Annotated in this window: 60 protein-coding genes and 1 pseudogene (1 of these 61 only partly in view); 18 read left to right on the plus strand and 43 right to left on the minus strand. The window is 69.3% G+C overall.

Features of this window, described 5'->3' with window-relative positions:
- Positions 1–313: 313 nt before the first annotated feature.
- The gene (locus AB0H50_RS29110) at positions 314–760 is read right to left on the minus strand and encodes a hypothetical protein (RefSeq protein ID WP_357458730.1); all 447 of its coding nucleotides are present in this window, start codon (positions 758–760) and stop codon (positions 314–316) included.
- Between the two features lie 86 nt (positions 761–846).
- Entirely contained in the window at positions 847–1,491 is a 645-nt protein-coding gene (locus AB0H50_RS29115) for a PaaI family thioesterase (RefSeq protein ID WP_357458881.1), read from the minus strand.
- 186 nt (positions 1,492–1,677) lie between these two features.
- Between AB0H50_RS29115 and AB0H50_RS29120 the strand changes: the two genes are divergently transcribed.
- The 5 genes from AB0H50_RS29120 to AB0H50_RS29140 all read left to right on the plus strand — a co-directional run bounded on the left by AB0H50_RS29120 (position 1,678) and on the right by AB0H50_RS29140 (position 6,430).
- Complete coding sequence (locus tag AB0H50_RS29120) at positions 1,678–2,571, plus strand: 1,4-dihydroxy-2-naphthoyl-CoA synthase (protein ID WP_357458733.1); 894 nt, start codon at positions 1,678–1,680, stop codon at positions 2,569–2,571.
- A 16-nt stretch (positions 2,572–2,587) separates the two neighbouring features.
- A complete protein-coding gene (locus AB0H50_RS29125) occupies positions 2,588–2,980 on the plus strand; it encodes a VOC family protein (RefSeq protein ID WP_357458735.1) in 393 nt (130 codons plus the stop codon).
- Positions 2,981–3,333: 353 nt separating this feature from the next.
- Positions 3,334–4,467 (plus strand): o-succinylbenzoate--CoA ligase, encoded by a 1,134-nt coding sequence (menE, locus tag AB0H50_RS29130; protein ID WP_357458884.1) that lies wholly within the window; start codon positions 3,334–3,336, stop codon positions 4,465–4,467.
- A 152-nt stretch (positions 4,468–4,619) separates the two neighbouring features.
- Positions 4,620–5,600 carry an ATP-binding cassette domain-containing protein gene (locus AB0H50_RS29135; RefSeq protein ID WP_357458737.1) on the plus strand — a complete coding sequence of 327 codons (981 nt, stop codon included), beginning with the start codon at positions 4,620–4,622 and terminating at the stop codon, positions 5,598–5,600.
- Entirely contained in the window at positions 5,597–6,430 is an 834-nt protein-coding gene (locus AB0H50_RS29140; protein WP_357458740.1) for an ABC transporter permease, read from the plus strand. The genes AB0H50_RS29135 and AB0H50_RS29140 overlap by 4 nt, the downstream gene beginning before the upstream one ends.
- 91 nt (positions 6,431–6,521) lie before the next feature.
- On the opposite strand, the gene AB0H50_RS29145 is transcribed toward AB0H50_RS29140, so the two are convergent.
- On the minus strand, positions 6,522–10,118 hold the full coding sequence (locus AB0H50_RS29145; protein WP_357458743.1) for a BTAD domain-containing putative transcriptional regulator: 3,597 nt from the start codon (positions 10,116–10,118) through the stop codon (positions 6,522–6,524).
- A 114-nt stretch (positions 10,119–10,232) separates the two neighbouring features.
- On the opposite strand from AB0H50_RS29145, the gene AB0H50_RS29150 reads away from it, so the two are divergent.
- Complete coding sequence (locus AB0H50_RS29150; protein ID WP_357458745.1) at positions 10,233–10,691, plus strand: SRPBCC family protein; 459 nt, start codon at positions 10,233–10,235, stop codon at positions 10,689–10,691.
- Positions 10,692–10,745: 54 nt separating this feature from the next.
- Positions 10,746–11,615 carry a 1,4-dihydroxy-2-naphthoate polyprenyltransferase gene (locus tag AB0H50_RS29155; protein ID WP_357458747.1) on the plus strand — a complete coding sequence of 290 codons (870 nt, stop codon included), beginning with the start codon at positions 10,746–10,748 and terminating at the stop codon, positions 11,613–11,615.
- Between the two features lie 8 nt (positions 11,616–11,623).
- Here AB0H50_RS29155 and AB0H50_RS29160 read toward each other — a convergent pair whose 3' ends face one another.
- From AB0H50_RS29160 to AB0H50_RS29180, 5 genes are all read right to left on the minus strand, one after another.
- Entirely contained in the window at positions 11,624–12,016 is a 393-nt protein-coding gene (locus AB0H50_RS29160; protein ID WP_357458750.1) for a phage holin family protein, read from the minus strand.
- A gap of 59 nt (positions 12,017–12,075) precedes the next feature.
- Positions 12,076–12,654 carry a Clp protease N-terminal domain-containing protein gene (locus tag AB0H50_RS29165; protein WP_357458753.1) on the minus strand — a complete coding sequence of 193 codons (579 nt, stop codon included), beginning with the start codon at positions 12,652–12,654 and terminating at the stop codon, positions 12,076–12,078.
- Positions 12,654–12,872, minus strand: a complete 219-nt coding sequence (locus tag AB0H50_RS29170; protein ID WP_068052662.1) for a hypothetical protein — start codon at positions 12,870–12,872, stop codon at positions 12,654–12,656. Before AB0H50_RS29170 ends, AB0H50_RS29165 begins: the two co-directional genes overlap by 1 nt.
- Before the next feature lie 270 nt (positions 12,873–13,142).
- Entirely contained in the window at positions 13,143–14,228 is a 1,086-nt protein-coding gene (locus AB0H50_RS29175) for a PLP-dependent cysteine synthase family protein (RefSeq protein WP_357458755.1), read from the minus strand.
- The gene (locus AB0H50_RS29180; RefSeq protein ID WP_357458756.1) at positions 14,225–14,572 is read right to left on the minus strand and encodes a DUF4229 domain-containing protein; all 348 of its coding nucleotides are present in this window, start codon (positions 14,570–14,572) and stop codon (positions 14,225–14,227) included. Before AB0H50_RS29180 ends, AB0H50_RS29175 begins: the two co-directional genes overlap by 4 nt.
- A 183-nt stretch (positions 14,573–14,755) precedes the next feature.
- Between AB0H50_RS29180 and AB0H50_RS29185 the strand changes: the two genes are divergently transcribed.
- Positions 14,756–14,968: a BldC family transcriptional regulator gene (locus tag AB0H50_RS29185; protein WP_357458758.1), complete on the plus strand. Its 213-nt coding sequence runs from the start codon at positions 14,756–14,758 to the stop codon at positions 14,966–14,968.
- Between the two features lie 119 nt (positions 14,969–15,087).
- On the plus strand, positions 15,088–15,288 hold the full coding sequence (locus AB0H50_RS29190; protein ID WP_357458761.1) for a hypothetical protein: 201 nt from the start codon (positions 15,088–15,090) through the stop codon (positions 15,286–15,288).
- Positions 15,289–15,339: 51 nt separating this feature from the next.
- Here the strand turns inward: AB0H50_RS29190 and purN are convergent, their stop codons facing one another.
- The 7 genes from purN to hemL all read right to left on the minus strand — a co-directional run bounded on the left by purN (position 15,340) and on the right by hemL (position 22,970).
- Entirely contained in the window at positions 15,340–15,948 is a 609-nt protein-coding gene (gene purN, locus AB0H50_RS29195; RefSeq protein ID WP_357458763.1) for a phosphoribosylglycinamide formyltransferase, read from the minus strand.
- Positions 15,949–16,133: 185 nt separating this feature from the next.
- Positions 16,134–17,099 carry a c-type cytochrome biogenesis protein CcsB gene (ccsB, locus tag AB0H50_RS29200; protein ID WP_357458887.1) on the minus strand — a complete coding sequence of 322 codons (966 nt, stop codon included), beginning with the start codon at positions 17,097–17,099 and terminating at the stop codon, positions 16,134–16,136.
- A gap of 2 nt (positions 17,100–17,101) precedes the next feature.
- Positions 17,102–18,772, minus strand: a complete 1,671-nt coding sequence (locus tag AB0H50_RS29205) for a cytochrome c biogenesis protein ResB (RefSeq protein ID WP_357458766.1) — start codon at positions 18,770–18,772, stop codon at positions 17,102–17,104.
- Positions 18,769–19,590, minus strand: coding sequence for a cytochrome c biogenesis CcdA family protein (locus AB0H50_RS29210; RefSeq protein ID WP_357458890.1), 822 nt, complete (start codon positions 19,588–19,590; stop codon positions 18,769–18,771). Before AB0H50_RS29210 ends, AB0H50_RS29205 begins: the two co-directional genes overlap by 4 nt.
- A gap of 31 nt (positions 19,591–19,621) precedes the next feature.
- Positions 19,622–20,281 carry a TlpA disulfide reductase family protein gene (locus tag AB0H50_RS29215; RefSeq protein WP_357458767.1) on the minus strand — a complete coding sequence of 220 codons (660 nt, stop codon included), beginning with the start codon at positions 20,279–20,281 and terminating at the stop codon, positions 19,622–19,624.
- On the minus strand, positions 20,278–20,958 hold the full coding sequence (locus tag AB0H50_RS29220; protein WP_357458892.1) for a histidine phosphatase family protein: 681 nt from the start codon (positions 20,956–20,958) through the stop codon (positions 20,278–20,280). The genes AB0H50_RS29215 and AB0H50_RS29220 overlap by 4 nt, the downstream gene beginning before the upstream one ends.
- A gap of 674 nt (positions 20,959–21,632) precedes the next feature.
- Entirely contained in the window at positions 21,633–22,970 is a 1,338-nt protein-coding gene (hemL, locus tag AB0H50_RS29225) for a glutamate-1-semialdehyde 2,1-aminomutase (protein ID WP_357458770.1), read from the minus strand.
- A 168-nt stretch (positions 22,971–23,138) separates the two neighbouring features.
- Here hemL and AB0H50_RS29230 point away from each other — a divergent pair, with 168 nt between their 5' ends.
- Complete coding sequence (locus tag AB0H50_RS29230; RefSeq protein ID WP_357458773.1) at positions 23,139–23,531, plus strand: hypothetical protein; 393 nt, start codon at positions 23,139–23,141, stop codon at positions 23,529–23,531.
- A 70-nt stretch (positions 23,532–23,601) separates the two neighbouring features.
- On the opposite strand, the gene AB0H50_RS29235 is transcribed toward AB0H50_RS29230, so the two are convergent.
- From AB0H50_RS29235 to hemB, 6 genes and pseudogenes are all read right to left on the minus strand, one after another.
- The gene (locus AB0H50_RS29235; RefSeq protein WP_357458776.1) at positions 23,602–23,820 is read right to left on the minus strand and encodes a hypothetical protein; all 219 of its coding nucleotides are present in this window, start codon (positions 23,818–23,820) and stop codon (positions 23,602–23,604) included.
- A gap of 98 nt (positions 23,821–23,918) precedes the next feature.
- On the minus strand, positions 23,919–24,170 hold the full coding sequence (locus AB0H50_RS29240; RefSeq protein ID WP_357458778.1) for a hypothetical protein: 252 nt from the start codon (positions 24,168–24,170) through the stop codon (positions 23,919–23,921).
- A gap of 63 nt (positions 24,171–24,233) precedes the next feature.
- Positions 24,234–24,482 carry a hypothetical protein gene (locus AB0H50_RS29245; RefSeq protein WP_357458780.1) on the minus strand — a complete coding sequence of 83 codons (249 nt, stop codon included), beginning with the start codon at positions 24,480–24,482 and terminating at the stop codon, positions 24,234–24,236.
- A 308-nt stretch (positions 24,483–24,790) separates the two neighbouring features.
- Positions 24,791–25,210 (minus strand): annotated as a pseudogene (locus tag AB0H50_RS29250) (hypothetical protein); the annotation flags it as partial.
- 335 nt (positions 25,211–25,545) lie between these two features.
- On the minus strand, positions 25,546–26,076 hold the full coding sequence (locus AB0H50_RS29255; protein WP_357458782.1) for a hypothetical protein: 531 nt from the start codon (positions 26,074–26,076) through the stop codon (positions 25,546–25,548).
- A complete protein-coding gene (gene hemB, locus AB0H50_RS29260) occupies positions 26,073–27,050 on the minus strand; it encodes a porphobilinogen synthase (protein ID WP_357458784.1) in 978 nt (325 codons plus the stop codon). The genes AB0H50_RS29255 and hemB overlap by 4 nt, the downstream gene beginning before the upstream one ends.
- Before the next feature lie 238 nt (positions 27,051–27,288).
- On the opposite strand from hemB, the gene AB0H50_RS29265 reads away from it, so the two are divergent.
- On the plus strand, positions 27,289–28,083 hold the full coding sequence (locus AB0H50_RS29265; RefSeq protein ID WP_357458786.1) for a tetratricopeptide repeat protein: 795 nt from the start codon (positions 27,289–27,291) through the stop codon (positions 28,081–28,083).
- Between the two features lie 290 nt (positions 28,084–28,373).
- Entirely contained in the window at positions 28,374–28,655 is a 282-nt protein-coding gene (locus tag AB0H50_RS29270) for a hypothetical protein (protein WP_357458788.1), read from the plus strand.
- A 74-nt stretch (positions 28,656–28,729) separates the two neighbouring features.
- On the opposite strand, the gene AB0H50_RS29275 is transcribed toward AB0H50_RS29270, so the two are convergent.
- From AB0H50_RS29275 to AB0H50_RS29295, 5 genes are all read right to left on the minus strand, one after another.
- A complete protein-coding gene (locus AB0H50_RS29275; RefSeq protein WP_357458791.1) occupies positions 28,730–30,292 on the minus strand; it encodes a bifunctional uroporphyrinogen-III C-methyltransferase/uroporphyrinogen-III synthase in 1,563 nt (520 codons plus the stop codon).
- Positions 30,289–31,386 (minus strand): hydroxymethylbilane synthase, encoded by a 1,098-nt coding sequence (gene hemC, locus AB0H50_RS29280; protein WP_357458793.1) that lies wholly within the window; start codon positions 31,384–31,386, stop codon positions 30,289–30,291. The genes AB0H50_RS29275 and hemC overlap by 4 nt, the downstream gene beginning before the upstream one ends.
- Complete coding sequence (locus AB0H50_RS29285; protein WP_357458795.1) at positions 31,383–32,795, minus strand: glutamyl-tRNA reductase; 1,413 nt, start codon at positions 32,793–32,795, stop codon at positions 31,383–31,385. Before AB0H50_RS29285 ends, hemC begins: the two co-directional genes overlap by 4 nt.
- 64 nt (positions 32,796–32,859) lie before the next feature.
- Entirely contained in the window at positions 32,860–33,690 is an 831-nt protein-coding gene (locus tag AB0H50_RS29290; protein ID WP_357458797.1) for a redox-sensing transcriptional repressor Rex, read from the minus strand.
- Between the two features lie 236 nt (positions 33,691–33,926).
- A complete protein-coding gene (locus AB0H50_RS29295) occupies positions 33,927–34,211 on the minus strand; it encodes a glutaredoxin family protein (RefSeq protein ID WP_357458799.1) in 285 nt (94 codons plus the stop codon).
- A 187-nt stretch (positions 34,212–34,398) separates the two neighbouring features.
- On the opposite strand from AB0H50_RS29295, the gene AB0H50_RS29300 reads away from it, so the two are divergent.
- On the plus strand, positions 34,399–35,346 hold the full coding sequence (locus AB0H50_RS29300) for an HAD-IB family hydrolase (protein ID WP_357458895.1): 948 nt from the start codon (positions 34,399–34,401) through the stop codon (positions 35,344–35,346).
- Here AB0H50_RS29300 and AB0H50_RS29305 read toward each other — a convergent pair.
- The 10 genes from AB0H50_RS29305 to AB0H50_RS29350 form a co-directional block, all read right to left on the minus strand.
- Entirely contained in the window at positions 35,324–35,479 is a 156-nt protein-coding gene (locus AB0H50_RS29305; protein WP_357458801.1) for a hypothetical protein, read from the minus strand. The two genes, AB0H50_RS29300 and AB0H50_RS29305, sit on opposite strands and share 23 nt — an antisense overlap.
- 256 nt (positions 35,480–35,735) lie before the next feature.
- Complete coding sequence (locus tag AB0H50_RS29310) at positions 35,736–36,764, minus strand: lysophospholipid acyltransferase family protein (protein ID WP_357458804.1); 1,029 nt, start codon at positions 36,762–36,764, stop codon at positions 35,736–35,738.
- A complete protein-coding gene (locus AB0H50_RS29315; protein WP_357458898.1) occupies positions 36,761–37,792 on the minus strand; it encodes an NAD-dependent epimerase/dehydratase family protein in 1,032 nt (343 codons plus the stop codon). The genes AB0H50_RS29310 and AB0H50_RS29315 overlap by 4 nt, the downstream gene beginning before the upstream one ends.
- A gap of 283 nt (positions 37,793–38,075) precedes the next feature.
- Entirely contained in the window at positions 38,076–38,177 is a 102-nt protein-coding gene (locus AB0H50_RS29320; protein ID WP_003402602.1) for an AURKAIP1/COX24 domain-containing protein, read from the minus strand.
- A gap of 245 nt (positions 38,178–38,422) precedes the next feature.
- On the minus strand, positions 38,423–38,611 hold the full coding sequence (locus AB0H50_RS29325) for a helix-turn-helix domain-containing protein (protein WP_040696222.1): 189 nt from the start codon (positions 38,609–38,611) through the stop codon (positions 38,423–38,425).
- Positions 38,612–38,903: 292 nt separating this feature from the next.
- A complete protein-coding gene (gene proC / locus AB0H50_RS29330; protein ID WP_357458806.1) occupies positions 38,904–39,725 on the minus strand; it encodes a pyrroline-5-carboxylate reductase in 822 nt (273 codons plus the stop codon).
- 23 nt (positions 39,726–39,748) lie between these two features.
- Positions 39,749–40,636, minus strand: a complete 888-nt coding sequence (locus tag AB0H50_RS29335; protein WP_357458808.1) for a thioesterase family protein — start codon at positions 40,634–40,636, stop codon at positions 39,749–39,751.
- A gap of 107 nt (positions 40,637–40,743) precedes the next feature.
- Positions 40,744–41,619 carry a sugar phosphate isomerase/epimerase gene (locus AB0H50_RS29340; RefSeq protein ID WP_357458900.1) on the minus strand — a complete coding sequence of 292 codons (876 nt, stop codon included), beginning with the start codon at positions 41,617–41,619 and terminating at the stop codon, positions 40,744–40,746.
- Between the two features lie 141 nt (positions 41,620–41,760).
- Positions 41,761–43,404, minus strand: a complete 1,644-nt coding sequence (locus AB0H50_RS29345) for a hypothetical protein (RefSeq protein ID WP_357458809.1) — start codon at positions 43,402–43,404, stop codon at positions 41,761–41,763.
- Between the two features lie 120 nt (positions 43,405–43,524).
- A complete protein-coding gene (locus tag AB0H50_RS29350) occupies positions 43,525–44,556 on the minus strand; it encodes a Ppx/GppA phosphatase family protein (RefSeq protein ID WP_357458811.1) in 1,032 nt (343 codons plus the stop codon).
- A 65-nt stretch (positions 44,557–44,621) separates the two neighbouring features.
- On the opposite strand from AB0H50_RS29350, the gene AB0H50_RS29355 reads away from it, so the two are divergent.
- From AB0H50_RS29355 to AB0H50_RS29370, 4 genes are all read left to right on the plus strand, one after another.
- Positions 44,622–45,497: a hypothetical protein gene (locus tag AB0H50_RS29355; RefSeq protein ID WP_357458814.1), complete on the plus strand. Its 876-nt coding sequence runs from the start codon at positions 44,622–44,624 to the stop codon at positions 45,495–45,497.
- Positions 45,498–45,634: 137 nt separating this feature from the next.
- Positions 45,635–46,105, plus strand: a complete 471-nt coding sequence (locus AB0H50_RS29360) for a hypothetical protein (RefSeq protein WP_357458817.1) — start codon at positions 45,635–45,637, stop codon at positions 46,103–46,105.
- A gap of 116 nt (positions 46,106–46,221) precedes the next feature.
- The gene (locus AB0H50_RS29365) at positions 46,222–46,671 is read left to right on the plus strand and encodes a hypothetical protein (protein WP_357458820.1); all 450 of its coding nucleotides are present in this window, start codon (positions 46,222–46,224) and stop codon (positions 46,669–46,671) included.
- Positions 46,672–46,801: 130 nt separating this feature from the next.
- A complete protein-coding gene (locus AB0H50_RS29370; protein ID WP_357458822.1) occupies positions 46,802–47,134 on the plus strand; it encodes a hypothetical protein in 333 nt (110 codons plus the stop codon).
- A 136-nt stretch (positions 47,135–47,270) separates the two neighbouring features.
- On the opposite strand, the gene AB0H50_RS29375 is transcribed toward AB0H50_RS29370, so the two are convergent.
- The 3 genes from AB0H50_RS29375 to AB0H50_RS29385 form a co-directional block, all read right to left on the minus strand.
- The gene (locus tag AB0H50_RS29375; RefSeq protein WP_067840863.1) at positions 47,271–47,960 is read right to left on the minus strand and encodes a response regulator transcription factor; all 690 of its coding nucleotides are present in this window, start codon (positions 47,958–47,960) and stop codon (positions 47,271–47,273) included.
- Positions 47,957–49,192, minus strand: a complete 1,236-nt coding sequence (locus tag AB0H50_RS29380; protein WP_357458825.1) for an ATP-binding protein — start codon at positions 49,190–49,192, stop codon at positions 47,957–47,959. The genes AB0H50_RS29375 and AB0H50_RS29380 overlap by 4 nt, the downstream gene beginning before the upstream one ends.
- 166 nt (positions 49,193–49,358) lie before the next feature.
- A complete protein-coding gene (locus AB0H50_RS29385; RefSeq protein ID WP_357458828.1) occupies positions 49,359–49,799 on the minus strand; it encodes a helix-turn-helix domain-containing protein in 441 nt (146 codons plus the stop codon).
- An 89-nt stretch (positions 49,800–49,888) separates the two neighbouring features.
- Between AB0H50_RS29385 and AB0H50_RS29390 the strand changes: the two genes are divergently transcribed.
- The gene (locus tag AB0H50_RS29390) at positions 49,889–50,548 is read left to right on the plus strand and encodes an NAD(P)-binding domain-containing protein (RefSeq protein WP_357458830.1); all 660 of its coding nucleotides are present in this window, start codon (positions 49,889–49,891) and stop codon (positions 50,546–50,548) included.
- A gap of 178 nt (positions 50,549–50,726) precedes the next feature.
- Here the strand turns inward: AB0H50_RS29390 and AB0H50_RS29395 are convergent, their stop codons facing one another.
- The 4 genes from AB0H50_RS29395 to AB0H50_RS29410 form a co-directional block, all read right to left on the minus strand.
- Positions 50,727–52,778, minus strand: coding sequence for a CocE/NonD family hydrolase (locus AB0H50_RS29395; protein ID WP_357458833.1), 2,052 nt, complete (start codon positions 52,776–52,778; stop codon positions 50,727–50,729).
- Between the two features lie 418 nt (positions 52,779–53,196).
- Positions 53,197–53,934 (minus strand): phosphoglyceromutase, encoded by a 738-nt coding sequence (locus tag AB0H50_RS29400; protein WP_357458836.1) that lies wholly within the window; start codon positions 53,932–53,934, stop codon positions 53,197–53,199.
- A 43-nt stretch (positions 53,935–53,977) separates the two neighbouring features.
- Complete coding sequence (locus AB0H50_RS29405; protein WP_357458838.1) at positions 53,978–54,871, minus strand: ROK family protein; 894 nt, start codon at positions 54,869–54,871, stop codon at positions 53,978–53,980.
- Between the two features lie 238 nt (positions 54,872–55,109).
- On the minus strand, positions 55,110–55,307 hold the final stretch of the coding sequence (locus tag AB0H50_RS29410) for a YbjN domain-containing protein (protein ID WP_357458841.1). It continues 306 nt past the right edge of the window; 198 of the gene's 504 nt are visible here — the last part of the coding sequence; the start codon falls outside the window, past its right edge — the gene reads right to left on this strand; the stop codon is at positions 55,110–55,112.

The following is a 55,307-nucleotide window of genomic DNA, read 5'->3' on the forward strand; positions in this document are numbered from 1 at the left end:
CGGGCGCGCGGGGGTTCGCGGCCCCGGGTTACGCGAGTCTGCCCAGCCGAGTCTCGCCACTTCTTCGCTTGCTACTCGCCCCCACAGAAGCGCGACGGCCGCGAACGGGCTCGTAAGACTCGCCCCGGGGGTGGCTGGGAGAGTGGGATCGAGCGTTCGGGTTGCAGTGCGCGCTTGGCCCGGCCGAGACGGCTGGGCACGGCTGTTCAGCGAGTTGCGTTGCCGTGCGGTGGATGCGCGGTGACCGCGGGAAAAGCACAGTCGCACGCCGAGCTCGGTCGGCCGGGGCTCGGCGTGCGTCCGCTGTGCGCGATCAGTTCGCGTGGCGCTGCACCAGGTCACCGAGGCGCGGGAGGGCCTCGATGACGTTCTTCTTGGCCGAGGAGCGCATCGAGGAGTACACCTTCTGCAGCGCGGGACGGCTGGAGGCCGCGGCGCGGGCGTCGGTCACCTGGAGGAGCGCCTCGGCGACCTCGTCGGACTTGGACACGAGCAGGTCGGCGAACTGGCCCGAACCCGCGGCCTTGTACTCCTGCCAGAACGGCTCCAGCTGCTCGACCAGCTTGGGCGCCAAGGACTCCAGCGCGTCCGGCACGATGGACGGGCTGATCTTCTTCACCGCAGCGTAGCCGCCCTTGACCGCAAGGCCGGACGCCCCGCCCTTATCCGACACCTCGGCGTCGAGAACCTCCTTGGCATCGGCAAGGAAGGCCGAGCGCTTCGCGTCGTCGAGCAGGGATTCAGACAGTGCTGCAACCACTTTCAGGTTCCTCCGGAATAGATGTCGATGAACGAGCGCACGCCACTATACGCACTGGTGCGCGCCGTCACACGAGCTAGTTCCGCTCACGGCTGCCACGGCAGCAACTGCACCATCAGCCCTTCACAATCTGCCAGCAAATCGCCCTGCTCATCGCGCAATTCGGCGGTGATGAAGGTCTTGCGACCCTCGACGCGGTCGACCCGCCCGCACACCGTCAGCGTTCGCTCCAGCGGAGTGATCTTGCGATAGTTCACGTGTAGGTAGGCCGTCCGGCTGATCGGCCTGCCCGCGTAGTGCACGATCATGCCGAGCAGGTCGTCGAACAGCAGCGGGAGCACGCCGCCGTGCGCCGCGCCGTTGCCACCGAGATGGAAACGACGGAACTCGCCCGTCATGGTGATGCCGTCCGGTCCGGCCGAGAGCACCCGCCACGGCAGCAGCAACAGGCTGCCGCGCCCGGGCAGTTCCACCGCGCGCCCCGCCGGACCTTGCAATTCCGGTGCGCGATAGGGCTCGAGCAGCTCGATGAGCCCGCGTGCCTGCGCCAACGCCTCGCCGAACACTTCGTCGGACGCGTCGACCGAGACCGCCAGATCCTGCAGCGTGCGCATCGCTTCCACGAACGGCCCGAAATTCGAACCGATCTGGGCGCGGGAGACCTTGGGGAATCCGCCGTGCGTCTCGTATCGGCTCTCGTCCACCGCGCTGCGATCGATGCGCGGGCGAATCGCCGTCCCCTGGGAACGCGGCGCACCCGATTCTGCGGGCGCCTCCGCGGCGGAATCTGGAACAGGTTTCACACGCTCGCTCATACCTGCACGGTAACGCGTAGTTTTACACCGTCAAGTCCACGGAGCCGGAATGCGCGGAAGTCGCTGGCACCGGATCTTTCGCCGCGGGCAATAATCACAAGCGTGACGTTCAATCCCAAGCTGTGGCGACCGGTCCCCGGATTCGAGAATCTGACCGACATCACCTACCACCGGCATATCGAGCAGGGCACGGTGCGGGTGGCGTTCGATCGGCCCGAGGTGCGCAACGCGTTTCGTCCGCACACCGTCGACGAGCTCTACCGGGCGCTCGACCACGCGCGGATGACTCCCGACGTCGGCGCGGTCCTGATCACCGGCAACGGACCGAGCCCCAAGGACGGCGGCTGGGCCTTCTGCTCCGGCGGTGACCAGCGCATTCGCGGCCGCAGCGGCTACCAGTACGCCAGCGGCGAGACCTCGGACACCGTCGACCAGGCGCGCGCTGGCAGGCTGCACATCCTCGAGGTGCAGCGCCTCATCCGCTTCATGCCCAAGGTCGTCATCGCGCTGGTCAACGGCTGGGCCGCGGGCGGAGGACACAGCCTGCACGTGGTCTGCGACCTGACGCTGGCCAGCCGCGAGCACGCCAGGTTCAAGCAGACCGACGCCGACGTCGGCAGTTTCGACGGCGGCTACGGCAGCGCCTACCTGGCCAAGATGGTCGGCCAGAAGTTCGCTCGCGAGATCTTCTTCCTGGGCAGGCCCTACACCGCCGAGGAGATGCACCAGATGGGCGCGGTCAACAAGGTCGTCGACCACGCCGAGCTGGAGGACGTCGCGCTGGAGTGGACCGCCGACATCAACGGCAAATCCCCGCAGGCGCAGCGCATGCTGAAGTACGCGTTCAACCTGCTCGACGACGGCCTGGTCGGCCAGCAGCTGTTCGCGGGCGAAGCCACCCGCATGGCGTACATGACCGACGAAGCGGTGGAAGGCCGCGACGCCTTCCTGGAGAAGCGCGAGCCGGACTGGACGCCCTACCCCTGGTACTTCTGACGAAGGGACTGGCCCAATGGAGATCCTCAGCAGCCGGGTGATTCTGCGGCCGGGCGACTACACGAAAACACTCGAGTTCTATCGCGACGGACTGGGTCTCGCGATCGCCAGGGAATATCCAGGCGGAACCGTTTTCTTCGCTGGACAGTCGCTGGTGGAGGTCGCGGCGCACGGCGGGACGGGCGCGTCGACGGCCTTCGACGGCGCGATCTGGTTGCAGGTGCGCGATGTCGACTCCGCCGCTGTCGAGCTGGCGCTGAAGGGAATCCCGATCGATCGCGCACCGAAACAGGAGCCGTGGGGACTGATCGAAATGTGGATCCGCGACCCCGACGGGGTGCCGGTGGTACTGGTCGAGATTCCGCCCGAACATCCGATTCGGCGGGATTCCCGCTGGTCGGACGACTGATCGCCGGCGGGGACCGGACCGGGGTCCGAATGCCGAGTTGCCAAGCCCTGTCTCGGCGAGGACGATAGCCGTCTAGCGGCCGCCCGGCCGCCGATGTCCGGGCGACCGCCATCCGCGACCCGTCCGACGAGTGAATCGCAGTCTCGATGTCTGGCCTAGCCGAGCCCCATTCCTTCGGGGCGGCCGCACGCTGCGCGCGCCGCCCCAGCAAACCGACCCGTTCCCCGCGCGACGGCGCGGGCATGACACGATCCCTATCGTGATGGAACCGAGCGACGGCGAGGTGTGGTCGTGAGCGAGCGCCAGAGCTTCAGCGAGGCAAAGTCGTGAACAACACTTTGCGGACGCTTCCTATGCCGACCGGATCCGGTCTGGGCGACGTGCTACCGCATCTGCGAGAAGCGTTGGAAGGCAACGGCCCCGCGTGGCTGCCCATCCCGACCAGCGACCGCAGGGAGGCCCGTCGGCTCAGCGACGCGCTCTCCCCCGGCGAAGCGATCGATGACGACGTGGCGCTGGTCGTCACCACCTCCGGCACCACCGGCGTGCCCAAGGGCGCGATGCTCAGCGCCTCCGCGCTGCGCGCCAGCGGCACCGCGACCCACGACCGCCTCGGTGGACCGGGCACCTGGCTGCTCGCGCTGCCCACCCACCACATCGCCGGACTCCAGGTCCTTTTGCGCAGCATCCTCGCGGGCACCGAACCCGCCGTGCTCGACGTCTCCGGCGGCTTCCTTCCCGAGGCCCTGGCCGGCGCGGTGTCGGGCATGCGCGGCGAACGCCGCTACACCGCCCTGGTGCCGACCCAGCTGATCAAGGCACTCGACGCACCCGCCGCGGCCGAAGCGCTCGCCGATCTCGACGCGGTGCTCGTCGGCGGAGCGGCCACACCCCTGCCGGTCTACCAGCGCGCGAAAGCGGCCGGTATCAACGTCGTTCGCACCTATGGCATGAGCGAGACCTGCGGCGGCTGCGTCTACGAGGGCGTGCCGCTGGACGGCGCGAAGGTGCGCATCGAAGACGGCCGCGTGCTGCTCGGCGGCGCCATGATCGCCAGCGGTTACCGCGGCCAGCCCGATCATCCCGCCTTCGACGAACCCGGCTGGTTCCGCACCGAGGACGCGGGCACTTTCGACAACGGCGTGCTGCAGGTCACCGGACGCCTGGACGAGGCCATCATGACGGGCGGATTGCTGGTGATCCCGCAGGTCGTCGAGGCCGTGCTGGTGACGCACCCGTCCATCAGCGAGTGTGTGGTGCTCGGCCTGCCCGACGAACGCCTCGGCCAGCGCGTCGCGGTCGCGGTCGTCCCCACCGCGGGAGCCACCCCCACGCTCGAGGAACTGCGCGAACACGTCGTCCGCGAGCTCGACGCCATAGCCGCACCCCGCGAGCTGGCGCTGCTGGACGAACTGCCGCTGCACGGCCCCGGCAAACCCAACCGGACCGAACTCCGCGAACTGCTCCTCGCCCAGTCCCCGAACTGAGGCCCTCGCAGACTCTCCGCACGCCTCAGCAAGCAACCTCTGCGAGGCGTACGAACACTCTGCGAAGGTGAAACCTCCTGTGGGCGTGACGCAAGAGAGCGTGCAATCGCGGCGCAAGGGTGGTGCAAGCCCAGGGCGACAGAGTTCGTGGCATGAAATCTTTCGCATCACATGCGGCGCCGGCCGTCGAAGCCGACGCACTTGTCAAGGTGTTCGGGGAGCAGCGGGCCGTGGACGGGGTGAGTCTGGCGGTACCGCAGGGCTCGGTGTACGGGGTACTCGGGCCGAACGGAGCGGGCAAGACCACGACCATCCGGATGCTCTCGACGCTGCTGCGTCCCGACGGCGGTCGCGCCAGGATCTTCGGCCACGATGTGGTCGCCGAGCCGAACGCGGTCCGATCGCTGCTCGGGCTCACCGGGCAGTACGCCTCGGTGGACGAGGACCTGACCGCCACCGAAAACCTGATCATCTTCTCCCGCCTGCTCGGTCTGAGCCGGGCCGACTCCCGGCGTAAGGCGAGCGAGCTGCTCGAGGAGTTCGACCTCACGGAAGCGGCGAGCAAGCCGCTGAAGAACTTCTCCGGCGGTATGCGCCGCCGCCTCGATCTCGCGGCAAGCCTGATCGCCACGCCGCCGCTGCTGTTTCTCGACGAGCCGACCACCGGCCTCGATCCGCGCACCCGCGCGCAGATGTGGGAGACCATCCGCCGCCTCGTCCGCGACGGCGCGACGGTGCTGCTCACCACGCAGTACCTGGACGAGGCGGATCAGCTGGCCGACCGGATCGCCGTGATCGACCGCGGCCGGGTGATCGCCGACGGCACCGCCGACGAACTCAAGGCCTCGGTCGGCGGCTCCTCGCTGCATCTGGCCTTGGTCGACGAGGCGCAGCTCGCCGACGCCCGCCGCATCGTCGGCGATTTCCTCGGCGCCGAAGCACAGATCACCCCCGAGGCCGGACGGCTCACCGCGCCGCTGCCCGACGCGAGCGTCACCACCGACCTGCTGATCCGGCTGCGCGAGTGGGATATCGCGATCGACGAGATCACGGTGAGCAAGCCGAGCCTGGACGAAGTCTTCCTGACCATCACCGGCCATCCGGCCGACGACAACGAACGGAGCGCGGCATGACCACCATCACCGCACCGGTCGCCGCCACCGCGGCCCCCATCCGAATCCCCGAAGCCAACAACCGAATCGGCCTGCGCCAGACGGTGACCAGCTCGTTCACCATGGCCTACCGGGGCATCCTCAAGATCAAGCACAAGCCCGAGCAGCTGTTCGACGTGACGATCCAGCCGATCCTGTTCACAGCGCTGTTCACCTACATCTTCGGCGGCGCCATCGCGGGCAACGCGCACGACTACCTCCCGCTGCTGATTCCCGGCATCCTCGTGCAGACCGTGGTGCTCACCTCGGTGGTCACCGGCACCCAGCTGCGCGAGGACATGGACAAGGGCGTCTTCGACCGCTTCAAATCGCTTCCGATCGCCCGTATCTCGGCGCTGAGCGGTGCGCTGATCGCCGACATGGTGCGCTACGGCATCGCCACCACGCTCACCGTGATCGTCGGCCTGTGCCTCGGCTACCGTCCGGGCGGCGGCGTGCTCGGCGTGCTGGTCGCCGCGGTGGTCATCGTGCTGTGTTCGTTCGCGATCAGCTGGATCTGGGCTCTTGTCGGCGTGACCGGCAAGAGCGCCGCAGGGGTGCAGGGCATGTCGATGATGGTGATGTTCCCGCTCACCTTCATGTCCGGCGCGTTCGCTCCGGCGCACACCATGCCGGGCTGGATGCAGGGGATCAACCACGTCAACCCGGTCTACTACATGGTGAACGCGTGCCGAGACCTGATGAACGGCAATGTCTACGGCAGCAATCTGGCGTGGTCGCTGCTCGGCTCGGTGGTCGTGATCGCCGTCTTCGCACCGCTGACGGTCAAGGCGTATATGCGCAGGGCCTGATCGACACGGCGCGGAGTGCCTGATCGACTCGGCACGGCCGGAATCTCGAAGGGGGTTCCGGCCTTTGCCGTTTTCGCCAGGCCCGGCGGGCCTAGCCGTCCAGCATTCCGCTCAATTCGCGCAGCAGGGAGATGATCCGTGCCGCTCCGTTCCTGCGGCGCAGCCCGGCGGCCGCGCGCGAGGCCGCGTCCATCCGCTCGGCACCGACTCGCGATCGATGGAAGTCCCAGTGTCGCCGCACCATCATGGAGGGATAGTCCTGCCGGGCAACGACCTTCGCGGACAGCGCGAGCAGCTCCATGCCTGCCGCGGCGTCCGGCTCGATCGCGAGCCGATGCGAGCCGACCGCGCAGGCCACCGCGCCGATCTGCGGCAGGTCGTAGAACTGGGCCAGCCTGCCCGCCGCGCCCTCGGCGAGTTCGGCGGCGAGCTCCGTCGCCGCCTCGGCACGTCCGCACAGCACCTGCGCGCCGACCATCGCGCTCGCCAGCATGAGCCCGCCAGGCCCCGGCGCCAGATCCTCGTCCGGCCAGCCCAACAACTCCAGCGACCTGCGGTAGTACCGCAATCCGGTGTCCGTATCACCCTCGGCCAGTGCGAGTTCCGCGACGCCGCACGACACTGCCGCCAGCCGATGGTTACGCCGGACGTTCGGATCGTCGATCGGGGCGATATAGGCCGGGTCGTCGGACGCGCCCAGCGCGAAGTCCAATTCCTCGCGCGCCCGCTCCACCTGACCGACGCCGATCAACGCGACCGCGAGATAGCTGCGGATCTCCACGGCCTCGTCGTGAGCCCGCAAGGTGCGCAGCGCCGCGGCGGCCCTGCGGTAGTAGGCCACCGACTCGGCGTAGCGGGCGGTCTGGCCGCCGAGCTGGCCCAAGTGCTGGCAGACCATGGCGACGCCCCACAAATCGTCGGGCTCGAGCAACCGCAGGGCGCCGAGCGCGTCACGGGCCGAGCCGTGCACGTCGCCCGCGTTCTCCCTGATATTCGCGCGGGCGATGAGCGCGGCCGCCCGCACGTCCGGGTCGGATGAACGCGCGCCGTCGGCGAGCATGCGCGCCACGCCTTTTCCTGAGACATCGGCGATCAGCAGCCCGCCGAGGAGGCGCAGCCCGGGATTCATGCCGACGGCGGTGCGAAGCAGCACCCGGGTGCGCGCCCGCAAGGTGGCCAGCGGGCGCGGATCGGCGCTCGAGTAGACCAGGTGTATTCCGATCGTCAGTCCGGCCAGCATCCGCAGATCCGCGAGGACGCCGCGCACGGGTTCCGGCTCCGGTGTGCAGCGCAGCACTCGCGGCCCCCACGACGTCAGCTCCATGTGCGCGCCGCGCATCATCCACAGCATCGCGAGGACCGGGAACACGCGATACACCGTCGCGGCGTCGTCGCGGTCCAGCGCGTCGCGCAGCACCGCCGCCAGGTTGTCCTGTTCGGCGGCGACCGAGAGCACCGTCGTCACCTGGTCGTCGGTGCGATAGCGCAGGGCGGCGTCCACCGAGTATTCGGCCGCCCATCGCGATATCCGCCGCATGACGAGGTCACCTTCACCGACGGTGGTCAGCTGTTCCTCGCCGAATTCACGGACCGTCTCCAACATTCGGTACCGCGTGCCGTCCTCGTCCTCGAGCACGGTGAGCAGCGACTGGCTCACCAGGCCGTCCACCGCGGCGGCCACGTCGTCGACGTCCGGACCGCCAGCCACCGCCTCCGCGGCGCTCGACGTGAAACCCGCTGGAAAACGGCACATTCGGCGCAATGTCGCCTGCTGCGGCGGGTCGAGCAGGTTCCAGCTCCACGCGATCACCGCGTGCAGCGTGCGGTGCCGTTCCGGTGACGAACGGTCGCCGCCGCGCAGCAGCGCGAACCGGTGCTCGAGCCGGGATTCGATCTCCTCGACACCCATGGTGCGGGCGCGGGCGGCGGCGAGTTCGATGGCCAGCGGCAGGCCGTCCAGCATCGCGCACAGCCTGGCGACGGCGTCCGGGTCCAAGCGCACCGTCGGCCGCACCGCGCGGGCTCGCGCGCTGAACAGGTCGGTGGCGGGCGAGCCCGCGGCGTCGATGGCCAAGGGCGCCAAGGGATAGACGCTCTCCGCGGTGATGGCCAGCGGGGCGCGGCTGGTGGTCAGCACGGTGAGCTGGTCGCAGCTGCCGATCAGGTCGGCGACGACTTCGGCGACGGCGTCGATGAGGTGTTCGCAATTGTCCAAGATCAACAGCATCGGACGGGCCGACAGCGCGTCGCGCAGCCGCCTGCCCGTGTCGATTCGCCCCGGGCGCAGCAGACCGGGCTCGCGGACCACCTCGCCGATGCCGAGCGTCGTGCTGATCGCCGACTCGATGTCGGCGCGCGCGTCGGCGACGCTGGTCGAGCGCACCGACGCGAGCTCCACCAGCACGACGGATTCGCGCCGCGCCACCCTGGCCCCGACTTCGTTGGCCACCCGGGTCTTTCCGGTGCCGCCCGGCCCCAGCACGGTGACCACCCTTGCGGCGCGCAGCAGCTCGGCGAGCTGGTCGAGGTCGGCATCCCTGCCCAGCAGCGCGTTCGGTGCGGCGCGCAAGCCGATGGCCTCGTGCGGCGTGTCGGAACGGGACCGGAGCTGTGACGCTGTGCTCGTGTCGGGTGCTGGGATACCGACGACCATGGTTTCGTTTCTCGCGGAACTGTCGTCGGGCTCGGGAAATGCTGCCCGCGCCGGATTCTCGACGACGTTCAGTGCCGCGGCTCCCAGCCCACCGCTGGCTGCGACGCTTTCGCGGTAGCTCGACGTGTCGACCGCCGCGTCGGTCGATCCGTTCGTCCCGTGCCCCTGCACAGTCGGCGCACTCGGTGTGCCTTCGACCACCTCACCCCGCAGGATGGCGGTGTTCAACTCGACCAGCGCCCGTCCGGGATCCGCGCCGAGCTGATCGGCCAGGAGGGTGCGGAACGCGGCGAAGGACTCCAGCGCCTCGTTCGGGCGACCGGCTCGCGTGAGCAGACGCATGAGGGTGTGCTGCGCGGGTTCGTCGAGAGGTTCGGCGGAGGCGCGTCGCCGCGCCAGGACCAGTGCACCCCGAATATCGCCGCGGGATTCCCGCGCGGTCAGCTCGAGCGCGTCGAGTTCGGCGGCCAGCGATGCCGCGACGCGGGCGAGTTCTTCCGCGATCTCGCCGGGCGGCAGATCCGCGGCGGGTTCGCCGCGCCAGAGCGCTCGCGCCTCGTGCACCGACCCCAGGCACGCGGTGACGTCCCCTGCCGTGAGCTCGCCGCGCGCGCTGAAAAGCAACGCACCGCCGAGCGTCAGGTCGACCTGGTCGGGCGCGAAGGTGAGCCGGTACCCCGCGGGACCGATCTCCAACGCCCCGTCGGGCAGCGTCGAGCGCAGCCGCGACACCTGGGTGTGCAGCGCGTTCATCGGCGCGCGGGGCGGCTGGTCGGCCCATACGTCATCGATCAAGGCCGCAGCCGTCCGGCTGCGACCCGGTCGCAGGGCGAGCGCGGTGAGCAGCAGCCGGGACCGGGCGCCGGGTACGGGTGTGAGTGCGCCGTCGCGCCGCAGCGCGACCTCGCCGAGCAGGGCCACCACGACCGATGCGCCCGCCTGCGGCGTAGCGGTGGGATTCGGGCCATCGGGGCCGCGCCGATCTGGAAACATGCCGTCGTCATCGTATGCGAGCGAGCGGGCTGAGACTGACATCGTTTTCCTCCGTGGATAACGGCGGACTTGCGCCTACGCGTATCTCCGCATTCGCTCCGGCCGTGCGCGGTCTGTCGTCGGGCTTTGCCCGGGAGCACCTATTAGGCTCTGCGCATGGCTGAGTTCGAAGTGGTCCGGCGGGTCGTCGTTTCGGCCGAGCCCGCGCACATTCACGCGCTCATCGACAGTTTCCGGGAGTGGACCAAGTGGTCCCCCTGGGAGGATCTGGACCCGGAGCTGCAGCGCACCTACTCCGGAGCGGCATCCGGCGTCGGCGCGCACTACGCCTGGAGCGGTAACCGCAAGGCGGGCGCGGGCAACATGGAGATCGTCTCCGACGCCGAACGCGAGATCGGCATCCGGCTGGAGTTCCGCAAGCCCTTCAAAGCGACCAACCACGTCGACTTCGAGCTGAATCCCACCGAGTCGGGCGCCACCGAGGTGGTCTGGCGGATGACCGGACAGCAGCAGGGCCTGATGGCGTTGCTCGGCAAGGTGATCTCCATGGACCGGTTGGTCGGCAAGGACTTCGAGAAGGGGCTCACCCGGCTGAAGGAAGCGGCCGAAGCCTGAGGGCAAGCGGGCCGTCGGCGGGCTTCGCCCGGCTGCGCCTATTAGGCTGCGTTCATGGCTACTGCAGCGCAATGGATCGAGGGCGCACGGCCCCGCACCCTGCCGAACGCGATCGCCCCGGTCATCGCCGGTACCGGCGCCGCAGCCTCGCTCGACGCCGCGGTGTGGTGGAAAGCCGTTCTGGCGCTGCTGGTTTCGCTGGCTCTGATCATCGGGGTCAACTACGCCAACGACTATTCCGACGGCATCAGGGGCACCGACGACGAACGCGTCGGTCCGCTGCGGCTGGTCGGGTCCAAGCTCGCCTCGCCCGCGTCGGTCAAGAACGCCGCGATCCTGAGCTTGGCGATCGGCGCCGTTCTCGGGCTGATCCTCGTCGCGACGACCGCGTGGTGGCTGCTGCTGGTCGGCGTGGCCTGCCTGGCAGGCGCCTGGTTCTACACCGGTGGCAGCAAGCCGTACGGCTACAGCGGTTTCGGCGAGCTCGCGGTGTTCGTGTTCTTCGGGCTGGTCGCAGTGCTCGGCACGCAGTTCGTGCAGGCCGAGCGCGTCGACTGGGTGGGTGCGGCGCTCGCGGTCGCGGTCGGCTCGTTCTCCAGCGCGGTGCTGGTGGCCAACAACCTGCGCGACATCCCCACCGACACCGAATCCGGAAAGACCACGCTCGCGGTCAAGCTCGGCGATCCCCGCACCCGCACCCTGCACCTCGCGCTGCTGGCCGCGCCGTTCGTGGTCACCCTGCTGCTGGTGATCCGCACCCCCTTCGCCCTCGTGGGCGTGCTCGCCCTCCCGCTCGCGGTGCGCGCCAACGCACCCGTGCGGTCGGGCGGCAACGGCTTGGAACTGATTCCGGCGCTGCGTGATTCCGGTCTCGCCCTGCTCGCCTGGTCGGCGCTGACCGCGCTGGCGCTCGGCTTCGCCTGACCCGCGCGTCAGTCCTTGTCGGGAACCAGCACGCCGAGAACCCAGTTCACCAGCGAGATGATGATGCCGCCGAGCACGGCGGCCCAGAACCCGTTGACCTGAAGGCCGTATTCGGGTGCATCGGCGAGTTCGGTGATCTCGGCGGTCAGCCACAGCATCAGCGCGTTGATCAGCAACAGGAACAGGCCGAGGGTCACCACGATCAGCGGCAGCGACAACAGTTTCACCAACGGCTTCACCAGCGCGTTGACCACGGTGAACACCACCGCGATGGCAATGGCGACGAGAATCTCGCCGCCGGTGCCGTTCTCGTCCGGGCTAAGGATCTTGATTCCGTCTACCCATTCGGCGGCCAACCATATGGCGAACGCGTTGATGATCAACCGAAGCACAAGCTGCATGCGCACATGCTAAGTCCGGTTGACCGCCGCCGCTGGCGGGAAAGGATTTTCCGTGCCCGTCAGGCCGCACGGTCGAGCAGTGCGTGCACCTTCGGCCGCAGGTCGTGGATCGGCCCTGAACCGCCGAACAGGCTCACCGTGGTTTGATTCGGCGCGCGCAGGATGCCGAGCAGCACGTGCCCGGATTCGATGCTTTTGTCCTTGCGCGCGAGGGCTTCCCGCAGTGAGAGCTCGAGCACTTTCTTCGCGTCCCTGGTGAACGGGATGTGTCCGTCGTTCCACCGCGGCCGCCCGAGGAATCCGCGTCGCGGCTCGGGGAGCGGACGGTCCAGCACGTCCTCGCCGAAGCCCGCCTCCAGCGATTCGCGCACCGCGTCCAGGTCGATGCCGATCGAGCGCAGCGCCTCGGCGTCTTCGGCGCCGAGCGGCTCGCCGCGCCCCTTGGCGTTCAACGCGCTCAGCACACCCTCGTGGGTGAGCCCGGCGTCCGCGAGCAGCGCCTTCAGCTCCGGCTCGCCCTGCGCGAGCAGACCGAGCAGCACGTGCTCGACCTCGATGCTCGGCGACCGCAGCTCACGGGCGTCTTCCTGCGCGATCACCACTGCCGTCCGCGCCGACCTGCTGAACCGTTCGAACATCAGCTTCTGCCTTTCCGGTTGTACTTCTGGTGGACCGCCTGCTTGCTGACCTCGAGCGCGTCGGCGATCGCCTGCCATGACCAGCCCTGCGCGCGGGCGTTGGTCACCTGGATCGCCTCCAGCCGTTCGAGCAGCCGACGCAGTGCGAGCACGGCGCGCAGCCCGACCTTGGGGTCGGGACTGCCCGCGGCGGCCGCCAGGGTGGTTGCCTCAGTCATGGCGTCAATTTTGATTGACATCAGCGGTGTATGTCAACAAAAATTGACGCGCAATGCGGTGCGGAAGCGCGGGTTTCGCTACGGGAGGAACGCCAAAGGGCAGTTTGCGCACAGTCGGACGAAGGCGGAGTACGCACAACAGACGCAGCCCGACGAAGTCCGTCCAAGAACCGCGCATGGCCGGAGCGAAGGCGGAGTACGCACAACAGGCGCAGCCGGACGAAGTCCGTCCAAGAACCGCGCATGGCCGGAGCGAAGGCGGAGGTACGCCTACCCGTTCCAGATTCCGGTGGCGTGGAATTCGTCGAGCACGGCGGTCGGCTCGGCCAGGTTCATGCCCTGCGCGGCGACCCACTGGTCGTCGAAATAGGTTCCGGCGTATCGGTCTCCGCCGTCACAGAGCAGGGTGACCACGCTGCCGCTGCGCTTTTCGGCGAGCATCTCCGCGATCAGGTGGAACACGCCCCACAGATTGGTCCCGGTCGACCCGCCGACGCGGCGGCCAAGCACGCCGCTGGCATGCCGCATGGCGGCGATCGAGGCGACGTCGGGCACCTCGATCATCCGGTCCACCACCTGCCCGACGAACGAGGGCTCCACTCGCGGGCGGCCGATGCCTTCGATCCGCGAGGGCATGCCGGTCTGGTATCCGGCGTCCCCGGTCTCGTAGCCGCCGTAGAAGGCGGAATTCTCTGGATCGACCACGGCGAGCTTGGTGGCATGCCTGCGGTAGCGGATGTAGCGGCCGATGGTGGCGCTGGTGCCGCCGGTGCCCGCACCCGCCACGATCCATTCCGGCACGGGGTGCGTCTCGAGCACCATCTGCTCGAAGATGGATTCGGCGATGTTGTTGTTGCCTCGCCAGTCGGTGGCCCGCTCGGCGTGGGTGAACTGGTCCATGTAGTGGCCGTCGCACTCGACCGCCAGCCGCGCCGCCTCGGTGTACATGTCCGGCGGACGCTCCACGAAATGGCAACGGCCGCCCTGCGCCTCGATCAGCGCGATCTTCTGCGGCGAGGTGCTCGCTGGCATCACCGCGACGAAGTCCAAGCCGAGCAGCTTCGCGAAATACGCCTCGCTCACGGCAGTCGACCCCGAGGACGCCTCCACCACCGTGGTGCCCTCGGTAACCCAGCCGTTGCAGATGGCATACAGGAACAGCGAGCGAGCGAGGCGATGCTTGAGGCTGCCGGTGATGTGGGTGGACTCGTCCTTCAGGTACAGCTGGATGTTCCACTCGACCGGCAGCGGATAGCGGAGCAGATGGGTGTCGGCGGAGCGCTGGGCGTCGGCGTCGATCAACCGCACCGCGTTGTCGACCCAGTCGCGGGGTGCGCTGTGGTCGCAGTACTTCACTTGGCCGCTCCGGACCCGTCCTCACCTCGCAGGCGCGCACGCAGCTGCGCCTTGTCCTTGCGGCGCTTCTCGTCGACCACCGCGATGTCCTCGTTGACCTTGGCGCGCAGCTTCTTGAACAGCGCCAGCGACAGCGGCATCGCGATGATCAGCGCGAAGAGGGCGGCGACGACCAGCGGAATGTCCACCGAGACCAGTCGCGCGGCCAGGATGATCACCGCCGTGATCACCGCGACCAGCGCCAGCCTGGCCAGCGTGTACAGCGCCAGGTTCACGGCCAGTCTGCGGCCGGGACGCGCGGTGGGCTGGGACGATGCACCGTCCGGACGAGTCGAGTCGCTCACGTTGACCAGAGTATGCGAAGCTGTTGCCCGCTCTCGGGCCACACCCGTTTCAGACGTTGGACGACGATCCGTTTTGTCCATTACTTCGCCTTTACCAACTGTAGGTGGTTCGCGTACCTAGGGGTCGGGGTGCAACGATGGCGCCATCTGATGAGGGAACTGTCGAGAACGGAGAGGTTTGCTATGACTGCGATCACCGTCGGCGGCCAGGACACTCTGCTGACACCCGGCCAAGTGGCTGCCCTGTTCCACGTCGATCCGAAGACCGTCACCCGCTGGGCCCACGCCGGGCGCCTCGGCTCGCTGCGCACTCCGGGCGGGCATCGCCGTTTCCGGGAGTCCGAGGTCCTTCAGCTGCTGAGGTCGCTGACCACGGAAGCAACCCCCACCCGCTAGAACGACCACGACCGGCGCGGGCATTCGTGCCCGCGCCCGGTCATGTCGCACCGATTCGGCGCCTGCGGTGTGCGCGGACGTCGCGCGCGGCTACCCTCGATAGCAGGAGGTGAGCGAACGTGACGTACCTGTTGGCACTCATCGCCATAGTGGCTGTCGCGGTGTTGTGCTGGAAGGCGTTCGGCCCCGTGAATGCTGGTGATCGGACCCCGCGTTCACCCCAACGCAAACGAGTCCTCGGGCCCGACGACGATCCGGAGTTCCTGTGGCGGATCTCGCGGCAACAGCATCCCGACGGCGACGGCAGTACCGATCGCTGAACGGCGCGTGTACGGGGCGGTAGGTCGCTCCGCAGCACGGCCGAGTTGACGTCAGCGGTCGGCGGCGGCGGGGTCCCGGGTCGCGATGATTTGCACGACCGCGGGAAGCAGCAGGTGCTCGGCGGCCAGGACGCGCTCGGCCAGCGAATCGACCGTGTCATCGGGTAGCACCGGCACTTCGCTCTGCGCGATGACCGCGCCGGTGTCGTATTCCTCGGTCACGAAGTGGACCGTCGGGCCCGACACCGCGTCGCCCGCGGCGAGAACGGCCTCGTGGACGGCCTTGCCGTACATGCCTTGCCCGCCGTGGCGCGGGAGCAGCGCGGGATGGATGTTGATGATGCGGCCGCCGAACTCCTGCCGCACCCGCGGCCCAAGCTTCTTCATATAGCCCGCGGTCACGACCAGAGCGGTGTCGTGCGCGACGAGCGTCGCCCGCATCGCCTCGTCCAGTTCGTCCGGCTCCGGATGCGTCCGACCCGACATGTGCACCACCGGAATCCCGGCCTCCCGCGCATACGCCAACGCCCCGGACCCACTGTTGTTCCCGATCACCAGCGCGATCACGAACCGCGCCTGCTCCTCCAACGAAGCCCCGTGCAGCGCACGCAAATTCGACCCATTACCCGACGCAAGCACCGCGACCCGAAGCCTCGACATATCCGCAGTCTCCCACACGGCAGCGCTCCGATACGGTCCGCTACCAGTCCTGGTCGACGTCCAACAACTCGGCGGGATCGAACGCGATGGGGAACGGCTTCTCGACGTCGAGCCAGCGGCCCGCGTAGGTGGTGCCCACTCACTCGTAAGCGGAACAGCCGGTTACTCGACGGGACGCTGTTCGATCAGTTCAGACCCGCGTAGCTGTGCAGGCCCGAGATCACGATGTTGATGATGAACAAGTTGAAGAGCATCGCGACGAAGCCGGCGACGTTGATCCAGGCCGCCTTGGTGTCGCGCCAGCCGGAGGTAGCACGGGCGTGCAGGTAAGCGGCGTAGAGGACCCAGGCGATGAAGGAGCAGGTTTCCTTGGGGTCCCAGCCCCAGAAGCGGCCCCAAGCGGCCTCAGCCCAGATGGCGCCGAGGATGACGCCGGCGCCGAAGAGGGGGAAGCCGATGATGGTGGTCTTGTAGGCGAGGCGGTCGAGGGCGCGGGCGTCGGGCAGGCGGCGGGCGATCTTGCCGAGCGGGTTGTCGGACTCCTGGCCCTCGGGCTGACGCAGGCGGTACAGGAACAGCAGGCTCGCGACGCCGGACAGCAGGAAGATGCCGCTGCCGATGCTCACCACGGTGACGTGGATGGGCAACCAGAAGGATTTCAGCGCGGGCACCACCGGCGCGGCCTCCGCGTACAGCACCTGCCCGGCGAGGAACATCAGGACCAGCACCGGCGCGATCAGGAACACCCAGATGGCGCGGAACTTCTGCTCGTACAAGAAGCCGAGACCGACGACCAGCGCCGCCGCACAGGCCATGGCGATGAACTCGTACATGTTGCCGAGCGGGAAGCGGTGAGTCGCGAAGCCGCGCAGCACGATCGAGGCGACGTGCAGGACGATGCCGACGATCAGCACGGAGAACGCCATGTTGCCGAACTGTTCGGCGCGCGACCGGCGCGGTGGTGGCGCCACCTTCCCCGGCACGCCCGGCCCTGCGCCGCCGCCGACGGTGACGAGTTCGCGCGCCTCGGCCTTGCGGGTCTGCACCGACGCGTACTGCGCGATGAGCAGACCGAGCGCGAGCACGTAGATGACGAACGCCGATTTGAAGGCGAGGTTGCTGTACCCGGCGAGGGTCTCGTCGATCGGCATGGTCACTCTCCCGTGCTTGCGAGGTCGGTCTTCACGTCGTCGCCCCCAGCCTCCAGCAGGCGCGCGCGGAGCCGGTCGAATTCGCCGCCCCAGCCCGCCTGATCGGATCTGGCGAGCCCGCCCATTTCTACTACAGTGCGTCGTTGATCAACGGTACCGGCAGTTTCCTCGGCCGGGTAGACCCGCACCCAGATCCGTCGCCGTTTCACCAGCAGCGACACCAGCAGGCCCGCCATCATGGCCAGCGCGCTCACCAGCACCCACTGCTGGGCCGGATCGTGCGACACCTGCAGGTTCACGAATTCCTGTGCGCCGTCGAAGGTCACCTTGGTGCCGTTGGGCAGCGTGGTCGATTCGCCGGGGCGCAGGTTCACCCTGGCCTCCTTGGTGAGCCTGCCCTGCCGCACCATCTCCTGGTCCAGCGAGAACAGATCCTGCGAGCGCCCGGTGTCCAGACCGGTGTCGCCGCGGTAGACGTCCACCGCGACGGCGGGGTCGTCCATGCTCGGGAACGCCGAGGTGAGCAGGTTGCCGTGGAACAGCGCGGTCGGCGCGAACAGGCCCTCTATGGCGATCTGGTTCTTGCGGCGCTCCTCGTCGGTGGCGTACATGCCGCCGGGCGGGTCGATGCGCAGCACGCCGCTGGACAGGAAGGTCCGCGCGTCGTCGGGCCGCCACTGGATGGTCTCGGTCCTGGTCTGGCCGTTCGGGAAGGTGACGGTGAACGTCGGCGCGTAGCCGTGCCCCTGCAGGTAGAGGCGATCGCCCTCGACTCGCAGCGGGTGGTTGACCTGCAACGTGGCGGAGCGCCAAGTGTCGGTCGCCAGATCCGATCCGGCCTGGTAGTCGACGTTCGACGTGAACATCTCCGCCTGCCCGGTGCGCAGGTAGTCGGCCTGGAAATCCTTGACCCGCACACAGATCGGCGTCATGCCGGTGCCGTCGTTGACGTTGCCCGCGCGGAAGGAGTCGAACACCGCGGGCGAGGTGGTGCAGAAGCCGGGGCCGTTGTTGGCGATCACGATGACGGTGCCCTCGTAACCGAACAGCTTGCCGACCGCGATGGCCACCAGCAGACAGACCAGCGCCAAATGGAAGACCAGATTGCCGAATTCGCGGGCGTAACCCTTCTCCCCGGAGAGGGTGAGCTCGCCGGGGCGAGTGCCCGGCCGCACCTCGGTGCGCCAACCGCGAAGCCGCGCGCGCGCGCCCTCGATCAGCTGCTCGGGGGTGCCCGCCGACTCGCCCGAATAGTGGTGCGGCAACCGGGCCAGGTTGCGCGGGGCGCGCACCGGCGGGGTGCGCAGCGCCTTGTAGTGATCGAAGGTGCGCGGCAGGATGCAGCCGACCAGCGAGACGAACAGCAGCACGTAGACCGCGGTGAACCAGAAGCTGGAGAACACGTCGAACAGCTCGAAGCGGTCCATCCACGGTCCGAGCGTCGGACGGTCGGCGATGTATTGCGCGACCTTCTGCTCGTTCAGGTTCCGCTGCGGCAGCAGGGCGCCGGGAATCGCGGCCAGCGCCAGCAGGAAGAGCAGCACCAGCGCGGTACGCATGCTGGTGAGCCCGCGCCAGGTGTTGCGGACGAGCGCGAAGGCGCGACCGGGCAGCGACTGGCGAGGCGGACGGGGGGCGGACGATTCGGCCACGGGATGATCGGTCACGGTCATATGGGGAGGGTCACCTCGGAGACGAACGCGTCGCGCACCCACGCCACGAACTGATCCCACGCCCCCGTGACCAGCGCGACGCCGACGGCCATCAGCAGAATGCCCCCGACGATCTGAATGGTTCGCGAATTACGGCGCAGCCAGCCGACGCCGCGCAGCGCGCCTGCCGAACCGAAGGCCAGGATCACGAACGGCAGCCCGAGCCCCAGGCAGTACGCGACGATGAGCGCGACGCCGCGAACAGCGGTGCTGCCCTCGGTGCCCGCGGCCACCGCCATCACGCCGGACAGGGTCGGGCCGAGGCACGGCGTCCAGCCGAGCGCGAAGACTCCGCCGAGCAGCGGCGCGCCGACGAGGCTGGTCAGACGGCGCGGCTCCATCCTGGTGTCGCGCTGCAAGGCCGGGACCAAACCGACGAACACCAGACCCATCAGGATCGTGACCACGCCACCGATGCGTTGCAGCAGTTCACGATTCACGTTGAGGGTCTGGATCACACCGAAGACGGTGGCCGTCGCGAGCACGAAGACCACGGTGAAACCGGCGACGAACAGTCCGGCCGCACCGGCGACACGCAACTTGTTGGCGCGCGCGGCGACCGCGACCGAGGAACGGCCTTTCGCCGACTCGACGGTCGCGGGCGGGGCCTCGGCGCCGACCAGCCCGGCCAGATACGACAGGTACCCGGGCACCAGCGGAACCACGCACGGCGAGGCGAACGACACCAGCCCCGCCAGCACGCACGCGCCGAGCGCGAGCAGCAGCGGGCCGGTCGCCGCCGTCTGCTGGAACGATTCCCCCACGCTCGCTAGCACCATCACCGCACGACCCCCGAGATCGGACGGCCCATCACTGCTTTCCCTCCTCGGCGAGCTTCTCGACGATCGGCTGCAGGTCTTCCGCGATCAGCGATCGCAGGTAGACCGCCGCGACGCGATGCTGCCGGTCCAGCACGAGGGTGGTCGGGATGACGCTGGTCGGGAAGTTTCCGCCGAGGGCGAGCAGCGTGCGCATGGACGGGTCGTAGATGGACGGGTAGCCGACCTTGTTGTCGGTGACGAAGTCCTGTGCCTTGTCCCGCTGCGGATCTCGGACATTGATGCCGAGGAAGGCGACGCCCTTGTCCTTGGTGGCCTCGTAGACCTTCTCCAGCGCGGGCGCCTCCGCCCGGCACGGCCCGCACCACTGGCCCCACAGGTTGACGACGACCACCTTGTCGGGGAAGTCGGCGACCGAGACGGTCTTGCCCTCGTTCATCAGATCGGGACCGGACAGCGCACCGATGGTGCCGCGCGCGGCGGGCGGATCGTAGAAGATGTCGGTCTTGCCGCCGGGCGAGACGAACTCGAAGGTGCCGCCGGTGGCCACCGCGTCCGATCCGGTCGAGCAGCCCGCGAGCGCGGCCACCAGGGCCACGCACGCTATCAGCACCGGCGCGACCCGCCTGGCCAGTGTCCGTGCGGACGCAGGCCTAGCCGTCGCGGGGATCGACGCGGTGGCGCGAATCATGCGCCGTGCACCGTGGGATCCGAACCGCCTGCGGGCTCGGAGTAGACGATGTCGACGAGCGTGTCGCCCTGGTAGACCAGCGAGGTCAGCGAGGCGAGCGAGCACTGCCTTGCCCGCGGGTCGTGCCAGAGCCGCTGGCCCTGCAGGAACCGCCGCAGCGTCCAGACCGGCAGCTGGTGCGAGACGAGCACCGCCTCGCGGCCCGCCGCCTCGACCCGAGCTTTGTTGACCGCGGCCAGCATGCGGTGCGCGATCTGCAGGTACGGCTCGCCCCAGGACGGGGTGAACGGGTCGCGCAGCTTCCACCAGTGCCGCGGCTTGCGCAGCGCGCCGTCCCCGACGGACACACGCAGGCCCTCGAAGGTGTTGCCCGCCTCGATGAGGTTCTCGTCGGTGCGCACGATGACACCGTGCGGCTCGGCGATCGGCGCGGCCGTCTCCTGCGCGCGCTGCAGCGGCGAGGCGATCACCACGGCGATGTCGTGATCGGACAGCGCCCGCGCCACCGCGCCCGCCTGCGCCCGTCCGGTGACGGACAAGCTGAAGCCGGGCAGCCGACCGTAGAGAATCCCCTTCGGGTTGTGCACCTCGCCGTGCCGCAGCACGTGCACGATGGTCTCGACGGACGGGCCCGCGTCGGAGTGACCGGGCTCGCCGGAGCGAGGGGTGGCGGTGATGCGCGAAGTGCGCGCGGAGGTTTCGGTGTCCTTGGCGACGGCGGGCGGTTCGTCGGCGACGGTCGCGTCCGACGCGGCGAGATCGGTCGCGGACTGATCGGCGGCGGTCCCGGACTCGGCAACGGTCTCGTCGGCCGCGACCGTCCCGGCCTCAGTGGCATCCACGTCGCTAGCAGCCTCGGTGGCCTCGGACTCCGCATCGGCACCGGCGATCTCGTCAGCCGCAACCGTCCCAGCGTCGGCGGCGCTCTCGGCGCTCTCGGCCCCCGCGGCGACGGTCTCATCGGCCGCGACCGTCTCGGCATCGGCAGCATTCACGTCGGCAGCCGCCTCGGTGGCCTCGGACTTGGCAATGGCATCGTTCACGTCGGCAGCTTCGACGGACTCGGCAGCGGCGTCCGCACCGGCGATTTCATCGGCCGCGACAGTCTCGGCGTCGGTCGCCGCACCCTCGGCGTCACCTTCGCTCGGTGCGTCGGCGAGATCCAGATCGGCGGCGGCAGCGGCCGACGCCGACGCGCGGGCGGCGGACTCCTCGGCGATCTCGGCTTCGGTGATCGCGCCGAGCGCCTCGGCCTCGCTGAACGGGGAGTCGACGCTCGGTGGGGTGGACGTTGGGTCGGGAGTGGTCGGTAGTTCGCGGCGGGCGGCGCCGGGCTGGTCGTGGTCGGAACTCACGCGCGGGATCCTTCGGGGGTGGCGGCCGCGGCCGCGTGCGCGGCGGCGGGCAGGGCTGCGGCGATTCGGTCGAACGCGTCCTCGTCGAGCGCCGCGGAGACGAACCACGCCTCGAACGCGCTCGGCGGCGCGTACACGCCGCCGTCGAGCAGCGCGTGGAAGAAGGCCGGGAAACGCCAGGTCTGGCTGGCCTTGGCGGTGGCGTAGTCGGTGACCGGACGGTCGGAGAAGAACACGCTCACCATATTGCCCGCGAACTGGACGTGGTGCTCGACCCCCGCCGCGCCGAGCGCCTCGGTGAGCAGGCCGCCGAGCCGTTCGGCGTTGCGATCCAGCGCGGCGTAGACCGCGTCGTCGGCGGCGCGCAGCGTAGCCAGGCCCGCGGCGACGGCGACGGGGTTACCCGAGAGCGTGCCCGCCTGATACACGGGGCCGAGCGGGGCGAGCTGGTTCATCACCTCGGCGCGTCCGCCGAACGCGGCGGCGGGCAGGCCGCCGCTCATCACCTTGCCGAAGGTGTACAGGTCACCGGCGACGCCGTCGCGCCCGAACCAGCCGGAGCGGCTGACCCGGAATCCGGTCATCACTTCGTCCATGATCAGCAGCGCGCCGTGCTCGGCGGTCAGCGCGCGCAGACCTTCGTTGAAGCCGGGCGCCGGGGCGACCGCGCCCATGTTCCCCGCCGCGGCCTCGGTGATCACGCACGCGATCCGACCGGGATGCGCCACGAAGGCCGCGGCCACCGCGTCGAGGTCGTTGTACGGAAGCACGATGGTGTCGCTCGCCTGCGCGCCGGTGACGCCGGGCGAGTTGGGTAGGCCGAGTGTCGCGACGCCGGAACCCGCGTCGGCCAGCAGCGCGTCGACGTGCCCGTGGTAGCAGCCGCTGAACTTGATGATCTTGGTGCGCCCCGTGTAGCCGCGCGCCAACCGCACCGCGCTCATGGTGGCCTCGGTGCCGGAGTTCACCAGCCGCACCCGCTCCACCGGCGCGACGCGCTCGATGATCAACTCGGCCAGCTCGATCTCCGCCGCGGTGGGTGCGCCGAAGGACAGGCCGCCGACCGCGGCCCGCTGCACCGCCTCGACGACCGCGGGGTGCGCGTGCCCGAGGATCATCGGGCCCCACGAGCACACCAGATCGACGTAGTCGTTGCCGTCGGCGTCGGTGAGCGTGTAGCCCTTCGCGGAGTCGATGAACCGCGGCGTGCCGCCGACCGATTTGAACGCCCGCACCGGAGAGTTGACACCGCCGGGGATCACCGAACTCGCCCGGTCGAAGAGCTGAGCGGAAACCGGCACCGATGCCCTGGTGACGCGCGGAGAAGAACTCACGGCCTCCAGTGTCGCAGCTGCGGAGAACCCGGTCGACGACAGGGTGTAGGAGAGTGACGCGCGCCGCAGTCTCCCCGGCAACACGCCGTGCGGGCGTTTGCCGCGATATCCGGCGGCGCGTCCGTAATCTTCACAGGTCGTTTGCGACTACTCCCCGGGAGGCTACTCATGCGGTTCGCCCTCGTCAGCACGGCAGCATTGGCCGTATTCACCTCCGCGGCAGCGCTATTCGGCGCCGGGACCGCCGCGGCCGCCGACCCGATCGCCGATCTGGAACAGGGCCGCGTCGGCGCCCGGCTGACCCACGAAGAGACCGCCGCGCTGGCCGGCGGCCCCGGCCCCGCGCTGATCACGATGTTCGTGCCGCTGGACCGGATCGGTGCGGGCTTGCACAAGGAAACCGAACTGTTTCGCGATCAGACCGGCGGCGTGCGCGCGACACTGCGCCAAGTGATCGCCGAGTCCGCGAGTCACCCCGACGGTTCGGTGACCATCTACCTGAACGCGCCGTGGACTCGCAACGGCCGCGTCCTCGACGTCTATCAGAACTGGACCCGCTGAACACCGAACTCGCCCGCGGACCGGAGTCCGCGGGCGAGTATGAATCATTCGGCGACAGCGATTTTCGGTGCTATGTGTAAACGCACGGCAGCGCGGCGGACAGGCTCTGCAGCGAGCACAGGATCCCGTTCATGGCTCCCGCCGACCCGGTCTCCGGCACCAGACCGGCGACCGGGGCCGTCGGCTCCAGCGGCAGACCGGCGGGGTCCGCCAGCGCGGGCGAAGCGGCCAGACCGACCGCAGCGGTCGCGACCAGAGCCACGCCCAATCTCGTGACGAGAACTTTCACGAGTCACACCTTCCATTTTCGATCAGCCCACCGGCGAATGCCGGTGCGCCACAACACGAATGGTAGGCGTACCGAGAAGTTTGTGAAGCGTTATTGTTTCAAATACTCGGGCTCGTGACGCCGACGCAGAACAACGCGAACCCGGTGGTGACCAGGCAGTCCAGCGGCATGGGCAGCAGCTCCAGCAGCCCGGGCGGCGGGGTCGCGGCGAACGCGGGCGACACCGGCACCGGTGGCGGCGGGGTGTGATCATCGGGAGCGGCGGCGGCCGGTACTGCGGCGGCCGCAACGATCAGCCCACCGGCCACCACCCCGATGGCGAGCTTCTTCGCGTGGATCATCGGTTTCATAGGTTGGAGGTTCCCGCCGGTGCGGCGGCAAAACGGGGACGGCCGAGTTGTCCGGCCCCCGCCTCACTTCTCGGCGGCGGACCGCACGGTGCGGGTCACGGCGTCGATGGCGAGCAGACCCGCCACCGCGACGAGAAATGCCGACAAGACCAACCACGGCGCGACATAACGGGTCGCCTCGAAGGCGGGCATCTCGCCCATCGCGGCGAACGACGTGGTGACGGTGCCACGACTCCAGCTCAGCACCGCGAGCGCCAGCGCGACGACGGCCGCGACCACCTGCCCGAGCGCCACCACCATGTCATGTCTCACCGGTCCGCTCCGTTCTCGCTGCGCTGCTCGTCCCTGTCATCGGCCGACGGCACCGCCGCGCCATCGGCGCCGCGCTGTTCCGCGCCATCGACTTTGTGCTGTTCCTCGACGCCCCCGACCCGCAGCACCGCCGCGCCATCGGCGTTGTGCTGTTCGACGCCATCGGCCTTGTGCTGTTTCTCGACACCCTCCGCCCGCGACACCTCGCTGCCGTCGGCGCTGCGCTGCGTCTCGGCGCTCTCCAACTGCGGCACCTCCGCACCATCCGCCCCCAGCGCCGCGCCGAGCGCGGTCCGCAGCCCGCGGTGATCGCGGGCCCACGCCTGCACCAGTCCGCCGTCGCGCATACGCAGTCCGATCCCCTTCCGCCTGCGCGGCACACCGCTCAATTCGCCGAGCGCCCGCGCGGACTCCCAGTCCTCGTCGTTCCAGGAGTGCTCGTCACGCTCGGGCAACACGGCTGCGACGCCGGTGAGCGGCAGGGTCTCGGCGCCCTGGCGCAGGGTGGACTCGGTGAGCTCGACGCTCACATGACGGCGGCCCGCGACCACCTGCAGCGCAACGAAAGCCGCGATGAGCACCCCGCAGAAGATCAGGGCGAACCAGTGCACCGGACTGGACGTGACCAGCTCCAGCACCAGGACGAGAAAGCAGAGCAGCGGGCCGTAGGCTACCGCGCGCCAGCGCGCACCCGGCTCCGCGAACAGAACGGCGTCGCCATCCCTCACGCCGCACTACCCATCAGATCGCGCATCCGACGCCCGGCGCCGGGGCCCGCCGATGAAATCAGCCGGCCAGACCGGGCAGCAGCAGGACCGCGACGGTGACCAAGCCGAACAGGATCAGCAGGCTCAGGACGAGCAGGTCTCGTCGCATGCTCTGCGGCTGCTGGATCACCACTCGCATCTATGCCTCCGATCTCCCGGAGCCAACTGGATGACGCCCTCACGCAACGTAAGACAACGCATGACCAATAACTACCGGTTCCCATGACTACTGTGACAACCCTCACCATACATGTCCGCGTTACCGCGACAAACTCGGCGCCGCCACCGTCATTCGTTCACCGGAGGCTGTTCTGGAAGTAGTTCGTCGAGTCGGGACGGAAGCTCAGGAACAGCGCGCCGCCCGCCAGCACGCCCTGCACGATCGCCGCGCCGCCCGCGACCAGCGAGGCAACGCCGGTCACCGCGTCCAGGGCGAACAGCGCGGCGACGGCGCCGAGCACCAGCCACACGGCGAGCACCGTCAGCACGGTGCGCGCCCAGGGCTTGCCCCGGCCGAACTGGTGCACCACCGCGAACGCGCCCGCCGCCAGCGCCAGTCCGGCCAGCACCATGGCGACCAGCATCAGCGATACCAGCAGTTCGGCGGTGGCCATGGCGAAATTCGGGTCGCCCGCCTTGCCCTGATCGAACATCCGCTGGTCGAGATCGGCACGCTGCTGCAACGAGGTGAGCACCGTGCCGACCAGCTGCACGACACCGAATCCGATGATCCCCCACCACAATTGGCGAGCCGTACGGATGTCTTCCGGCATCGGAGGCCGGTGCGGGACCGGCACGACGCCCATCGGTCTCGGGTAGTTCGTCACGACAACCAGTGTGCGGCCTCGGTCGCCCAGTAAGTGAGGACGATGTCCGCGCCCGCCCGGCGGATGCCGGTCAGCGATTCCAGCACGGCGCCGCGCCGGTCGATCCAGCCGCGCTGCGCCGCGGCGGTGATCATCGCGTACTCGCCGGAGATCTGATAGGCCGCCACCGGCACCGTGGACCGGTCGGCGACATCGCGCAGGATGTCCAGGTAGGACATGGCGGGCTTGACCATCACGATGTCGGCGCCCTCGGACAGGTCGAGCTCCAGTTCGCGCAGCGACTCCCTGCGGTTGGCCGGGTCCTGTTGGTAGGTGCGGCGGTCGCCCTCCAGCGAGGAGCCGACGGCCTCGCGGAACGGGCCGTAGAAGGCCGAGGCGTACTTCGCGGCGTAGGCCAGGATGCCGGCGTCGGTGCGGCCGACCGCGTCCAGGCCGCGCCGGATCGCGCCGACCTGGCCGTCCATCATGCCGCTGGTGCCGAGCAGGTCGGCGCCCGCCTCGGCCTGGGAAATCGCCATGTCGACGTAGCGATGCAGGGTCGCGTCGTTGTCCACCGCACCGCTCGGGGCGAGCACTCCGCAGTGGCCGTGGTCGGTGAACTCGTCCAGGCAGGTGTCGGCCATGACCACCGTCGCGTCGCCGACCTCGTCGGCCAGCGTGCGCAGGCCGCGGTTCAGGATGCCCTTCGGATCGCTGGCCTGGCTGCCGGTGGCGTCCTTGTCCTCCGGCTTGGGCACGCCGAAGAGCATCAGCCCGCCGACGCCCGCCGTGACGGCCTCCACCGCCGCCTTGCGCAGCGAGTCCATCGAATGCTGGTAGACCCCCGGCATCGAACCGATCTCCCGCGGTTCGTCCAGCCCGTCGGCGACGAACATCGGCAGCACCAAATGCCGTGGTTCCAACGTTGTTTCGGCCACGAGACGGCGCAGAGCGGGAGTACGGCGCAACCGCCGCGGGCGGTCCATTCCGGTCATGAATCGCACGATACGCCTGCTCGAGGAAGGTGTCGCGAGCGCATCGGACGGCGGTGATCCGGCCCACCTCCTGCTTCGGTTCTCGGTGCTGTCCACCGTCGAGCACCCGCCGTTCCCGGCGGACCTGCGGCGGTTAGAGCGGCGGCGCCCGATACGCCGAGTGACCTGTCGCCACCACGATCGCGAAATTCTGCGCCATCCTGAAGTCGGGGCACGCACGGACCTCGGAGGCAAGGCGATGACGGGTTACGACCGGTACGGATCGCGGGTGGCGGCGTTGCGGCGGTTCGCCGACGGCGGGGACGTGTGGGCGATGGAGCGATTGGCCGAGGCGCTGCGCGAGGCGAACGACACGGGCGGTGCGGAGCATTGGCTGCGGCGGGCGGCGGAGCTCGGCAGCGGTTCCGCGCTCGTCCCGCTCGGCGAGCTCGCGATGGCGGACGGGCGCGTCGCGGAGGCCATCGGATGGTGGGAGCAGGCCGTCGACGCCGGCTGCGCGGGGGCCGATCTGCAGCTCGGTGCACTGTATCTGGAGCGAGGGGAGCTGGACGCGGCCGAGCGCTGGTTGCGCCCGGCGGCGGAGGCAGGCGCGGCGGAGGCGATGACCGACATGGGCGTGATCGCACACCGGCGCGGGGACGACGAGTCGGCCGTGCGCTGGTACGAGCGCGCCGCCGACGCCGGAAACCCCACGGCCATGCGAAGTCTCGGTGTGCACCTGGCCCGCGCCGGTGCGTTCGAGCGCGCCGTCGAGCTGCTCACCGAGGCCGTGCGCCGTGGCCGCCGCGACGCCATGGCGGTGCTCGGCGCGGTGTATCTGGATTACGGCGATCTCGCCGAAGGCGAGCACTGGCTGCGCCGCGGCGCGGCGGCGGGCGATCCGGAGTCGATGTTCCACCTGGCGATGACGCTGCGAGACCGCCGAACCGCCGGCACGCCGAACGGCGCCGCGGCCGACGAAGCGACCCACTGGCTCCGGCGGGCAGCCGATCTCGGCCACCCCGAAGCCCTTCGGCTGCTTCTCGACTCCTGACACCGCCCTCGCGGATCCAACTGCCGCGTGCCGGTGAACTTCGTCAACGGGTGCGGCGCCGTCCCAGGACAACAGCTGGTCATGGAGCCGCGGCCCGATCCGCGCCGAAGCGACCGCCAACGCGATCGGCGCGGCGGCCGGACGCCAACCGCAGCTCGAGCACTCCGTGTGCACCGACCGGCGACCGCGAAAAGTGTTGCGGCCAGCGGTTTTTGTCGGTGGGCGCGGGTAGAATCGAAGCTGTGTTCGAGGGGATCCGCCGGGTTCCCGATCGCGAGGGGAGGACGCACATGCCTGCGACCGAAGCCGCCCGAAAGTCCACCGTCATCACGCCCTACCGGCCGCTGGAGAGGCGGCCGCTGCCGCCCGGCCGTCCGCGCAAGTGGTACATCACGCACAACCGCAGGCTCAAGGCGATGCGGCTGAGCATCGCCCTGCTCGACTCGGGGATCTACCTGCCGACCCAGGCGAGCAACGAAAAGATCCGGAACACCGCCGAACTCGTCGGCATACGCCCGCCCTCGGACACCACGTGCCGCCTGGTACGAACCCTCCTGCGCTACAGCCGATGACTGCGTCCGGCCCGAGGCCGGGCGCGAAAGCGAAACGCCCACAACGAAGTGGGCGTTTCGCCGCGCGGACGAACTTATCGGCTACGCCGGCTCTTCTTGCGCGGCGGCGGAAGCAGACCCTCGGCGCGCAGCCGTGCGGCGTGCTCGGCGAGCGCCTCGACCAGCGGGCCGACCTGCGCGGTCTCGGGCTGCACGTCCACGCGCAGGCCGAACTCGATGGCCGTCTCGGCGGTCTTCGGGCCGATGCAGGCCACGATGGTGCGCGCGTGCGGCTTGCCCGCGATGCCGACCAGGTTGCGCACCGTGGAGGACGAGGTGAACAGAACCGCGTCGAAACCGCCGGTCTTGATCATCTCGCGGGTCTCCGCGGGCGGCGGCGAGGCGCGCACCGTGCGGTAGGCGGTCACGTCATCGATTTCCCAGCCGCGGTCGCGCAGACCCTCGGCCAGCGTCTCGGTGGCGATGTCGGCGCGCGGCAGCAGCACCCGGTTCACCGGATCGAAGACGTCGTCGTACGGCGGGAAGTCGGCGAGCAGGCCCTCGGAGGACTGCTCACCCGAGGGCACCAGCTCCGGGTTGATGCCGAACGAGCGCACCTTGTCCGCGGTGGCCTCGCCCACGCAGGCGATCTTCACGCCGCTGAACGCCCGCGCGTCCAAACCGAATTCGGCGAACTTCTCCCACACCGCGCGCACCGCGTTGGTGGAGGTGAACACCACCCACTGGTAGCGGCCGTCGACCAGACCCTTCACCGCGCGCTCCATCTGCGCGGGGCTGCGCGGCGGCTCGACCGCGATGGTCGGCACCTCCATCGGGATGGCGCCGTGCGTGACCAGCCGCTCGCTCATCTCGGCGGCCTGGTCCTTGGTGCGCGGCACGAGCACGGTCCAGCCGTACAGCGCCCGCGACTCCCACCAGGACATCTTCGACCGCGAGGCGACCGCCTTGCCGATGGTCACCACCAGCGGGCCGACCAGCTCGGAGGCGGCGCTGTTCAGCGTGGCCAGGGTGGCCTCGATGGTGCGCTGCTGGCGGGTGGTGCCGCGCACGGTCACCGCGACCGGGGTCTGCGGCGCCATGCCGTGCTCCACCAGGGCGCTCGCGGTCTCGGCCAGGTGGCCGGAGGTGGCGTGCAGCACCAGCGGGCCCGGCGCGGCGGCCAGCGCGGCCCAGTCGACCTCGCCGCGCACGTCGGCCTCGGTGTGTCCGGAGCCGAGCGCGATGCCCGCGTAGCTGGGGACCGCGGAGCCGTTGGGCAGGCCGGGCAGCACCTCGAACACCATGTGCGAGCGGGTCACGGTGGTGACCTCGGTGATCACCGAATCGGTCGTCAGCGGATCGCCCGCGACAACGCGGACCACGTCGTGGCCTGCGCGCGCCTCGGCGATGAGCGTCTTCGCGACCTCGGCGGGCTCACCGAGGGCGGGCCGCACGTCGACCGGCCGCGTGCCGTCCTCGTTCTCCTCGACCGCGGTACCGATCAGCGCAAGCACACCCTTGTCGACATCAGGATCGGTGAATGCCAGTGTCGCCCGCCCGAGCACCTCGCGCGCACGCACTGTCAGCAGCGCCGGGTCACCGGGACCCGACCCGACGAACAAGATCCGACCGGGGTGCTTCTTGGTGGCTCGGCTCATTGGCTGTTCTCCATTGGGCTGGGATTGCTGATACGACCTTCGGCCGCGCCCGGTCGCGACCGCTGCAAGTTCTGGACGTCACCTGAGTGCTCGGATTTCGCCACGGCGGTGTCGTCTGTTCCGGGTGCGCCGAGCAGCTCGCGTGCCCCCAGCTCCAAGAGCTCTTGCGCGAGTGCGCGGCCGAGCCGATCGGCCTCGGCGGGCGCTCCGACCACCGAGGCGCGCAGCACCTCGGACCCGTCGGCGGCCGCGGCGCAAGCGCGCAGCGAGAGCTCGTCGACGATGCGGCCGTCGTCATCGAGCGACTCGACGACCTCGGCCAGCGCGCCGATCGGCGCGGTACATCCGGCCTCGAGCTCGGCGAGCAACGACCGTTCCGCGATGACGGCGGCCCGGGTGGCGGCGTCGTCGAGCCGGGTCAGCGCCTCAATGGTCACGGCGTCGTCGCTGCGGCATTCGACCGCGAGCGCGCCCTGCGCCGGGGCGGACAGCATCTGCACCGGCTCCAGCGCCTCGGTCACGGCGTCGAGTCTGCCGATTCTGGACAGTCCAGCTCGGGCAACCACCACCGCGTCCAGCTCACCCTCGGTCACCTTGCGCAGCCGGGTGTCCAGGTTGCCACGCAGCGGCACGATGTCCAGGCCCAGGCCGAGGGCGGCCAGCTGGGCCGCGCGGCGCGGCGCCGAGGTGCCGATCTTGGAACCGGCGGGCAGTTCGCCGAGCACCAGCCCGTCGCGCGCCACCAGGGCGTCGCGCGGATCCTCGCGGGGCGGGATGGCGGCGATGGTGAAACGCGGGTCCGGCGCGGTCGGCAGGTCCTTGTAGGAGTGCACCGCGATGTCGATGGTTCCCGCGGCCAGCTCGTCGCGCAGCGCCGAGGTGAACACGCCGACGCCGATGTTCTGCACCGGATCGGAGGAGAGATCGCCCGGCGTCTTCACCACGACCAGCTCGGCCGGATGTCCCGCCGCGATCAGCGCGTCGCGCACGGTGCCCGCCTGGGTCAGCGCGAGCAGGCTGCCTCGGGTGCCGATGCGCCACGGCGCCCGGATACCGTCGGCTGTCATGTTGTCCTCTTCCTGAACGACTGTCATGCCGACTTGCCCTCCTCGCCGAGGTGTCCCAAGGTGAAGTCGTCGGCGAGTCCGGCGCCGAGTTCACCGGTCATCGTGCTGATCTCCATCGGCGCGGCAACCGCTTGGGCCGCACCGGGCTTGAGTTCGAACAGTTCGCGCAGCGCCTCGGCGTAGCTGTCGCCGCCCGGCGTTGACGCGAGTTGCTTCACCCGCACCGTCGGCGCGTGCAGCAGCTTGTCGACGACCCGGCGCACGGTGCGCGCCACCTCGTCGCGTTCCGGATCGGCCAGGCCGGGCAGCCGCGAATCCAGCCGCAGCAGTTCGGCTTCCACCACCTCGGCGGCCCGCTGGCGCAGGGCGGCGACCGTGGGGGTCACCTCGGCCATCCGCTGGCCCGCCAGGTACTTGGCGAGTTCGTCGGCGACGATCGACCGGGCGGCCGCGGTGTCGTCGGCCGCGGCGCCCGCGGCCGGATCGCGCTGCAGTGTCTCGATGTCGATGACCGCGACGCCGGGCAGGCCGGCCACCGCGTGCTCCACGTCGCGCGGCAAGCCGAGGTCGCAGAACACCAGCGGACGTTCCGTCGCCGGGAATTCGGCGCGATCGCGATCGGCGAGGGCGCGGTGGGTGTCGGCAAGCGTCACCACGGCGCCGACCGCTCCGGTGCAGGTCACCACCACGTCGGCGGCGGCCATCGCCTCGGTGAGCCGGGAGAGTTCGAGCGCGGAGGACTCGACGCCGTAGGAGCCCGCGGTCTCGGCCAGCCTGCGCGCCCGGTCGATGGTCCGGTTCACCACGATGATGCGGCCGATGCCTGCGCGCGACAGATGTGCGACGGCGAGGCTACCCATCGCGCCCGCGCCGACGACCACTGCGGTGCGACCCGTCAGTTCGCCGAGGACCTGCTTGGCCCGATCCAGCGCGACCGACACCACCGACGCGCCCGCCCGGTCGATGCCGGTCTCGGCGTGCACCCGCTTGCCGACCCGCAGCGCGTGCTGGGCAAGTTCGTGCAAGGTGCGCCCGACAGCCTGCTGGGCGTCGGCGGTGGCGTAGGCGCCGCGGATCTGGCTGAGCACCTGCTGCTCGCCGACGACCATCGAGTCGAGCCCGCTGGACACCGCGAACAGGTGCTCGGCGGCGGCCTCGCTGTAGCGCACGTAGGCGTGCTTGGTGAGATCGGGCAGCGGCAGCCCGGAATGCTTGGTGAGCAGGTCGCCGACCTCGGCGAGACCGCCGTGGAAGGCGTCGACGACCGCGTAGACCTCGACGCGGTTGCAGGTCGAGACGATCATCGCCTCGGAGATGTGGCTGGAGGCGAGCATGCGATCGATCAGCTTGGGCCGGTCGGCATCGGTGATGGCGACCTTCTCCAGCACTGCGACGGGAGCGCTGCGGTGCGAGATCCCGACGAGTAGAACACTCATGCCCGCGCCTCGCTGACGCTCGGCGCCGGCATGCGCGATGCATGCTGGCACATGATTCGCTCACTCATGGTGCAACCACCGATCCCTTGCTGCTTGGCTCCGTTGCCGAATGCGAGGTCGTCGAGTGCGTGAGGGCCGGATGGCCGGCCGGAGAGTGCGGAGTCGGCACGCGGCGCGCGATACGGCCGGTCCCCGCGTGCGCCACCTCGGGCAGCGGCTCCGGCTCGGCGTTGCGGGTCCGTTCGAACGACAACATCTGCATTTCGACCGCCAGGTCCACCCGGCGGACTTCCACCGCGGGCGGGGCGATCAGCCCGCACGCGGAGAAGCTCAGAATCGACTGCAGCCCGGCGGCGACCAAGTGGTCGCAGACCTCCTGGGCCGCGTCGTCGGGCACCGCGATCACCGCGATGGTCGGCTCGAGTTCGGCGACGCCAGCGGCCAACCCCGCGACATCGCGCACGGTCAGCCCGGCCACCGACAGCCCGACCACCTCGGGATCGGCGTCGAAGAGGCCGACAACACTGAATCCGCGCCGCCGGAAGCCGCCGTAGCCGACCAGCGCCCGGCCCAGATTTCCGACGCCGACCAGCACCACGCGATGTCCACCGGACAGACCGAGCACGTCCTCGATCCTGGTCCGCAACTTCGCTACGTCATAGCCGACGCCCCGGACGCCGTTGGGGCCGAGGAACGACAAATCCTTGCGCAACTTCGCCGAATTGACACCCGCCGCGACAGCCAGTTCCTCACTAGATACGATGAGCACACCGTCGTCGGCCAACATGGCGAGGACCCGAAGATAGGTAGCCAGCCGCGCGACGGTGGCCTGCGGGATGTCTTTCTGCAGAGCCCTGCCGGAGACGCCGCCCGGCGCCTCATGCTGCTCTGTCACGTCGTCGGCTCCTCGTTCCGGCCTGCGCACAGGTCCGGTTCGTCGTTCGACCTCGAGCCCGGCGGCGGTCCGGTGCCATGGTCGAAGTATCGGATTTCAGGGCGCCCGCAGCCTCGGCATGCGGGTCGCGTGCCACCACCGTAACCGCTTGTGAAGCCCTGCACAAAGTCGGTGAAATTGGCCTCATTTTCCGCCGCGACCAGCGCGGCGGCCAAATCGGACACGGATCACACCGATCAGCGACCCAGATCAGCCCGCAAACGCGCCTCGTCGACGTCGAAGTAGCTGTGCTCGCGACCGTCCAAAAGCACGACGGGCAGCCGATCTCCGTACTCCGCGCGCAGGCCAGGGTCGGTTTCCGCGGCGATGTCGACGTCGAGTGCGCCGGGTTCGATGCCGAAATCCGCGCAGATCGCCCGCAACTGCTCCAGTGCCGTGGCACACAGCCCGCAGCCGGCGCGGGTCAGCAAAATCACTTCGTGCGCGGGGGGCGCTGCGGCGCTCTCTGTGGGATTGGTCATGGCCGATATTAAATCCCCTCGCCACTCCCCTCCGGTGCGCGTGGTCTTTCGGGTGACTGTCGGTGAATCCGGTTAGTGTGGACGTGGTTCGCGCGAACGGGCGGAGGTACTGGTGCCGGAACGATCGAAGGTGGAGAGGGCCGGGTTCATCGCGGGCCGGTTCGGCGAGTTCCCGGTGCGGTGGCACCTGGGCCCGCTGGGCCAGGGGCTGCAGGACCAGCTCGCTCGCATCTCCCGCAGTCCGTTCGGACCGAGCGAGGAGGAGGTCCGCGCCAATCTCGCGGGCGAGGCGAGCGCCGACGCGGCGCTGTCGCTGCACGAATCGGAGCTGGCGACGGCCGAGCCCATGGGGCCGGAGGTGCCGCGCGATCTCACCGCGGCGGCGTTCTTCGACGTGGACAACACGATGGTGCAGGGCGCCTCGATCGTGCATTTCGCGCGCGGTCTCGCGGCGCGCAAGTACTTCAAGACCTCCGACCTGGTCGACGTGGCGTGGAAGCAGGTGAAGTTCCGCGTCACCGGCAAGGAGAGCAGCACCGACATGGCCTCGGGTAAGGAGAAGGCGCTCTCGTTCATCGCGGGCCGCCCGACCTCCGAGCTGGCCGCGCTCGGCGAGGAGATCTACGACGAGATCATCGCCGACAAGATCTGGCCGGGCACCCGCGCGTTGGCGCAGATGCATTTGGACGCGGGCCAGCAGGTCTGGCTGGTCACCGCGACGCCGGTGGAGCTGGCCCAGGTGATCGCCAAGCGACTCGGCCTGACCGGCGCGCTCGGCACCGTGGCCGAGAGCGTCGACGGCAAGTTCACCGGGCGGCTGGTCGGCGACATTCTGCACGGGCTCGGCAAGGCGCACGCCGTGCGCACGCTGGCCATCCGCGAGGGCCTGAATCTCAAGCGCTGCACCGCGTACTCCGACAGCCACAACGACGTGCCGATGCTTTCGCTGGTCGGCACGGCGGTCGCGATCAACCCCGACTCGGACCTACGCGAGCTAGCCAAGAACCGCGGCTGGGAGATCCGCGACTTCCGCACCGGCCGCAAGGCGGCCAAGATCGGCGTGCCGACCGCGCTGGCACTCGGCGCGGCGGGCGGCGCAGTGGCCGCGGCGGTCACCCGCCGACGCGATCACTGAACGGCGGTCCGCCCACACCGGCCGCCACCACGGCCCGAGCTCCGCTGACGATCCACACCTCGATCACCAGCAACCAGCGAGCCTGCGAGAGGTTGCGGCCGAGCAGGCAGCACCACGGCTGAGTGGATGGCACCGTGGCTCATCGCCGGTCTACCAGGCCGCGCGAACCGGGCAAAGGCCGCGAACACCGCGTCTCCACGCCGTGCGGACCTAAATGAAACAGAAACATCCGCACCCGATCACCCCGCACGGAGCGAGCCCGACGAGCGACCGTTCGCGGCCGTCTCGCTGCCCAGCGGTCGAAGCGCATGCGCCGCAGGCGCGAGTCTCGACCGCTGGGCAGCGAGACATAAAGGCCGCGAACACGCGCGCGCCAGCGCGCCAAAGACTCAGCCCGTAAATGCGTTGCGGCGCTTGGTGAGCAGTTTGTAGAGCGTCTGCTGGATGGTCTCGCGGACCTGGTCGGTGACCTCGAACATGGTCATCGGGTCGTCGGCGGCCTCCGGCTCGTAGGCCGTGGTGCCGATGGGTTTGCCGAATTCGATGTACCACTTCGAGGGCAGCGGCACCGCGCCGAGCGGGCCGAGGTGCGGGAACGTCGGCGTCACCGGGAAGTACGGCAGCCCGAGCAGACGCGCCAGCGGCTTGATGTCGGCCAGCTTCGGGTAGATCTCCTCGGAGCCGACGATCGAGCACGGGATGATCGGCACGCCGGTGCGCACGGCAGCGGCGACGAAACCGCCACGGCCGAAGCGCTGGAGCTTGTAGCGGTCGGAGTACTGCTTGCCGACGCCCTTGAATCCCTCGGGGAACACACCCGTCAGTTCGCCGGAGCGCAGCAGGCGCTCCGCGTCCTCGCGGCAGGCCAGCGTGTGCCCGGCCTTGCGGGCCAGCACGCCGAGGAACGGCATCTCGAAGATGAGGTCGGCGGCGAGCAGGCGCAGCGCGCGCTGCTTGGCGTGGTGGTCGTGGATGGCCAGCTGGAGCATCAGGCCGTCGACCGGGACGGTGCCCGCGTGGTTGGCGACCACCAACGCGCCGCCCACTTCGGGGATGTTCTCCATGCCGTTGACCTCGACGCGGAACCACAGGTCCGACAGCGGTCGCAGCGCGGGCAGGATGACCGATTCGAGCAGGTGCTCGTCGAAGCCGAACTCGTCCACCTGGTAGTCGCCGGTCACGCGGCGGCGCGCGAAATCGGCGGTGCGGCCGATCTGCTTGCCGACCTCTTTACGAATCAGGTCGGACAGCGATTGCGGCGCCTGCGGCACGGCCGAGGCGAGCCGATCCGTCAGGGACGTGACGTGGCTCGGCTTCGTCTCCCCCGGCGTACGGTCCGGCCAGCGACGAGTGCTGGTGCGTTGTCTTGTATCGATATTCAGATCATGAAGTTGGATGACTTTCGCCACGTCGTTCATTGGTGTGCTCCCGTACCGGCCCCTATGAGGCCGAGCAGTTTCTTTTCTGCGGCATCGATCCACGCTGGATCGAAGACGGGCCGCAACGCTGCGCCCCCGATGAAGTCGTCGAACGCCTGAACGGTTGTCCACCGCGGTTCGAAGCCGAACTCGGCTCGCATTCGCGTGGTGTCCAGGCCACAGCCGAAATGGAAGTAATCGAGTTGTTCTCCGGTGAATTCCCGCATCACCGGCCCCATCAAAGCGCGGCCCGCGGTGCGGAACACCGTGAACGGCACCGGCAGCTCGATGCGCCCCGCCCTGCGCACCGCCTGCGACAGCGCCAACGCTCCATCGCCCGCGATGTTGTAGGTACCTCCGGGGGCCGACTGCGCCGCATGTGCCAGCGCGGCCACCGCATCTTCTTCGTGCAAGAGCTGCATTCGAGGGTCCCGGCCGAAGACGGTCGGTGTCACCGGTGAACGGAGATACTGTACGCCGCGCCCGGCCAGTCGCGGGCCCACAATCGGCGCGAAACGCAGAATCGATGCCGCGATATCGGGGCGTCGCCGCGCGAGCCCGCGGACGAAACCCTCGATTTCGATCATGTCCCGCGCAAACCAGCCGCGCGGCGGTGTGCGGGCGCTCATTTCCTCGGTGAATTTCGCCGGATCCTTGGCGCTGCACCCGTAGACCGCCGAGGTGGAGCGCACCACGACCCGCCGCACCGAGGGCGACTTCTGGCAGACCGCGAACAGCTGCATGGCGCCGAGCACGTTGAGGTCTTTCATCACCGCGCGTCCGCCGCCGGACGGCGGCTTTGCCAGCACCGCCGTGTGCACGACGGTATCGACCTCGTTGCCGCCGATCACCTTGCGGATCAATGGATTTCGAATATCGCCGCGGACGAACTCGGCGCGTCCCATGCGGCGCCGCAGTTCCCGGCTCGGTGTCATGCTGTCGACGGCGAGAATACGGTCGACAGCCGGATCCTGGGCGAGCTTTGCCACTACGGCGCTGCCGAAGAAGCGACTGGCGCCGGTCACCATCACGACCTTGGGCGTGTGTCCGTCTCTTATGTCAGATCCCACCGCAGCACCGGTTCCCACCTACCAGGCCCCCATTTACATTTATTGGCGGTTCCAGAGTAACCGCTACCGTCTGGGTCGCCGAGGTTATTAACCAGGATCTAACGATGACTTCAGTCACCGGATACATCGAATAGGTTTCAAACTGGACCATTTCAAAGACAGAGGCCCGCCACCGAGTGGTGACGGGCCTCTTGTCACACAGGCGCCGGCCGGACGACGTCCGCCCTACCGGCGCGCATGCTCACTTGCCGAGTTTGCGCCGCTGAACACGCGTGCGGCGAAGCAGCTTGCGGTGCTTCTTCTTCGACATGCGCTTGCGGCGCTTCTTGATCACAGAACCCATAGGGTGTCCTCGCGTTCTCTCTACTCGGCGCGCACGCCACGGCGTACGCCTAGCTGATTTCGGCATCCGCGCCGCCAGCGGCCACCGGACACCACGAACTGGCGCCGCAGGCAGGCGAACACGAACCGAGGGTTCATCCTACCGGTATCGGATGGGGGCCCGACCAAGGGCCCTCGCGGTCGAGCGCGCTGTCATCCGCGGGCCGCCGCGCACCGCCACGGGGCCCTTTCGGGGGCGAAACCGCCTCAGCCTGCGTCGAAGTAGGACGTCTCCAGGTAATCGTGCACGGCTTTGGCGTGCACGCGGAACGACCGGCCGACGCGCACCGCGGGCAGTTCGCCCGAATGCACCAGCCGGTAGACCGTCATCTTGGAAACCCGCATCAGGTTCGCCACTTCGGCGACCGTGAGGAATTGAGTGCCACCACCGAGCATCGATTGGCCCGACGATCCCGAACCACTTTGCGCTCTATCTCCGCCCCGGCCACCGGATGGGCCGGACGAACCTGGTGACGTCCCCGAGCTATTTGCAGACATCTTGTTGGAAGACATCATTGCACCATTGACCTCCGGCACGTCCGCGCCGCCGGCTTCCCCACCGGCGGAACAGACACGCACGTGCTCCTTGAAGCTTAGCGGGGCCAGTGGGATTGCTGCGACGTGTGTGAGAAATCAGCTTCTGACGCCCGGTTTGCCCCGAAGGGAACGCGAGATGTACAGCCGGGCGCTATTCGGTCGACGCGCCCTGCTCGGCCGACCGCTGCTTGGCCGCGTGCAGTGCCTCCAGAAACGCCGAGCGAACGCCGCCGCGTTCGAGTTCGCGCAGGGCCGCCGCGGTGGTGCCCGCGGGCGAGGTGACGGCCGCGCGCAGCTCCACCGCGCTCTGGCCGGACTCGTCGAGCAGCGCGGCCGAGCCGACCATCGTCTGCACCACCAGCTGGGTGGCCACGTCCCTGGTCAGGCCGAGCCCGACGCCCGCGTCGACCATGGCCTCGACGACCAGCAGGAAGTAGGCGGGGCCCGATCCCGATACCGCGGTAACCGCGTCCATCTGCGACTCGGCCACGGTGACCACCCTGCCGACCGCGGAGAGCACCTCGGTGACCTGCTCCAGCTGTTCGGCCTTGGCGTAGCGGCCCGGCGCGAGCACGCTCATGCCCTGTCCGACCAGCATCGGGGTATTCGGCATCACCCGCACCACCGGGAAGCCGGCGGGTAGCTTGGCCTCCAGCCGGGCCGTCGGGACGCCTGCCGCCAGCGAGACGAGCACCTGATCGCGGTCGCCCGCGTTCAGCTCGGCCTTGCCCAGTTCGGTCAGCACGGCGTCCACGTCACCCGGCTTGACGGCGATCACCAGCAGATCGGCGCCGACGGCCGCGTCGGCCGCGTCGGCGGTGACCCGCACGCCGAACCGGTTCGCGATCAGCTCGGCCCGGTCGGCGTGCGTCTCGACGACGACCAGATCCTTGCTCGCCCTGCCCGACTCCAACAGGCCGGCGATCAACGCCTCCCCGATCCGGCCTCCACCGATCACCGCAATTCTCGTCATGGACGTAAAGATTAGTGTGCGCGTCAGCGGCGTTGCGGAATCAGTGCGAGCTGACGGCTCTGCGCGACCACCGCGCCGGTGCTGTCGAGGATGAGCTGGTCCTCGTCGAACATACGTCCGCCGACCTCGTGAGAGGTGGCGATGATGCGCAGCCAGCCGGGCGCGGGCCTGCGCCGGAGGTAGGTGGTCATCTGCACGGTGGGCGCCCAGCCGAAATGGCCGAGGTTCATCGGCACCGGCGGGCTAATGTCGGCCGCCATCATCGCGAAGTACATGGACACGTCGGGGTCGCGCTGATCGCCCTCGAACGGGCGCATCCACAACCGCAGCCGCGGCTCGCTCTTCGCGCCTTCCAGGAACTTCGCCCACTTCCGGTCCAGGTAGAGGTCGGCGCCCTTGGCGACGTGCACGACCTTGCCCATCGGAGAACCCTCGTAACCCATTGCGTCAGCGGCGGGTTCGGCCGGCATGTCGCTGTGCTCGGGGGCAAACAGCGGGTCCATGTCGTCGAGGTGGCCGAAGGTGAAGGCGGTGCGCACCATGGCGCGGCCGTTCTGGCTGAGGGTGGTGTCGGCGAGACAGATCTGACGGCCGACCTTGCGAATGTGCACCTCGTACTCGACCTCGCCGGGCTCCGGGGCGCCGAGGAAGTCCGAACTGGCGGCGATCGGCGCCATCTCGGTGAGCGTCGGATCGGAGGCGCGCAGCCAGCGGGTTGCGGCCGCGGCGCTCGCCGCGACCATGGTGCCGCCGTGCACCTTCTCGCCGATGGTCCAGATGTCGTCGATGACGCCCGCGTATCGTCCGACGCCCGCCTCGGCAGACAGCAGCTCGGTCAGCGCGCACACCGCGCCGAATGGGCCGTCCGTCGCGGTCGGTTCGGCCGCGTCGGTGGTCAACTCCAGCGTCATCGTCACTCCTGTCGTACTGCCCCCAGACGTTCGTACAGCGTACAACCCTTGATCGCGAGGACGGCATTCCCCGGCGTGGGGCGGATCGATGTCACACCGGGCAGATGTCAGAGCTGATTCGCGTGCGCGGAGGCCGACGCGGGCGTGGGGGCGACGCCGTTCAGGTGCAGCCGGGCGAAGGCCAGCGTGCGGTGCAGCAGCGCGGCGCGATGGACGGTGGTGCGGGCGTTCTGGGTGTTGATCTCGGCGACGGCGTGCCCGGAGAACCCGTTGCGCACCAGCTGCGCGCAGACTTCGGCGCAGGGCTGAGTGCCGTCGCCGGGGACGAGGTGTTCGTCATGGGCCGCGCCGCGTCCGTCCGCCAGGTGCAGGTGGGCGAGGCCGTGTCCCATCCTGGCGGCCAGCGCGAGCGGATCGGCGCCCGCGGTCGCGGTGTGCGAGAGATCGAGGGTGTAGTGCCGGAAGCCGGTGTCGGTCGGGTCGTAGGACGGGCTGAAGGCGGTCAGACCCCAGCCGGGGCCGCCACGCCGCTCCAAGCGCTTCGCCGAACTCGCGCCGCGGCCGAACAGCGAATCAGCGCGCATCGGGAACATGTTCTCCACCGCGACGACGACCGGGCTGTGCTCCTCCAGCTCGGCGACCTGCTCGGCGAAACCCTCCGCGTAGCGCCGCTGCCAGCGAAACGGCGGATGCACCACCACGGTCGCCGCGCCGAGCGCCTCCGCGGTCCGCACGCTGCGCTCCAGCTTGGCCACCGGGTCCGCGCCCCACACGCGCTGAGAGATCAGCAGGCACGGCGCGTGCACCGCGAGCACCGGAACGTCGTACTTGCGGACGTAGGACTGCACGGTGGCGATGCTCTGGCTGGCCGGCTCGGCCCACACCATCAGCTCCACGCCGTCATAGCCGAGCTCGGCCGCGTACCGGAACGCCGCCTCGGTGTTCTGCGGGTAGACGGACGCGCTGGAGAGGCCGACCAGGATGTCGCGCCTCGGCCCGCCGGACGATCCGCCCGGCGCCCCCGCCGCCGGTTCGCCGGTCTGATCGGGCGCTGGTCCCCCGACCGCGCTTCCGATCCGAGTGTTCTCCGCCTGCCCGATGGTCCCCACAGCCGCGCTCCCTACTCAGTTCGTACTGAGAAGAAAGGCTAGCGGTCCCAGCGTGACGAAGATGCCGACAACGACGGCTATCACCGTGCTGAGGATGTCGTCGGTCCGGCGCAGAATCCGAACCAGCGCGACCAGACCCAGGATCACGATCATCGCCAGGGCCAGCGCCACCCAGGGGAGCATCTCCCACATCCGCTCGAAACCCTTGAACAGCAACATTCCGGCGACCGCGGCGCCGGTGCTCTGCCCGCCGAGGATCATCCACTGCTTCCGGTTGGCGTCGTACTCGGCCTTGCGCGCGGCGCGGGAGCGGCGCGGCGACGGTCGCCTGGCCGGAGCCGCGGTCCGGGCCCGCGGCTCGTCCTCGTCGTCCTCCTCGTCGTCGAGCAGGAACGGGTCGTGCACATCGGTCAGGCCCTCGTCGGCCGCGACCTCGGCCCGGCCGCCGCGCGACCGGCCGCGACCGGCGCTCGCGCGTTCGGCGCGCTCGACTCCGTCGCGCAGCAGATCACCCGCCACCGTGGAGCCGGAGACCAGCTGCTGATCCTGGCTGGCCAGCGACCACGCGGCCGTCGGGATGCCGCCGGACTCTGGCCCGGCATCGGCCTGCTCCGGCACTGGCTTGCGCCCTCGCGCAGACCACGCGGGCACCGTGCCCTCGGCGCGGGAGCGCAGGCTCTCGGAGCGACGAGAGCTTCGCTGGGCCTCGCGGGGCTCCTGAATCGGCGCGCGCCCGGACGGCTTGCCGCGGTCGGGCAGCGGCGTGAGCGGCAGGGGCGCGGAGTCAGGGGCGAAGTCGTTCGCGGGGGGCGCCCATGCCGCCGTCGACGGACCGGACTCCTCGGCCTCCGCCGCCCTGCGCCGCGCGGCCCGGCCACCGCGGCCGCCGAGGTCATGCCGGTCGCCGCCGTGGATGCTCCGCTCGTCGGGCGCGGGGCGCCCGTTGCGTGGAATGTCGAAGTCGACCGGGTCGCGCAGCGGCGGGCCGACCACGATGGTGGCGTCGTCGTCCGGGTCCGGCTTGCGCCTGCGGCCGCTGCGCTTCGGAGCGGGCGCGTCGGCCAAGGCGTCGGCGCCGTACGGCGACGCGGCCTCCAGCGGGTCCGGTGCGCTGTGCCGGGAGCCGGGGGACATGTCGCGTCCCGGCATGACCAGGTTGGAACGCCCGGGCGGCGGGTCCGAGTAGGACGGCGCCGCAGGATAGGACGTGGGCTCGGGGTAGGGCGTCGGCTCCGGGTAGGACGTCGGTTCTCGGTAGGGCGCCAGCGGGTCGTACCGGGCGATCGGGCCCGACATCGGGGAATGGCTCGGCAGCTCCGCGACGGGATCAGGAGCGGCGAAAGACATCGGCTCCGGCGCAATGGGTTCGAAAGCCGGAGGTTCGTAGGCCGGGGGCTCGAAAGCGGTCGGCTCGAACGGTGCCTGCGCGTAGGAGGCGGGCTCGAACGACGCCGGTTCGGCCGCTACTGGCTCGTCGTCGGGTGCGGCGTGCGCGGAGTGGCTGCCGCCCTCGCGGATGACCGGAAGGTCACCCGTCAGCTCGGCGACGGAAATGCCGCGGCTACCTCGCCTGCGCCGCCCACCGCCGGACGACGCGCCCTGCTGACCGTTGCGGGCCAGCAGCTCGGCGACCGATAGCTGCTTGGAATCATCGCTCATGCCGTCGCCTCGCTGACGCTCGGCTCCGGCATGCGCGAAGCGCGCTGCCACATGATTCGCTCACTGCGTTCGCTCATGCCGCCGCCTCGCTGACGCAGACGATTGGCTCACTGAGTTCGTTCATGACGACACCGTTCCGATCGGACCGGCGAGCGCGCCACCGCCGGGCGCCGGCCTGCCTGGTTCGGCCGCCGGGCCCGTCGGGCGCGATGCTTCGGGTCCACCGTTCATATCGGTATCCAGTTTGCGCAGGATCAGCCCTTCTCGCAGCGCCCACGGACAAATCTCGAGAGTATCCAGCGACAGCGCCCGCATACTCGCCTCCGCGACCAGTGCGCCAGCCACCAATTGCTGTGAGCGATCGGCACTTACGCCTTCCAATTCTGCACGGTCCGACGCGGTCATCCGCGAGATGAACGCAATCAGTTGGCGCAGACCTGAGCTGGTGAGTGTACGACGCACGCGGGTGCCCGCCGCCGAGGGAGCCGCTCCGGTCAGCCTGGCCAGCGATCGGAACGTCTTCGACGTGCCGACGGCGAGATCGGGCCTGCCCACCTCGATCAGTTGTTTGGCGGGGGTGACGAGTTCGGCGTCGAGCCAGTCGCGCAGCACCGCGACCCTGCGTTTGCCCGGGGGATCCTCGCGCAGCCACTCCCTGGTGAGCCTGCCTGCGCCGAGTTGCAGCGAGAGCGCGACGTCGGGTTCCTCGTCGCCGCCGTTGCTCATCTCCAGCGAGCCGCCGCCGATGTCGAGATTGAGGATGCGGCCCGGGCTCCAGCCGTACCAGCGGCGCACCGCGAGAAAGGTCAGCCTGGCCTCGTCGACGCCGGTGAGCACCCGCAGCTCGACGCCCGTCTCGGCGCGCACCCTGGCCAGCACTTCTTCGGAGTTGGCGGCCTCACGCAGCGCGGAGGTGGCGAACGGCATCAGCTCGACGCAGCGGGAGGTCTCGGCGATGCTGGCGAATTCGGCCACGGTCTTGATGAGCCGCTCGGCGCCCTGGACGGTGATCCGGCCCGCGTCGTCCAGGTTCTCCGACAGCCGGAGCGTGGCCTTCGTCGAGCTCATCGGCATCGGATGGCCACCACGGTGCGCGTCCACCACGAGCAGGTGAACGGTATTGCTTCCGACGTCGAGTACCCCAAGCCGCACATGAACACGGTACTGGGTCGACCGGCGCTTCAGGCCAGGCGACCGAACTGTTAGCGTTTGTTGGTGTGACGGTAGGCGCAACCGCGAGCAGCCAGACCCCGCCCCGACCAGCGGCGAAGATCGACCCCGCGCCGGAGGTCGATCTGGATTTCCCGCGCGAATGGATCGAGTTCGTCGACCCAGCAAATGACGAGCACCTGATCGTCGCCGATCTCACCTGGCTGCTGTCCCGATGGACCTGCGTCTTCGGGACGCCCGCCTGCCAAGGCATCATCGCCGGTCGCCCGGACGACGGCTGCTGTTCACATGGCGCGTTCCTCTCCGACGAGGACGACCAGGAGCGTTTGCGTGAGGCTGTGAAAATGCTCACACCGGACGACTGGCAGCTGATGCACGAGGCCGAGAACGCCAAAGGCAAGGTGACCAAGAAGGGCTACCTGGAACTCGACGAGCTCGAGGACGAGCCCGCGCTGCGCACCCGGCGTGTCGACGGCGCGTGCATCTTCTTGAACCGTCCCGGCTTCGAGGGCGGGGTCGGCTGCGCGCTGCACACCATGGCGCTGCGCCGCGGCCTGGAGCCGCACACCGTGAAGCCGGACGTCTGCTGGCAGTTGCCGATCCGGCGCACCCAGGAATGGGTCGACCGCCCCGACGGCGTGCAGATCCTGCGCACGGTGATCACCGAATACGACCGGCGCGGTTGGGGTCCCGGCGGCCTCGATCTGGATTGGTACTGCTCCGGATCGCCCGACGCGCACGTGGGCGCGCGGCCGGTCTGGCAGTCCTACGCACCCGAGCTGAAAGAACTGCTCGGCGAAGCCGCCTACGAGGAACTGGCCAGGCACTGCAAGCGCCGCGAAGGACTCGGCCTCATCGCCGTCCATCCCGCGACAGTGCACGCGCAGCGCAACGCCGAGCAGCGAGCGCACGGCACGGCGTAGCTCTCCCGAACACATCCCGGCGGACGAGCACACCCCTAGCGGACGCTTGTCCAGTTTTGCGAAACGTTCACATTTCACACATCCGGTCGCTTACTGTGCGGAGGCCCACATCCAGTGGGCAGCACAGGAGTACAACCATGAACACCATCACGCCAGGCCTGGTCGGGCGCCGGATCGGCACCGGACTCGCGGGCTTCGCCGCGGCGGCGGCCGTCGCCGTCTTCGCGGCGCCACAGGCGCACGCCACCGTCGACTCGATCACCGTGTCCGGCGCCGACCACACCATCGACACCACCTACACGCTGCGCGCCAAGCTCAGCGGCGCGGGCATCGGCCTGCTCGTCTACTGGTCGGACAACGGTGATCAGATCACCGGCCCGAAGGTGCCATGGCCGGTCGGCGAGTCCTCCGTCAGCTGGACGCCGAAAACGCCTGGGCAGCACCTGATCACGGCATCCCAGGGCGGCAGCACCAAGACCATCGTCGTCCAGGTGACCGACCCGAGCGATCCGGGCGATCCCGGCGACCCCGGGAATCCGGGCGGGGGCACCGGCAGCGCGGGAACGGGTAGCGCGGGCAAGCTGCTCGGCAGCCTGTTCGGACGCTGAGTCCCGGTTCTTCCGAACGTATTTCGGCGCGGCCGAACTCTCGCCAAAATCTGAAATATCTACGCTTCAAAGCGTAGGGTCCCGTCGATCGGCATGGTCGACACAGGAGGAGCACCATGACATCACTCAGCATCATCCGGCGCGGGGCGGGCGCCGGACTCACGGCCCTGGCGGCCACCGCCGTCACCGTGCTCGCGGCGCCATCGGCGTACGCGGCCGTGCAGTCGGTCTCGGTCGAGGGCAGCAACCACAAGGTCGGCACTACGTACACCATCTCGGCCGAGGTCGGCGGCGCGTCCGGCGGACTGCTGGTCTACTTCAGCGACAACGGCGAATTCATCGGCGCGCCAAAGGTTCCGTGGCCGCCGGGCAGCGCGACCATCGAATGGAAGCCGAGCACGCCAGGCCAGCACATCATCACCGTCGAGCAGGGCGGCAGCACCAAGTCCATCGTGGTCGAGGTGTCCAAGGCGAGCAGCGGCGGCACCGGAAGCGCGGGCAGCTCTTCCCTCAGCGGCACCGGCAGCGCGGGCAGGCTGCTCGGCGGACTGCTCGGCAGCAGCTGAAAGACTCGGTGTGCAGACCGTCACCGCGCGGTCTGCACACTCCCGTGACCAGCGCGGGCGAGCCGAACGCACCCGGCAGGTCATCTGTTCGCCATGCGCGCGTCACCCATTTCGGGTTTGATGTCGGCTCATGAAGAAAGCGCTCACCCTCGCAACCCTCGTCCTCGGTGCGACCATGGCCATGGCCGGCGGCGCGCACGCCGAGCCCGACGCGGATCCGACCAAGTTCTCGGACTTCACCGCCACTTTCGTGCCCGCGACCGATCCGTCCGCGGTGAATGCCGCCGCAGAGGGCAAGAACGTCATCATGAGCCCCTACGGCACCAGCCGCACCATCGCCTGCCGCGGCAACGGCACCACCGTCCCGCTCTACGACTGCATGCAGGAAGACGACCTCGGCTGGATCACCCTGCGCAAGACCGACGTTCCCGCCATCGGCCCGACCTGGGTCTACCTCCCGTAAGAGGAACCGTCGGACGGCGTCCGCCGATCGGACGCCGTCCGCGCAAGGGGGCCGCCACGCGCACGAAACGATCCGGCCCCGGTTACGCGCTCGGGGGTGAGGACGCGGAACCGGGGCCCGTTCGCTGTCTCGCTGCTCAGGCCTCGAGCTTGTACCCGAGACCGCGCACGGTCACCAGGTGCTCGGGCTTGGCCGGATCGGCCTCGATCTTCGAGCGCAGCCGCTTGACGTGCACGTCGAGGGTCTTGGTGTCGCCCACGTAGTCGGCGCCCCAGACCCGGTCGATCAGCTGGCCGCGGGTCAGCACCCGGCCGGAGTTGCGCAGCAGGTACTCGAGTAGATCGAATTCCTTGAGCGGCAACGTCACCGGCTTGCCGTTGACCAGCACGGTGTGGCGATCCACGTCCATCCGGACCGGACCCGCCTCCAGCACGCCGTTCTCGCTGCCGCCGTCGAGCTCGTCGCCCGCGCCGCGGCGCAGCACCGCGCGGATGCGCGCGATGAGTTCGCGCGCCGAATACGGCTTGGTGACATAGTCGTCGGCGCCGAGCTCCAGGCCGACCACCTTGTCGATCTCGCTGTCCCGCGCGGTCACCATGATGACCGGCACGCCGCTGCGGGTGCGCAGCTGCTTGCACACATCGGTGCCACTCATACCGGGCAGCATCAGGTCGAGCAGGACGATGTCGGCACCGGAGCGATCGAACTCGGCGAGCGCGGACGGGCCGTCGCCCACCACGGTGACCTCGAAGCCCTCCTTGCGCAGCAGGAACGCGAGCGGATCGGCCAGCGACTCCTCATCCTCGACGATCAGAACACTCGTCATCTGCGTGCCTCCACACCATTCGGTCTGCCCGGCGCCTGGGGGCGCGGGCCGGTTTCCTTCGTGCTCACCACGGGGCCGTCGGCTTCCTCGTCGCTGTCGGCCTCGAGATGAGCGGGTATTCGCAGCGTGAACGTCGACCCGGTGCCCAGTTTGCTCCACAGGGTGATCTCACCGTTGTGGTTGGCCGCCACGTGCTTGACGATAGCGAGCCCGAGCCCGGTCCCACCGGTGGCCCGCGAACGAGCCTTGTCGGAACGGAAGAACCGTTCGAACACCCGCTCCTGGTCTTCCTTCGGGATGCCGATGCCGCGGTCGGTGACCGCCATCGCGACGTGGTCGCCGCGCAGCGACCTGCTCACCGAGACGTGCGAACCGGTCGGCGAGTAGGCGATCGCGTTCTCCACCAGGTTGGACAGTGCGGTGACGAGCAGCGTCTCGTCGCCGAGGACCTCGAGCCCGCTCGGCCGATCGGTGCTGACGGTGATGCCCGCCGCTTCGGCCGCGGTGCGCGAGCGGTCCACCGCCTGCATGACGACGGTGTCGACGTCGACGACCTCGAGTTCGGGCAGCTTCTCCGCGCCCTGCAGTCGCGAGAGCGCGATCAGCTCGGTCACCATCTTGCCGAGCCTGCGGGATTCGCCGAGCACGCGTTCGCCGAAGTGGCGCACCGCCTCGGGATCGTCGGCGGATTCCAGCAGCGCCTCGGCCAGCAGGCTCATCGCGCCGACGGGGGTTTTGAGCTCGTGGCTGACGTTCGCCACGAAATCGCGCCGGGTGGCCTCCATGCGGGCCTGTTCGGAATCGTCGTCGGCGAACAGGACGGTGAAACCGGTCTCTTCCGGCGAGAGCGGCCGCGCCACGCCGCGCACCGCGATCCTGCTGCGGCCCGGCATCGGGTTCTTCGCGGTCAGGTCGAATTCGGCGGACTCGCCGTTGCCGAGCACCTTCTCCACCGCCGCCCACGCGCGTTCGTCGAGCAGGCGGTTGCGGACCAGGCCGAGTTCCTCGGCGCGCGGGTTCACCAGCACCACGTCGCGGTACTGGTCGACCACCGCGATGCCGCTCTCGGAGGCGAGCACGATCAGGTCGAGCACCTGCGACATGGTCAGCCCGGAATCGGCCTGCCTGCGGGCGGCCTGACGGGCGTTCACGTACGGAATCAGCAGTCCACCGACTGCCAGGCCGACGACAGCCGCAAGAACTGCCAACAACACGGCCTGCGGAACACTCACACTTGAATCGTACGGTCGCCGACCGACTCACCAACGCCGGGTTCACGAAGTTTCATGCAGGTCACAGGGCATTACAGGGCCGTTAGCCGTGTGTTTACGCGTTGTTCGGACTAGCGGTGGCGTGACGCGTTGCCCGAAGCAAGCTCGGCTCCGTCGGTGGACAAGATCAACGGCTGCGGTCCATCCCCTCCTCCGCGAGCGCCGCGTTCACCGCCCTGCCGTGCTTGTCGACCCACTCGCCGAGCGCGTAGATCGGCCCGAGCAGATCGTGGCCCGCCACCGTGAGTTCGTATTCGACGCGCGGCGGTGCTTCGGCGTAGCGGCGGCGCTGCACCAACGTCAGCTGCTCCATCCGGCGCAGGGTCTGGGTGAGCATCTTCTGGCTGATCCCGCCGATCGCGGTCCGCAGCTCACCGGGACGCATCGGCCCCTCCCGCAGCATGTAGACGATCACCGGCAGCCAGGAGTTGCCGAACAGGTCGACGCCCATGCGCGCGGGACAGTCCGATTCGTAGTCGCCGTACGGCGGGTAGTCGACCCGCTCCGCCGCGGGCACAGTTGGCGTGTTCGAGGGCGCGCGCCCTACGCCGGCTTCCGAGTCGGTCATGGGTTCAGCATGGCACCGCCGTTGGGCACCCGGAGGTGCCTATCGAATTCTCTAGCGTCGGAGCCACATTCGACAGCTAGGAGTTCATCATGCGAATCGGAATCATGGGTGCGGGCGCGATGGCGCGTGCGCTCGGCGGCGGCTGGGCGGCGGCGGGGCACGAAGTCCGCTTCGGCGCGCGGCGCAGCGAGGCGGCCGCCGAACTGGCCGACGCGATCGGTCACGGCGCGCGAGGCGGGAGCATCGAAGAGGCGGCCGGGTTCGGGGAGGTGGTGCTGCTCGCGGTGCCGGTCGACGCGCTGGACGCCGTGCTGCGGTCGGCAGACCTCGACGGCCGCGTCCTCGTCGACTGCACCAACGCCTTCGAACCCGATACCAGCGCGCCGGACGGCACGCTGAACTTCGTCCTCGCCGAGGACGCGGTGGCCGAACGCATCGCCGCCACCGCCCCGACGGCGCACGTGGTGAAGGCCTTCAACCTCTGCGCGGCCGAAGTGTGGGCGGCGGAGGCCCGCGAGTTCGACGGCAGCCGTCTCTCCGTGCCGCTCTGCGGCGACGACCCTGATGCCGTGCACCTCGTCGCCGGTCTGGCCGAGGATCTGAAGCTGCGGCCGTTTCCGGCGGGTGGGTTGCATCGAGCTCGGTACTTGGAGGCGGCTTCGGCCATGACGGTCGGCCTCTGGTTCGCCGGGCACGACAGCCGGGCGATGTTCCCGCCGCTCGCCGCTGCGTTCGCTACGCGCGACTGAGAAAGGCGGGCGCCTGGCGGTGGGGTCGTCGGGTTGGCGGGTGGTACTCGGCTTACCTCCCGCTAACTCGTGCGTGGGTGCAGCTTCCGGCGGGCTCGGACCGGCGGCGGTTGTCGTTCGCTCGTGGTGGTGCGGACGCCGAGGCGTGTCAAGGGGGCTGGCAATCAAGAAGCGCGATTCACCAACCGGGATTGCCGCGCACCGGGATGTTCACGAAGCTCGGGCGCTCCGGGTCCAGCTGCACGTGCTGCGGCTTCAACTCCGTGTCGAGCAGCATCGGCAGGACCGGCAGGCCCTTGGGGAAGTTCCCCGCGAACACGTCCACCCGAAGGCGGTGGCCCGGCTGCAGAACCGCCTCGGTGGCGCTGAGCGTGATGTCCAGCGTGGTGGCCTCGCCCGGCACCGTCGGCTGCCGGGTCTCCAGCGACGTGAACGGCCGCGGGTCGGTGTAGTCGCCGTTGGCCGAGCGGGTGCTGTTGGCCTCGTCCACCTGCCGCAGCGAGGCCATCAGCTGCCCCGAGGTGAGCACGGTCGACTGGCCGTCGGGCGCGACATCGTTGACGGTCACCGTCCAGTACCCGTCCGCCGCGTCCTGAACGGTGTTGAGCCGCACCGCGATCGGGCCGGAGATGGTGGTCGTGTCGGCCACCGGCGCGCTGGTGAAGGTGAGCGCGTTCAGCTCGGCGACGCGGGAATCCTTGGCGCATCCGTCGATGATCGACAGCACGCCGATACTGCCCTGCGCGGCGTCGTTGGAGCACAAGGTGGTCAGGCCGGGCGCGACGGTCAGCCGGGCGGTGTCGGCGTTCGCCTCACCGGTGAGCGAACCGTCGTAGACGCTGCGCGCGGTGCCGCTCGGCTCCGAGGACAGGTACATGCGGCGGTGCTGCGCGGCGGCCGCACCGGTAGCCGTCGCGCCGAAGCCGTTCTGGGTGACCCAGCCGCCGCCCTGCTGGCGCAGGGTGACCGGGCCGTACCCGTCGATGCCGTTGTCGATGCCCTTGAGCCACTTGTCGAACCACGCCCGCTGCAGCACGTCCAGCCGCGGCGGCAGACCCGGCTTGTCGTACTCGTTGCCGGAGTTCACGTGGTAGGTGTTGCCCATCAGCAGCTGCTTCTGACCGGCGGGCAGCGGAATCTCGTTGTAGATCTTGGATTCCGAGTAGGTGAACAGATCGTGCCAGCCGCCGACAACGAAGGTCGGCACCCGGATCTGCGAGGGGTCGCTGACGTAGTCGCCGCGTTCGGGGCTGTTGTGGCTGAGCAGGCCTAGCAGGCGCGGGTCGGCGTCCTGGAAACGCGTTGCGGTGTAAGCGTTCAGGAACACGTCCATGAAGGTGAGCGGGGAGGCGGCTCGATCTTTGAGCCATTGCCAATCGAACTGGCCGTTCACGATGGACTGGAGATCCGGCGCCCACTTGAGCGAGTTGATCGCGGTGAGCCACAGCGGGATGAAGTTGAAGCCGAAGCCGCCGCCGGGCGCGAGCACGTCGTTGACCAGGTCGCTGCCCGGCACCACCGGGAAGATCGCCTTCAGCGCGGGCGGCTGCTGCGCCGCGGCCTGCACCTGGTTGATGCCCGAGTAGGAGATGCCGTTCATGCCGACCTTGCCGTCGGACCACGGCTGGCGCGAGGCCCAGTCGATGACCTCGAGGGTGTCCTGCTGCTCCCGGGCGCGGAGCATGTCCCACTCGCCCTGCGAGAAGCCGGTGCCGCGCACGTCGACGACGACCTGGGAGTAGCCGCTCTTGATCAGCTGCCGGTCCACGGTGAAGTTGCGCAGTTCGCCGCCGCCGAAGGCCTTGGTGAGATCGGTGACGCCGGACAGCGGGGTGCCGCTGAAGTCGATCTGCCGGAACAGGTTCAGCAGCGCGTCGGACAGCACAGGGACGGACTGCGCGTGATCGGCGAGGTTCGACACCAGCTTGGTGTAGGGCGTCAGGTTGACGATGGTCGGCGTCGGCGCATCGATCGGGTGGCCGGAGGCATCGGCGGGCCGGTAGACGTTGCCCTTGAGCACCGTGCCGTCACTCATGGTGATCGGCACATCCCATTCGATGTGCACGTTCGGGTACTGCTGTGCGGAATCCTGCGTGGCGGCCCACGCCGCTCCGGCCGCGCCGCCGTCGGGACCGGTCGCGACGGGCGCTGCGGTCGCGCCGGTGGCGAGGAAAGGAACGAGCACGGCGGCGGCTAGCGCCGCGACTGTGGCCCGTAACGCGTACTTCATCGGACGTGATCCACCTCTCGGACTGGTCGAACGCCCGGAAGCATACACAACTTACCAGTCGGTAAGGACTTCCGGATCCGCGGAGATCGGCTGGAATCTCAATTCACATACGCTTGACGGCTCGCGATAGTCGCTGGATATGGAGATCTTCGCGGGATACGCGCACCAGAACGAAGGTTTACCGCATTGGCCGCGTCGAGACAGGAGCACACGCCGGAATGCGGGCCGAAATACACCGGACTTCCGCGAGACCCCCCTCGAGTCGCACCGGGCGGCGTACTGGCCAACCGAGCCGTCCACGGCACAGGCTTCGGACACAGCCGGAGTGCTCTCCCGCACGGCGGCATTCGAACCGCCCACCCGCCGAAATGACAATGCGCCGCGGCCGATCAACGGCCGCGACGCATCGAACTACGTACTACTTACCGCCCTGGCTGGCGACCGCGGCCGCACCGGCGGCAGCCGCCTCGGGGTCCAGGTACTCGCGCGGACGCACCGGGCGCAGATTCTCGTCCAGCTCGTAGCGCAGCGGGATGCCCGTCGGGATGTTCAGTCCCGCGATGTCCTCGTCGGAGATGTTGTCCAGGTGCTTGACCAGCGCGCGCAGCGAGTTGCCGTGCGCGGCCACCAGCACGGTCTTGCCGGTGAGCAGCTCCTTGGAGATGGTCGACTCCCAGTACGGAACCATCCGGTTCACCACATCGAGCAGGCACTCGGTCTTGGGCACCTCGATGCCCGCGTAGCGCGGGTCGCCTTCCTGGCTGTACTCGTTGGCCGGGTCGATCGGCGGCGGCGGGGTGTCGTAGCTGCGCCGCCACAACATGAACTGCTCGTCGCCGTACTTCTCGCGGATCTGCCCCTTGTTCTTGCCCTGCAGCTCGCCGTAGTGACGCTCGTTGAGCCGCCAGTCGCGCACCACCGGGATCCAGTGCCGGTCGGCGGCGTCCAGCGCGATGTTCGCGGTGGAGATGGCGCGGCGCAGCACCGAGGTGTAGACGATGTCGGGCAGGATGCCGTGCTCGGCGAGCAGCTCGCCCGCCCGCTTGCCCTCGGCGATGCCCTTGTCGGTCAGGTGCACGTCCACCCAGCCGGTGAACAGATTCAGGGCATTCCATTCGCTCTCGCCGTGGCGCAGCAGCACGAGGGTGTACGTCATGACGGTCATCCTGCCACGCGCGGGCTTCGCGCCGGAGCCCTGGTCAGGGTGCCGGAGCGAGGGCGGTGAGCAGTCCGGCGCCGACCAAGGTGGCCTGATCGCCCAATTCCGAAGGGACCACGCGCAGGTCGCGGAGGAAGTCGATGCGGGCGTGCGCCCCGATCGCCTCCTGTAACGGTCGCCACAGCGGCTCGCCGGACTGGGCGAAGCCGCCACCGACCACGACCAGGTCCACGTCGAGCAGTGCGGCAGCCGACGAGATCACCTGTCCCAGCGCGATTCCCGCGCGCCGCAGCGCCGCCTTGGCGATCCGGTCCCCCGCCTGGGCGTCGACGGCCAGCTCCACGCCGGTGCTGCCCTCCCAGCCGCGCTCGCGCGCCCACCGCACCGACGACGGACCGCTGGCCACCGCCTCCACGCAGCCGACGCCGCCGCACGCGCAGGGATCGGTCGACCCGGGGACGATCATGTGGCCGATGTGACCGGCGTTGCCGGTGTGCCCGACCGCGACCATGCCGCCCACGATGACGCCGCCGCCGATGCCGGAGGACACCGTCATGGCCAGCGCGTCCGGCGTCTCCCGCGCCGCGCCGAAATGCCGTTCGGCGAGCGCCAGGCACACGCCGTCGATGGCGAAGCGCACCGAGGCGTCCGGGAACACTTCCTGCACCGCGGGCACCACCGCGAATCCGTCGCGCCACTCCGGGATATTGAGCGGGGTGGTGATGCCCGCCGGAGCGTCCACCGGACCGCACGCGCCGATACCGACGAGATCCACCTCGGACCCGTTTGCCGCCGCGAGCAGCAGCCCGCGCACCGCGTCCCACACGCCCGTCGGCGGCACCTGGATGCGGCCGACCTCGTGCGTCATCCCGTCGGCCCCCACCAATCCGACCGCGATCTTGGTCGCGCCGATGTCCAATGCGAGAACGGTCATCTGAAACCCCCACTTCCCAACGCCACCGGACCGCCGCTGTCGCGCGACGGTCCGGTGCCGAATGATCTTGCTGTGCGGTCGCCAACGGTAGTTGCCCGACGGGCGACAGGCACCATCGGCCGCCACGCCCGCCGGTTGCCGAACACCATCGGCCGCCACGTTCGGCGGTGGTCGCGCATCAATCGGCAAGCGCGATCGGTCGCAGCATGAGCAGCCGGACGCTATCGACCGCGGGTGGTCAGGAGTTCTCGGAGGATTCCACCAGGTGCTCGAACGCGCGCAGGTTCTTCAGCGACTCGCCGCGCGAGACCCGCCACTTCCATTCCCTTCGAATGGATTCCGCGAAGCCGAGTTCCAGCAGCACGTTGAAGTCCGCGTCCACGGCCTCGAGCACCTGGCCGAAGATGCGGTCGAGCTCGTCCTCGGTGACGGCGTG

Origin of the sequence: Nocardia sp. NPDC050793 (assembly GCF_040654065.1) — a bacterium.
Lineage (GTDB): Bacteria > Actinomycetota > Actinomycetes > Mycobacteriales > Mycobacteriaceae > Nocardia.

Excerpts from the sequence above, each read along its gene's own strand:
- AB0H50_RS29125 (WP_357458735.1), top strand. The coding sequence starts at position 2,588 with ATGGAGATCCTCAGCAGCCGGGTGATTCTGCGGCCGGGCGACTACACG.
- menE (WP_357458884.1), top strand. The coding sequence starts at position 3,334 with ATGCCGACCGGATCCGGTCTGGGCGACGTGCTACCGCATCTGCGAGAA.
- AB0H50_RS29135 (WP_357458737.1), top strand. The coding sequence starts at position 4,620 with ATGAAATCTTTCGCATCACATGCGGCGCCGGCCGTCGAAGCCGACGCA.
- AB0H50_RS29140 (WP_357458740.1), top strand. The coding sequence starts at position 5,597 with ATGACCACCATCACCGCACCGGTCGCCGCCACCGCGGCCCCCATCCGA.
- AB0H50_RS29145 (WP_357458743.1), bottom strand. The coding sequence starts at position 10,118 with ATGTCAGTCTCAGCCCGCTCGCTCGCATACGATGACGACGGCATGTTT.
- AB0H50_RS29150 (WP_357458745.1), top strand. The coding sequence starts at position 10,233 with ATGGCTGAGTTCGAAGTGGTCCGGCGGGTCGTCGTTTCGGCCGAGCCC.
- AB0H50_RS29155 (WP_357458747.1), top strand. The coding sequence starts at position 10,746 with ATGGCTACTGCAGCGCAATGGATCGAGGGCGCACGGCCCCGCACCCTG.
- AB0H50_RS29160 (WP_357458750.1), bottom strand. The coding sequence starts at position 12,016 with ATGCAGCTTGTGCTTCGGTTGATCATCAACGCGTTCGCCATATGGTTG.
- AB0H50_RS29165 (WP_357458753.1), bottom strand. The coding sequence starts at position 12,654 with ATGTTCGAACGGTTCAGCAGGTCGGCGCGGACGGCAGTGGTGATCGCG.
- AB0H50_RS29170 (WP_068052662.1), bottom strand. The coding sequence starts at position 12,872 with ATGACTGAGGCAACCACCCTGGCGGCCGCCGCGGGCAGTCCCGACCCC.
- AB0H50_RS29185 (WP_357458758.1), top strand. The coding sequence starts at position 14,756 with ATGACTGCGATCACCGTCGGCGGCCAGGACACTCTGCTGACACCCGGC.
- purN (WP_357458763.1), bottom strand. The coding sequence starts at position 15,948 with ATGTCGAGGCTTCGGGTCGCGGTGCTTGCGTCGGGTAATGGGTCGAAT.
- ccsB (WP_357458887.1), bottom strand. The coding sequence starts at position 17,099 with ATGCCGATCGACGAGACCCTCGCCGGGTACAGCAACCTCGCCTTCAAA.
- AB0H50_RS29205 (WP_357458766.1), bottom strand. The coding sequence starts at position 18,772 with ATGACCGTGACCGATCATCCCGTGGCCGAATCGTCCGCCCCCCGTCCG.
- AB0H50_RS29210 (WP_357458890.1), bottom strand. The coding sequence starts at position 19,590 with ATGGTGCTAGCGAGCGTGGGGGAATCGTTCCAGCAGACGGCGGCGACC.
- AB0H50_RS29215 (WP_357458767.1), bottom strand. The coding sequence starts at position 20,281 with ATGATTCGCGCCACCGCGTCGATCCCCGCGACGGCTAGGCCTGCGTCC.
- AB0H50_RS29230 (WP_357458773.1), top strand. The coding sequence starts at position 23,139 with ATGCGGTTCGCCCTCGTCAGCACGGCAGCATTGGCCGTATTCACCTCC.
- AB0H50_RS29240 (WP_357458778.1), bottom strand. The coding sequence starts at position 24,170 with ATGAAACCGATGATCCACGCGAAGAAGCTCGCCATCGGGGTGGTGGCC.
- hemB (WP_357458784.1), bottom strand. The coding sequence starts at position 27,050 with ATGACCGGAATGGACCGCCCGCGGCGGTTGCGCCGTACTCCCGCTCTG.
- AB0H50_RS29265 (WP_357458786.1), top strand. The coding sequence starts at position 27,289 with ATGACGGGTTACGACCGGTACGGATCGCGGGTGGCGGCGTTGCGGCGG.
- AB0H50_RS29270 (WP_357458788.1), top strand. The coding sequence starts at position 28,374 with ATGCCTGCGACCGAAGCCGCCCGAAAGTCCACCGTCATCACGCCCTAC.
- AB0H50_RS29275 (WP_357458791.1), bottom strand. The coding sequence starts at position 30,292 with ATGAGCCGAGCCACCAAGAAGCACCCCGGTCGGATCTTGTTCGTCGGG.
- hemC (WP_357458793.1), bottom strand. The coding sequence starts at position 31,386 with ATGACAGTCGTTCAGGAAGAGGACAACATGACAGCCGACGGTATCCGG.
- AB0H50_RS29285 (WP_357458795.1), bottom strand. The coding sequence starts at position 32,795 with ATGAGTGTTCTACTCGTCGGGATCTCGCACCGCAGCGCTCCCGTCGCA.
- AB0H50_RS29295 (WP_357458799.1), bottom strand. The coding sequence starts at position 34,211 with ATGACCAATCCCACAGAGAGCGCCGCAGCGCCCCCCGCGCACGAAGTG.
- AB0H50_RS29310 (WP_357458804.1), bottom strand. The coding sequence starts at position 36,764 with ATGAACGACGTGGCGAAAGTCATCCAACTTCATGATCTGAATATCGAT.
- AB0H50_RS29315 (WP_357458898.1), bottom strand. The coding sequence starts at position 37,792 with ATGGTGACCGGCGCCAGTCGCTTCTTCGGCAGCGCCGTAGTGGCAAAG.
- AB0H50_RS29320 (WP_003402602.1), bottom strand. The coding sequence starts at position 38,177 with ATGGGTTCTGTGATCAAGAAGCGCCGCAAGCGCATGTCGAAGAAGAAG.
- AB0H50_RS29325 (WP_040696222.1), bottom strand. The coding sequence starts at position 38,611 with ATGCTCGGTGGTGGCACTCAATTCCTCACGGTCGCCGAAGTGGCGAAC.
- proC (WP_357458806.1), bottom strand. The coding sequence starts at position 39,725 with ATGACGAGAATTGCGGTGATCGGTGGAGGCCGGATCGGGGAGGCGTTG.
- AB0H50_RS29335 (WP_357458808.1), bottom strand. The coding sequence starts at position 40,636 with ATGACGCTGGAGTTGACCACCGACGCGGCCGAACCGACCGCGACGGAC.
- AB0H50_RS29345 (WP_357458809.1), bottom strand. The coding sequence starts at position 43,404 with ATGAGCGATGATTCCAAGCAGCTATCGGTCGCCGAGCTGCTGGCCCGC.
- AB0H50_RS29360 (WP_357458817.1), top strand. The coding sequence starts at position 45,635 with ATGAACACCATCACGCCAGGCCTGGTCGGGCGCCGGATCGGCACCGGA.
- AB0H50_RS29365 (WP_357458820.1), top strand. The coding sequence starts at position 46,222 with ATGACATCACTCAGCATCATCCGGCGCGGGGCGGGCGCCGGACTCACG.
- AB0H50_RS29370 (WP_357458822.1), top strand. The coding sequence starts at position 46,802 with ATGAAGAAAGCGCTCACCCTCGCAACCCTCGTCCTCGGTGCGACCATG.
- AB0H50_RS29375 (WP_067840863.1), bottom strand. The coding sequence starts at position 47,960 with ATGACGAGTGTTCTGATCGTCGAGGATGAGGAGTCGCTGGCCGATCCG.
- AB0H50_RS29385 (WP_357458828.1), bottom strand. The coding sequence starts at position 49,799 with ATGACCGACTCGGAAGCCGGCGTAGGGCGCGCGCCCTCGAACACGCCA.
- AB0H50_RS29390 (WP_357458830.1), top strand. The coding sequence starts at position 49,889 with ATGCGAATCGGAATCATGGGTGCGGGCGCGATGGCGCGTGCGCTCGGC.
- AB0H50_RS29395 (WP_357458833.1), bottom strand. The coding sequence starts at position 52,778 with ATGAAGTACGCGTTACGGGCCACAGTCGCGGCGCTAGCCGCCGCCGTG.
- AB0H50_RS29400 (WP_357458836.1), bottom strand. The coding sequence starts at position 53,934 with ATGACGTACACCCTCGTGCTGCTGCGCCACGGCGAGAGCGAATGGAAT.
- AB0H50_RS29405 (WP_357458838.1), bottom strand. The coding sequence starts at position 54,871 with ATGACCGTTCTCGCATTGGACATCGGCGCGACCAAGATCGCGGTCGGA.